Source organism: Brevibacillus sp. NPDC058079 (assembly GCF_042885155.1).
In the GTDB taxonomy this organism is placed as follows: Bacteria; Bacillota; Bacilli; order Brevibacillales; family Brevibacillaceae; genus Brevibacillus.
In genome coordinates, this window is the sequence record NZ_JBHVSO010000022.1 from 1 (window position 1) to 57671 (window position 57671).

A 57671-nucleotide genomic window follows, 5' to 3' on the forward strand; every position below is an offset into this window, starting at 1 on the left:
TTTACAACGAAGAACGTCTTCAACTGAAATTAAAAAAACTGACGCCTAGTGAATTTAGGCGTCAGTTAGCGGCCTAACGGCCGGGGTTTTTCTTACTGTCTACGAAATGGGGTCTTGACCAATATTCCAAAGGAGGGCTTTTCAATTATTTTTGGATTCCTGCTTCATCGGCTGCGTAATGTGCAGCATCTCTTACTTTTGTGTCAGGGCTTGCTGTCCAAAGTGCGCCAAGAACTCCGGGCACTCCGACAGTTTTGCTCCAATATTCGCAAAAAATCCAGGCATACACCCATGCCTTTTTCGTTCATTTCGATCTTACCTACGATCCCCACTTCGGTAGTCATCAAAATGTTCACCCATCTGTTTTTCCAAATGGATCGCCTAAGTTGGTCATAATTTCACTGCGAACATTGAGCGTCACAATATCTAGCAGATCCCGCGCTGTCCCCCTGATCCGATAGACAGGAAACCGTTCCCATCGTAAGCGACTCCCCTTCTATAGCGTTTTCACCATATAATAGCGATCGTTTCCACTACCATATTCCGCAATCCGTCTCTCGATAACCGCAAAGCCTGCTTTTTGATAGAGTCCGACTGCTCCAGTATTATCAGGGCTTACGGTCAGGCAAATCTGACGAAACCCATCCTCACGCAGCTGCTCCAGCAATCGGTTCAAGAAAGAGAACCCATACCCCATCCCTTTACGATCTGCTCGGATGTAATACCCATACATGTAGCACTTGTCCGGCTGACGGAAATCCCTCAAAAGCTGGCATACTCCGACAGGATACTCCTCCTCCGCTTCCATGAAAAGTGCAACGCAGCCATGCCTCGCGAGTGGTACGAGCACCCATTCATCAATCGCTCCATGTACGCCAAAAGCCTCCTGCTCCATTGCCTTGATCATCTGAAGCTGGCTTTCTGTCAATGTCTCTACGATTTCTATGCGCGTATTTTGCATTCAGTCCTCTCCCTATACGGGTTGCCGCTTCGCTCCGATGACCTGCTCTGACTTATCCGTTATGTCGGCAAGCACCGCTTCATCTAGCTCTACACCTAAGCCTGGCTGATCTGACACGACAATTTGGCTTCCGTGAATCATGAGCTCGGCTACATCCCGCGAAATGATCGTCGGTCCTGCCAATTCGTTGGAAATGATATTCTTTTTCGCAAGCGACAAATGTGCACCAGCCGCACTGCCAATCGAAGACTCCAGCATCGAACCAATCTGACACTCCATCCCGGCCATCTCCGCCTGATTCACCAATTTGAGAGCAGGATAAATCCCTCCACTTTTCATCAATTTGATGTTTACTTTATCCGCAGCTTTCTTCGCGATGACTTCTCGCATTTCCTTCGTCCCGTGCAATCCCTCGTCTACCATGATTGGAATCGTTGTTTGCCTGCGGATTTCCGCGAGAGCATCGAGATCATCTGCAAAGACAGGCTGCTCCATCCAATCAATGTGACAATCCTCGAGCTGTTTCAAAACATGCAAGGAGTTCCCACGATTCTCCCAACCTTGGTTGGCGTCCACCCGCAGCCCTACGTCAGGGCCAACTGCCTGCCGAACAGCCCGGATTCGCTGGATATCTGTCCGAAGATCAGCTCCCACCTTTATTTTGATCGAGTCATACCCAGCTGCCACTGCTTGCTTAGCTTCAGCTGCCATGACCTCTGGCTCTAAAATGCTTAACACATATGGGAAGGAAAGAGTCGTGTGATATTTTCCGCCCAAGAAATGATAGACCGGTTGACCAGCCGCCTTTCCCATCAGATCATAGCAGGCGATATCGAGGGCGGCTTTTGCTGCTGGGGCTCCCCAAACAGTCTGGTTCATCTTCTCATGGATTCTCTCGATATCAAACGGATTCTCACCGATCACAACAGGCGCCAGGTTTTGAACGAGCATCGTATAGGTAGATTCCCACGTCTCTCCGGTGACATTTTGATCCGGTACTGCTTCACCTAGTCCGACCAGACCATTGTCTGTCTCCACTTTTACAATAATGGACGGCATATCCTCATACGAGGCGTACGCGATAATAAATGGGCGTTTTAGCGGCAGCCTAATGGCATGAACCTTTACAGACGTTATTTTCATACGCGACTCCCCTCCGTAGCTGCTACTCGTGGAATGATTCGATAATAAAGGGACATGGCTTTTACAGAGCCGTCTTCGCCTTTTACAAAGCCAACTGTCAGCTCACTTCCCTCTCTATCGGTGATAAATTGATTCTCTCCAATTGGTCGCAATAGATAGTTCAGTTGTTTTCCACCAAACGCATCCGACGTCTTATCTATCATCATCAGGACATCCTCTACCACATATACGATGATATCCATTCCTTCCCCACTAGCGTATCGACCGACATACTCTTCTAATTGGGCAAGAGGGACGCTATATGTCTCGAATTGGTACTGTGGCGTATTCAATGGACGCCCTTCTACGGCATGGAGTGCTGTCAGTGAGGCTTTTTCGACGGGGCTTCCCGTCAAATTGGCCAAAGCCATAGAGGTAATCCCCCGCTCCGGAACAATCGCTAAATGGGCGGCGACACCTTTGATCGCTCCACCGTGCTTGATCAAGGTACCCCCATAGTAGTCGGGTTGAATGGATAAGCCATATCCGTAGTACCTGCTGTAGCTGTTCTGGACATGCGGATAGATCATTTGTTTGACGCTCTCCTCGGATAAAATCCGTTCCTTACCCACACATCCGCCCGTACGGAATATTTCAGCGTAGTTCAACATGTCATGCACTGTTGAATTCAAATGCCCCGATGCTGCTACGAGTAGCCCATCCTCCCAATTTGGATCAGGGTAAATCTCAGATACGCCATTGCTCTCTTTAAAATGATAGATGGTGGTCACATCCGGTAGGTGTGGCAGATCGCTCAGAAGAAAGGTACTGCTCTTCATGTCTGCTGGTTCCAAAATATGCTCTTTCACATAAACGTCATACGACTTCCCACTCACTCTGGCTATGACCGCTCCCAGGAGAGAATAGCAATCATTCGAATAGCTGAACAATTCTCCTGGAGAGCCCACCAGCTCATATTCCACCAGGGCAAGAGCCTCCATCAGCTCTTCGAACGTGTAGATCGGTTTCTGGTACTCCTTTTTCAAGTAACGGTGAATCGGGTTATTCTCTTCAGCCATGTCTTCGAGCATGGAGTTGCGGATCGCCAGGTGATCAATCGGCAGGGGCGGAATGCCCGTCGTGTGGGTCATAAAATGATGAATCGTCATCTGCTCCGTTTTTTGACGATCCGGGGTACGAAACTCAGGGAGGTATTTGATCACTGGATCATGAACAGAGAGCTTTTTCGCTTCCTGTAGCTGCATGATCGCCATGCATGTAAAGGTCTTCGTAACGGAGGCCAAACCCATCACGGTATCAGGAGTGATTTCGAGTTCCATTTCACGATCCCGGTAGCCAAAGCTTTTGCGAAACAGGCTCTGCCCATCCAGATTCACACCCATAACGAAGCCCGGAACTCTGCCTTCCCTCATTTCTTTTTCAACCAGTTCTTCCCACTCTACTAACCAGCCGTGCTGTCTCATTTCTTCCACCTCTTTCGAATGTTGTCATGCCATGCCCTACTCGTTCACCCACATGTCCTGAATAATCAAGGATGCTAATGGATTTGGCTTGACGCCTTGAATCCGGTTGCTGACGACCACGAATGTTTTTGCGGAATAGAGTGGAATCCAATAGGCCTGTTCCACGATTCTTTTTTGAATATCTGCAAAAATCTTTTGGCGCTGTGCTTGATCTGTTGTTGTTCGTCCTTTATCTAGCAGGTTATCGAGCTGTTGATCACTGAGGCGAAAGAAATTCAAGCCCCCGATCTGACTCGAATGCAGTAACAAGTTCAAAATATCTGGATCGACGCTGCCATGACCCGTTGAGAATAAATCGAACTCGCCCTTCAGTACCTGTTCATGAGCTGTCGCCGATTCATACTTTTGGATATGCAATTCGACACCAATCTCTTTGAACATGCTTTGCACCAGCTGATGCCCGGGATTTGTATTTTCGATGAGCATTGTCAGGCTAAGCGTTTTCCCATCCTTTTCCCTTATCCCTTGCGCGTTCAGATTCCATCCTGTTTCATCCAGCAGTTGTCTGGCTTGCTCAGTATTGTACTTGTAGCCGTACTGCTCTACTGCCGCATCGTATCCGATCATCGTAGGCGGGATCGGTCCGTATACAGGCACCCCCTCTCCTTGCAGATCCGCTATGATCAATGCATCTTTGTTGATCGCCAGGTTCAGTGCCTTTCTCACGCGGACATCCTGCAGGATTTCATTTTCCAGATTCATCCCAATAAAGTTCTCCGTAGGCTGCATCCCTTCCAACACCGTAAAATCTTTGTGATCCTTGTACTTCTTCGCGTCTTTCGGCGGCACAGCGGCAATATCAATCGTCCCACTGTCGAGAGCAGCCATCATGGTCTGGTCGTCTTGAATAAATTTCAGAACGAACTTGTCGGGTCTCACAGGTCCTTGATTCAGAGCAAAAGGAGCTGCCCACTTGTACTCGTCGTTACGTACCAGTGTGATCGATTCGCCTGTTTTCCAGCTCTCGAATTTCCACGGACCTACCCCGACAGGATTGCGTCCGAGCTCATTTCCGAATTTGTTTCGTGCCTCTATGGAAATCGGTTGCTGGTAGCCGCTATATGATAAGTTAGAAAGTAACGAAGCGGAGGGCTCATCCAAATGAAAGATCAATGTGGAATCATCAGGAGCTGAAATGGATTTGATCGAAGATACATCCGGTCCTGTAACCGGTGAGGCTGTTTTTGGATCGAGTGCGCGTTCATAGCTTTGTTTAAAAACTTCCGCAGTGAGCGGTGTTCCATCATGAAACTTCACACCAGGACGTATCTTGAACGTCATGGTCTTGCCGTCGTCCGAGATCGTGTACGATTCAGCGAGATGCGGTTTCAACTCAAACGTAAAGGGATCGAGGATCAGCAAAGCTCCCCCCAACATGCCCCCAATAAAATTCCCCGCTGGCATTGACGTCTTTTGCGGGTCCAGCGTATCAGGCTCCATTTGGTAGCCCATAGTGATCGTCCCTCCCTTTTTGGGCTGGGAGTTTTTTACTGGTTGACTTGCTTGCTTCTCGTCTGTAGTCGGAGTGGGAGCAGAGCTGCAGCCAACTATGGAAAAGACGAGCACACACATAAGTAAAATGCTGCGTATTTGGCCTTTTGAGCGTTCTGATAGCATGTCGCGACCTCCATTTTTCGAGTCATTTCCATTCGAAGCCTGCTTACGTCGGTATATAGTCGCTAATTAGATCGGATTGCTTCTTAGATGAGGGATATGGGGGTCCCGGGTTTTCTTCGCAAACAGAAAAACCGGGACAGGTAGATGTGACATGAGGAGAATCATGGACGATTAAGGCGATACACAGCCCGAGGGCGTCCTTGCTGATACGGCTGTTCTTCTCCGACGACCTCTACGACCTGGTGCTCGATCAGCTTTTTCAAGGTTCTTTCCGAGCTGCGGCGACTGATCTGGAGGTACTCGGCTAAATCTGAAGCGGTGAAGCGGTTATCGCGGCGAAGCTTGACATACTGCATGATTTTCGTGATGGTAGCGACACTTGCGCCAGTCTTCTCGGCGATCTCCAGCACTTCCTTGTTCTCGCTTTTTAATTGGAACGTCTTCGATTCGGTATTCAACGGACCGATCACTTCTTTTTCATCCGTCACCAGATACGCACTGCTTTCATTTGTTTTCTGAGCATGATAAATCGCAATGCGTGCGTTCGCTTCGGCCTCTTTCGCGGTTAGGCCAAAACCAAACCCGATGGCAACCGTCACTTTGGCAAGCAGATCGACATTTCCCACTACTTGCATGATCTTCCCGTATTCAATCATTTGCTCGATGCTGCCTCTCGTGCCATAGATGATGAATTGATCCAGTCCCAATTGTTGAATGGAAGCGTCCGTCTCTTTGACGAGCTCCAGCAGCTCTTGCAGCAAAATGATCGTCGCATCCTGCCATTGTGTTTCTACTGGCGGACCATCATTTTGCTGGATCGCGGCAATTCCCACAGCTATCTGCGAATTTTTGCTAATTTTCAATTGACCATAAGCAACGGCTTGATTGACGGCATCGCGAATAGTTTTATCGGGACTGACGAGCGATGCAGAAGGAATGTTCATCTCACGCAATCGACTGTATACGTAGTCAACGCCAGTCAATGCAAAATGGCTCTTTTTCTGTTCCCAGTGCTCCTTGTGGAATTGAATAATCTCCTCCACGTCAAATCTCGTCCCGCCTTCTTCAATAATCTCACTGTAGTCTTTTACATACCAAGGCGTAGAAGTAATGCCCAATTCTTCCGCAACCTTCTCAATATACTCCGCTTTTGGCAGATCTATCGAGATGCAGTCCAGTCCTCCTGGTACGTTTAGCAAGGTATGAAACAACGAGAGGGAAATGGTATATTCATCGATCGGGATGTACACCGCAGGCAGCTTCTTTTGCTCTACCTTTTCCTTGGCAAAAAAATAAGGAAGTGGGCCAGCAAATAGCAGCACGTCGCAGTCATGGATTTGATCAAGCAACGCAGCGCTCTCTTTGGGGTTCTGGTATGTATACGAAGTCAGTTGAATGCAATCGATAGAATGGGTATGCTTCAAGATCCTTGGCAAAAATTCTTCCGAAGAGATTACCGCTATCGTAATGGTCAATGTTCCACTCCCTCATCTCTCTATGATTTCCACACGTCCTTAAACACGCGAATGAAGTTTTTACCCAAAATACGTTCAATCGCTTCTTCCTTGTACCCTCTTTTGGCAAGGGCACGCGCAAGCTCTGGAACCTTGGTATGTCCTTTTACGATATCAAACTCTTTGCGTCCTGCTTGGATAGGCATATCTGGAGAATCGTATTTCATAAATGGCTCGATAATGTCCAGACCCAGTCCGACGTGCTCAACCCCAACCAGTTTCACGATGTGATCGACGTGGTTGATCATGTGCTCGATATCAGCCTGATCGTTTGTGTCCGCTACAAACAGATTGACGCCATTGATGCCGATTACGCCGTTGGTGAATGCGATCGCCCTGATTTGCTCATCTGTCAGATTGCGCATGGAGCCTGCTAATGTCCGGCAATTGGAATGAGAAGCGATGATGGGCTTACGCGCTACCTCAATTAGATCCCAGAAGCCTTCGTCATTCAGATGACTGACATCAATGATGATGCCCATTGCTTCTGCCTCTTCGACGACGCGGATGCCGAACTCGGTGAGCCCACCCTTGCGCCCTTCTCGTACCGGACTAAAATGACTGCCGTCTCCAACGAAATTCCGCCTGCTCCACACAAGTCCCATAAGGCGCACGCCCAGCTCGTAAAAAACGCGGAGCATACTCAGATCATTATATAACGGCTCCGCGCCTTCCAGAGAGAGCACAAAACCAATTTTCCCCATTCGCTTCGCGGTCTCGATGTCACTCACGCTTTTGCAAACCATGATTTTCTCAGGCGATTCATCTGCCTCTGCGTGCAACGCGCTGATTTGTTGCAGTGCTTTTCTCAAGCCCATCTCCGGCAGGAATTTGTTGTCGATATAAATCGCTGCGACAACCGTCTGAACCCCACCCGCCACGAAATCAGGTAAGTAATCCGATTCTATTACTTTTCGCCTACCATGCTCGCGTTGAATAGCAACATCCAGCAAAAGGTCAAAATGCCCATCGATTACGTGTGTCATGCCTCATGCTCCCCCTGTTATTTCAGGTTTTCCGGGTTAAGTGGTGCAAGCTCCGGTAAAAGAAAACGTCCGTCTCTGCGAATCAAGTGGTCATCGAACCAAATCTCACCGCCACCGTACTCTGGGCGTTGAATCATGACCATGTCCCAATGGATGTTCGACTTGTTACCGTTGGATGCCTCGTCATAGCATCGTCCCGGGGTAAAGTGGAAGCTGCCGTCGATTTTTTCATCGAATAAAATATCCTGCATGGGCTCCCGAATGAACGGGTGGACCCCCAAAGCAAACTCCCCAATGTACCGGGCACCTTCATCCGTATCCAAAATGTTATTCAAGCGCTCCGTGTCATTGGCTGTGGCGCTAACGATCTTCCCGTCCACAAACTCCAACCGTACCTTTTCAAAGGTAAAGCCTTGATAAGGCGAGGGCGCGTTAAACGATATGACGCCGTTCACCGAATCACGAACAGGGGCCGTAAATACTTCACCGTCTGGTATGTTATAGTGCCCCGGACACGGAATCGCTGGAATGCCTTTGATTGAGAAGGTCAGCTCTGTGCCAGGTCCCGTGATTTTCACGCGGTCAGTTCGCTCCATCAGCTCCTTGAGCGGCTGCATGGCTTTTGCCATTTTGGCATAATCCATTGTGCAGACATCGAAGTAAAACTGTTCGAACGCTTCTGTACTCTTATTTGCTAGCTGTGCCATGGAAGGCGTCGGATAACGGAGATAGACCCATTTCTTTTTGAGACGCACGATACTTACTTCTTTGAAAAAGGACGTGGCCAGTTTCATCTGCTCATCAGGGACATCTGACACTTCATTGATGTTCAGCCCACCCTCGATGATGATGCACGCTTGCATTTTTTCCATTCGCTCTTTGTCCATCTCTGCCTCTAAACGGAATTGCTCCTCTGTTCCCGCTAGAAATAACTGACGGCTAATCGAGGATTCACGCAGGTTCACATAGGAATGTCCGCCTGCTCGCGAAACTGCTTTGACAAGCTCCTTTATCAGAGCGGCGTCCACCTCCATCGCATCGATCAGCACGTTATCTCCCGGCTGCACATTCGTAGAGTAATTTACTAGCACATTCGCCAGCTTCGTAAGACGTGGGTCCAACATCTATCTATCACTCCTATTCCCTTATTTTTCATAGAGATGACACGCAACCAGTCTGCCATCTGATTCTGTTAATGGAGGGGTTTCTGTCTTGCACACGTCCATGCACGCCCAACAGCGCGGGTGAAACTTGCAGCCCTGCGGCGGATTGGATGGAGACGGCAGATCCCCTGTTAAAATGATCCGCTCTTTTTTCTCGTCAGGATCAGTGATGGGAATGGCGGAGAGAAGCGACTGTGTGTAGGGATGCATTGGACGTTGAAACAGCTCTTCTTTATTCGCCAGCTCAATCACTTCTCCCAAGTACATCACCGCTACTCGATCGGCGATATGCTCGACGACACTCAAATCATGCGAGATAAAAAGATACGTGAGCGAAAACTGCTCCTGCAAATCCTGAAGCAAATTGAGAATTTGCGATTGGATCGATACATCCAGAGCGGACACAGGCTCGTCAGCTATGATGAGCTTTGGCCTGAGCATCAAGGCGCGAGCGATCCCGATTCTTTGCCTTTGTCCTCCGGAAAACTCATGGGCATATCGCGACAAATGACTTTTGTTCAAACCGACGATCTCCAGTGTCTCTTCGATCATGGCTGCTCGCTCGCGCTTTGGGATACCATGGGCAATCAATGGCTCTGACAAAATGTGCTGGATCGTCAGCTTTGGATTGAGGGTATCAAATGGATTTTGAAACACCATTTGCATATCACGCCGTAGCTTCTGCATGTCTGCCTTCTGTAAGCTGCGGATATTTTGACCCTCGAACACGATCTCGCCGTCTGTCGGCTCGATCAAGCGCAAAATGCATCTGCCCAGTGTTGACTTGCCACAGCCTGACTCCCCCACGATTCCCAACGTTTCACCTGCGTTGACAGTCACGTTCACTCCATGAACGGCATGCACGTAACCCGGTTGCTGGAACCACCCTTTGCGGACAAGGAACTTCTTATTCAGGTTCTTCACTTGCAAAAGAGGTGTCTTCATCCATTCACCGCCGTGCTTTCCCTGTTCTCTTGATACAGCCAACAACGGCACTCCGACTGTTGATCCACATCCAGCAACGGGGGATTTTGTTCCAAACAGACAGGCATCGCCTTCTCGCATCGCGGAGCAAAGCGGCATCCCTTCGGATAATTATCGGGGGTCGGCACACTTCCCGCGATACTGTGCAATCTCTTCTGGCCTTTGGCATTATGTGGCGTAGATTTGATCAAGCCCATGGTGTACGGATGCTTGGGGCTTCGAAGCAGTGTGCGAACATCAGCCGCTTCAATGACCTGCCCGGCATACATCACCAGTACCCGGTCACATGTCTCGGCGACGACGCCCAAATCATGTGTGATCATGATGAGCGACATGCCCAGCTCTCTTTGGATTTTTTTCATGACATCCAATATTTGCGCCTGGATCGTTACGTCTAGTGCAGTCGTCGGTTCGTCCGCTATCAATAGCTTTGGATGACAGGCAATCGCCATCGCGATCATCACGCGCTGTCGCATCCCCCCGGACAGACGATGCGGGTATTCGTGATAGATTTCATTGGCACGTGAAATGCCTACCTGCGTCAACAGCTCGAGCACTCTTTCTCTCGATTGGACTCGATTCATGCCCTCATGCTTTTCCAGTCCTTCGCTCAATTGCTTGCCGATGGTCAGTACGGGATTCAGCGAAGTCATCGGCTCCTGAAAAATCATTGCGATCTCTTTTCCTCTGATCTTCTGCATCTCTTTTTCGCTATAGTGCAAGAGATCAGCTCCGTTCAGTTGAATACGGCCTGCAATGCTTCCGTTTTTACTGAGCAAGCGCATCATGGATAGAGAGGCAACGCTTTTTCCACATCCTGATTCTCCAACGATCCCGACCGATTCACCTCTTTTGACCTGTAAGCAAAGATTGTCCACCACTTTGAAAGCCCTTTCATTTTTCGAAAACGTGGTAGTCAATCCCGTCACTTCCAACACGTTTGTCACGTTACTCACTCCTTTTTTGGGAACGGAAGCTCGTAAACTATGATTTGGGATCAAAGATATCGCGCAATGCATCCCCAAGCAGATACACCGTAAAAACGACTGCCGTAATCGCAAGACCGGGAAAAGTAGCGAGCCACCAAGCTTCTCGCAAGTAATTTTTCCCTTCATTCAGCATCGTTCCCCACTCCGGTGTAGGAGGCTGGGCACCCAAACCGATAAAGCCCAGTGCCGAGGTTCCCAAAATGGCACTACCTATGAACATAGTCGTATAGACGATCAGCACGTTGGAGATGTTCGGAATGAACTGGCGCGTAATGATCCACCAATTCGAGCTGCCGATGGAGCGGCTTGCTTCCACATAGCCGGATTGCTTGATCGAGAGTGCTGCACCACGAATCAGAATCGAAAAGGCCGGAATCGATGATATTCCTATCGCGATCATCGCATTTTCCTGACTCGGTCCGAGCACAGCTACGATTGCTAGTGCAAGCACAATACCGGGCAACGCCAGCATGATGTCCATGATTCTCATGATCAGATTGTCAACAATTCCTCCGAGGTAAGCACATGTCACACCAATCAGCGTTCCTGCTACAAACGTCATGACAGACGCCAGCACAGCTACGGTCAGTGTCACTCTTGTTCCGTACAGCATCCGGGATAAAATATCGCGGCCAATCGCATCTGTCCCTAGCCAAAAATCTTTCGACGGCCCTTGCATAAATGCTTCGTAGTACGTTTTCGTAGGATCATGCGGAGCAATCCACGGCCCGATGATTCCCAGCAAAACAATGCAAAGCATCATCAAGAAGCTGTATTTCGCTTTCTTTTGCTGCATGATCTTCTCCCATAATTCCAAACGAGGCATGGACCATTGCTTGCTCCAGAACACGCTACACCCCCTCCTTCGCGGCATAGTCAATACGAGGATCGAGAAGCGCGTACAGGACATCAATCAAAATGACAACGAGGACATACACAGCTCCAATAAACAACGTCGTTCCTTGAATCATCGGAAAATCCCGCGAGCTAATCGCTTGAATCGCCAAAGTACCCACTCCCGGCCAGCCAAAAACCTGCTCGACAATCACAGCCCCGCCCAGCAACCCGGCCAGTTCCAGGCCAATGACAGCCACAATCGGAATCATCACATTGCGAAAAGCGTGCCGCAGCAGCACAATTCGTTCATTCATCCCTTTCGCACGTGCTGTTCGGATATAGTCATTGGACAAAACCTCCACCATGCCAGCACGAGTGAGTCGGCTGAGTGCGGTCGCCATCAATGTCCCCAAGGTAAACGCTGGAAGAACCATGTCTTTTAGCCCCGTTCCCCCCGCTATCGGAAACCAGCCCAAATGAACGGAGAACACAAGGATGACGAGCAAGCCTAACCAAAAGCCGGGTATGGACATCCCAAAGGTGGAAAAGGTCATGATCGCTCCGTCGATAGCTGTATCCTTGTATTTCGCCGCTAGGACACCCAGCCCGATACCGATCACAACTGCCACCACGAGGCTGGCTATTGCCATTTTTGCTGTCGCGGGAAAACGATCAGCAATTTCTGTGCTGACAGGCCGTCCCGTTTTCAGGGAAGTGCCGAGATCCCCTTTCAAAACGCCAGAAGCATAGTCGAGATACTGGACGACCAAAGGTTTGTTCAAGCCCAGTTCTCCGCGAAGCGACTCGATTTGTTCGACAGTCGCCCGCTGCCCCAGCATGATCCGCACAGGGTCACCGGGGATGAGGTGAATGAGAAGAAATGTAAAAACGGAGAGTCCAAACAGGACAATGATGCCCGACAATAGGCGCTTCACTATATATTGCTTCATGAGGTCTTCACCCAGATGTGAGTAACGGTATAAACTAGCCTCTTCCTGTTGCGTTCCTGCACTTTACTCTCCTCCCTTTTTCTTCACTAACGACACTTGTCGTTATAGTGTCGTTATTAGTTAAAAATAGTCTATTCCAAATTTACAGAAAGTTCAACTCGTTTTTTTCTTGCCCTATTTAAAAAGAGCATGGTCCCTTTCTACCATGCCCCTTCTGAAGAATCGCTCCGTCTTCATTCCTTACCCTGCCTCATCTGTAGCAATACGTTTGCCGTTAGCTGCGGGTGACTGATCGGAAAATGATGAGGAACGGAGAGCCTTTCGATCTCTACATCTGCTTTCATGAAAGCATCCTCTGTTCCTTTTGTCAGCTGATACGTTTTATCCTGTGTTCCCCATACGATCTGGGTTGGAAAAGGGAACGGCTGTGTTGGTACCGCCATTTGCCGGAATTCATTCATAAAATAGCGCAGCACGTCTGTATGCGTCTTGCTGATGCGCGGGGATTGCAGGAGCTTCCCTACCTTCTCTACATAACCCATTGGCATTTCTTCCGTGGACTGAAATACCCCTTGCTCAAGCAGTGCTTTTTCCATTTTGGTTGGCGTTAACTGCTTTTGCAAAAAACGCTGAAGAAGGGCTGGACTTTTTCCCAATCCCGCCAGCAGCAAAGAATACTTCGGCGCATGCAGGGGCGGCTGCAAAAGGTATAGCTTCTCGATTTTTTCCGGCACTCGCTTTGCTGCCTCCCACGCCAACAACCCGCCAAATGAATGTCCTGCAAGATGAACCGGAGACGGCAGTTGTCGCAATGCCTCTGCCACTGCCTCGATAAAGCCCTCGATCGGTTTTTCGTGATGGTGATAGGGCGATCTGCCAAATCCGGGCAAATCCAGTAACCATACTTCCTGTTCACCCAGCTGTTCAGCGAGCGGGAGTAAATCGCTCATCTCACTGAAAAGCCCGTGCACGAGCAGCCACGGAGTACCCGAGCCTTCTTTCTTGTACGCGGCCATGCCTGCGATTTGTTCTCGGTGAAAGTAAGGAGGGACTTTCTGATCCTTGACCGACAAACGATAGTCCAGATCGGCAATCACACTGGGAAGATACGCGGCTACGTCGTATGCCTTGATGCCTTTTTTCGTTTTCATTTGCTGAAAGGGAGCGAGTGAAAAGTCTTTGTTTACGATAAAATCCATCGAATTGGCAGGTACCCCGAGCAAGCGGCTGCCGCCGTTATGCAGGATTTTTTTCAAAACCGATACCGGGAAAGGAATGGCTGGTGGCTTCATTCGTAATTCTTTGGCCATCAACGAAATCAGCTCCGAAAAAGATGGCGTGGCGCTCCGCTCATTTAAGGCGTAATACGTTTGATGTTCGATGTGATTTGCCTCTACCATCCCCACAATGACCTCGGCCAAATCGTCGACGGCAAGCAAGGGCAGCCACCATTCCTTGCCACCGGGAAGAACAGGGAACTTACCACGCCGCATGGAGCTGATCACGAGCCCCAAGCCATCCGTTTGTTCTGTGTTCCCGGTGCTTCGCGGGCCTATGATCGTACTCGGATTCACCACGACCAGCGGCATTCCTTTTTGATACGCCTCTTGTCTGAGATATAGATCGGCCAGAAATTTGTATTTCTCGTAGCCCCCTGCCTCCCGGAAAAGATCGTTTGGCGCAAAAACATCCGTCAACAGCTTCCCGCTCTCATCGTCAAACGGACTCATGTAGCCGACGATATGAATCAGCTTTTGCAGACGCTGTTGTTTATGCAATGTGTTTGCTACTGCTGCGAGGTGACTTGCTCCTTGTAAAATCACGTCCCTGCCCACCGTTTCATCCATCGAAATATCCATCGGGACACCTGCATGGATGATGACAGTAGCGTGCAATACCTGCTCGTAATCGCTCGCCGATAATCCCAAGCCCTCCTCTCGCAAATCACCCCGCACGGCCTTGCAATAAGCCCTCTCTTTTGGAGTCATCTGCATCAGCAATTCATCCCACTTCTCAAGCGAACGAACCAGCGCCAGTACGGTATGACCAGCCCTCGCCAACTGCTTTGTTACCTCCTTGCCGATAAAACCAGTCGCGCCTGTTAGAAAAACAACAGCCATTGTTGCTTCCTCCTTCATGTTTTTAGTACTACTTAGTGCTAATCCACTCCAAAAAAATCCTACACTTGAATCAAGTGTAGAAGTGTCTGACCAGCGTTTACGAGTATCTGTGCATGGCCTTGAGATTCAGCCATGAGCATCGCTCCTTCCACAATGGTCACGAGCAAGACTGCCGTTTGCGGAATCGAGATATTTTCCTTGAATTCTCCACGAGCGATTCCCTCCACGAGTAGCTTTTCCGCTAGATTCTGCCATTCGATCAGGAACTCGTTGATTCGCGCTTTGACTTCTGGTATTTGTGCCGACAGTAAGGAAAGAATCGGACAGCCTCCTACGCAGGAGCGCCCCTCCAGTTCCTCTGCGATGGTGGTAAAAATCAATTCCACCTGTGCGGAAACAGACAGATCTGTTCGTTGCAGGATGGCTTCCAATGCTCCTCTCAGCACGTTCATTCTGTAGCTGAGCACAGCTACGACGAGCTCTTCCTTGCTTTTGAAATGGTAATAAATGTTGGACTTGGAGACTCTGCTATGTGCTACGACGTCATCCATGCTGGTATTCATGAGTCCTTTTTGCAAAAACAAATCGGATGCAGTGACGATGACATGATCACGGTTCGAGGTTCGTTTCATGATTAGAACTATATAGTACTAGTGAGTGATTGTCAATCGTTCGGGTGTAGTGGAGAAGAAAAAGCGCAGTTCTCTTCGACTCTGACACGCCAGCAGGGGGGAATTACTGTCCGTCTATACTTAAAAAAGGGGACCGTCGAGCCAAAGCCACCCTACGGGCGGAAGTATCTCGAAGAAGAAGTGTTCGACAAGCTGGTCCCCTTTTTTAAGTTCCGACTGGGTAGGCGTTGTCAAGGTCTACGAGCCCTGCGCTTTTTCTTCTCACCAGCTTTATTGGTTGACCGCTACCTTTTAAACTTCATATAAAAAGAAAAGGTTGATGCCGTCTGTCACGGCATCACCCTTCACCCTCACCCATTAACTGATCGCAAACCTGTTACATTTCGTTACGGCAGCAAGCAATGTAGCCGCAAGTTCATTCTTTTGGCTATCTCGTTCTCTTCTAAAATAGAGACAGCGCAAAAAGTTCTTGCTGTTCACTCGAGCGATGACCTGGGTACGACTTTTCGGCAGTTCTGCACAGCTTGCCAAGCCATTGATCCAGTCAGCGAGCTCCTGCTCTGGGAGCAAATCTTTATCTATCATCGTATCGACAATGCTTGCCAGACGTTCATCTTCTTCGTCATTGAAAATATGCTTTCTGTTATCCAACACGCCCTGGATCGCACGAAGGATGTCTCGCTGTACGGCTTCGTCGCTCTCTGGGCACTGCACTAGCTCTACGAATACGTCTGCCCCGTGTGCCGTACTGTGCGCCCAGCCTCCTTCTGACAAATAGCTGCGCAAATCCTTTTCCTCTTGAAAATAGCGGAGCATGGCATTCTTCACATGCTGGAAATCAGCGAGCTCCAAAAAAGGCTTCTGCCTGTGACGTCGCATGATCAAGGCAATCGGCAATGCAGAGAATGTCCTCGTAAATACAGATTGATCACCCTCGCTGCCGATCTGATAGAACAAATGCGTATCGTCCGTCAGTTCTCGGAGAAGGCTGCGCAATTGCGCCTCCGTCAGATGTTTCTCATCAAGAATCCAGTAATAAAATGCCGGGTAAATGAGATTATCACGCAGCTCCGGGTCAGGGTCCCCGATGTATTGCAGCAATAGCCCGACGAAATCCTGTAGTTGCTCCCCTTCACGAATCAGGTATTGTTCCTGCTCCAATCTTTGCAGGTCCAGTATGAGTTTTGTTCTCGTATCCCTCACGTTTTCATCCGCCTCAACATCATCAAAATTTCCTCGACCACGATATCCGGTTCATCATGATGAATATAATGCCCGCTGCGACCGGCAATTCTTTGCTTGCTTGATGTAGATAGCCGCCTGAAATCGGTTTGCAGATTTTGTTCGATTTTCAAAATTTCCTCGTTCGGCCATTTCTCGTCCCATATGTCCGTTAAGCCTCTCGTAATAATTGAGACAGGTATGTCGCTTTGCAGAAAATGGTCAACAATTTCTTGGTAGCTCCGTATCTTATCGATCTTCTCGCTGTTTCGCATCGGATTCTCGTAATATTCTCGATTGGCTGCGATCAGGTTATCAGGCAAAACCTTTTCATATGCGAGCTCCTTATATTCGGGAGCAGCGTCAACCAAAACCATCCCCGAAACAAGCTGCGGATATAGACTAGCAAACAGTCTAGCGACCAGACCGCCAAAAGAATGTCCGACCAAAATGTATGGCGGCTCCACCCCTATCTCCTGCAGCAAATCATATAGCTCCTCTACGAGATCACGACAAGTCCGCGGTACGACTGCTGCCGCTGGGCTCCTGCCAATCCCCGCACGATCATAGGATAAAGTCGACGCTTCCTGCGAGATTCGATCTTGAACGATCTTCCATGTCTCACCGCTATCGCCCATTCCTGCTAAGAAGATGACGCACGGTGTCCCACTTTTTCGCGAATACAGCCTATGTATCCGTCGACACATGATCCCAGTCATCCTCCATGTAACGAACCAGCCAATTCAATGCTCTGTGTCTTTCAATAACCACTTCGTCATTCAAACCGCCTACAACCGTGCGATTGTTGATGCGAGCATCCACGCATGCCCAATCATAGCGGTAGATTAAATCTGCTTGGTCGAGAATCTCTTGTTTGCTTCTCACAACTGCATTGCTATAGAAGGTGTCATAGTCACCTGCGCTTCTGAGAGCATCAATCGCAGTGCTCACATCACAAATCTCATCCGGGAATTCGAGCTCTTCTACATACCCGAGTGCCCACAGCAGTACCCAGTAGCATTCGTACATCCAAGCCATCTGAATCATATCGGTTCGGTCTGGCTGTGGATCATTCAAGAAATCTCTCTCTTTTTCCGTAAAAAATTCAGCAGCGCCAAACTGCTCAATAATTCCTTCGATGAACTCCCGCTCTTCCCTGATTTGCCCGTTTTCGGCGATCCCTCCGGCATATACCGCAATCAAGCACAGGGCAATCGCTCGCTGAACCATCTCGTCCTTGCTCCTGATAACAGCGTCCTCGTCCCCTACGATAACAGGAAGATGCGGGATGTACGGAATGCCTTGCTCCTGCAATAGCTTGATGCTCCGCTCCTTGCGCGCTTCTCCTGACTGAGAAGGCTGAATATGTCCATCGATCAGGTCTACGCTGACCGTCACTAGAAAATCGTCCACTTCCGATTCTCCTGCCGTATTGAGAATCAGCCTTCCTTGTTTATCGAGCATGTCTCCGGTAGGGAGAAAGACAATCCCGTGTACTTCTTCAGCAATCGCCATAATGGACGCAAACGTCTTCTGATCGATTTCCTTGCTCGCCACGATTCCTACCGCCACATTGAGCGCTGTAATTTGGTACAACAGCTTTTGCTGGACTTTCTCGTTGGCCGTTTCAATCTGTGCAAAGTAGCCGTACATCCCTTTTTTCATTTGGAGAAAGGCTTCTTGGTCATCGTCCTCACGCATAAGATTGAAGGTGATCTTGCTCTTGCTAAACCATTTTTTATCTGTCACGGTCACCGCCCGCTCGTCTGCGGATACCTCTACCAATTGATCACGAAAAGCCTCGACAATGGCAGCGACGACTTTCTCGCATTGTTGGATGGAGACATAAATGGTGCATTGATTCATCTGGCAACCTCCTTTGCTGAGCAAACATTTTCAAAGCACTGAATTTTGTAATCAATAGTCAATTATGGTATTCTAACCCTGTTTAATCAAGCCCAAATCTTTATAGTTATCGGCGAATCTATCACGATGATTGAAGGTGAAACCTATGAAAAACATCCTATTAGAGGAGTTCTCTCCGATTTGTCCGATTCAAGCTTTTGTCGAAGAGGATGAGAACGGCGTCTTTTTTTATTTGTGGGATTATCCCGGTGAGGAGCATGCTAGCATTCGCTCTTGTTGGGTAAGAAATTACGGACCCGCACCGGATTCGATCGATTTCGATGCCATGCAGGATGGTCAAGCTCCCATGCTTCCACGCGATTGCTGCGCTCATCAAGATGGAGCGGACAGGCTGGACCCGGAGCAGCTCTCGATCGTCTGGCTGGAGGAAGGCGATTCAGCGGCACTTTTGTATGGGGATGAGGTACTGTGTGTGATTCCCAGCTGGGCTGGCCCTTCCCCGGACGGCTCGCACTATCCTTCGTATGCGCGAGATTGCACCGGAGAATCTCATTTATGCTTTCCGCTGGGAACATCAGAAACGAACGCCATGTTTGCCCGCATCGAGGCTGCCCAGCATTTTTGGGCGGTCTGGGATGGCAACCCTTGGCCTGACATCCAGCAGCAGTTCATGGACGCGATTACCTCGACTCTCGGCCCAGTTAAACAGTATTACGGCATCGACGGCGGTCACTGGCCCCCGAAGGCATTGGTGACCATCGAAAAAGGCGACGTTACCTATGCGATGACCCTCGGGGTGTCCATATTGCGTCAGCCAAAAGTCGAGCAGTATACAGAAGAGCCAGAGCAATTACGCCGATTCGAGCTGGCCTTTGCCTGCGAAACGAAATGGCTCGCCCAAAACGAGCAACAATTGCTGGCCTACATCAGCGGCCAAACCTCTCTGCCGTGGTCGTATATGACCTTCCTCGCGCAAGGTCACACCATTCCGTGCCAGGAAATCAGTCAGATCAACAGCCGCTTCTCCTCCATGCTGCTCGCAAAACCTGAGGATGCACCGAGCATTCCTCTTCCGCTCATGGCGGGAGATCCTGTGAATCTGTTATGGATGATTCCGATTACCGCAGAGGAACAGCAGTATGCAGAAATGAACGGTTCTGAGCAATTGATTCAGCGCTCCGCGGGAGATGGTGCGGATTGGATTTTTAACGGGGTAGCGAAATTTATGAAGTAAGCGTGATTTTGAAGACAGTTTTCGCGGAGTAAACTTTGCGGGGACTGTTTTTTTATTATCTCCACCGTTGAAGAGATTTTTTAATTTTGTCGTTTACAACTTGCGAATCGACTTTTAAGTTGGTGTACAAAAGTTGCGCTTCTTCCCCCACTACAGCTACTTAAAAGAGAAAAGACCACCCTATTCAGGTGGTTCCAATCACTACAAATCAAGCAGCTCCATTCTCTCCATCTCCTTCTTCCTCTTCGCCTTCATCGCCCTTCTGCCTTTCGACCAAGCCAAAGATAGAATCGCGATCCCACCAACTGCTACCAAGATCAACGTCAGTTCACTGCCATCTTTAAATAAACCAGTAACATAACCGTAGACCAGGTACACAAGAAAGATGCCTGGGAAGATTGCCCCCCAATAAGCGTGATTCAGTCTGCCGAGTAAATTTTGCATCCCCACAATACCGAGCCCAACCAAAAATTGAATCATCCCCGTACTCATCTGCTTTCATCTCTTTCTTGTTTGTATTTTTCAATAATGAGCTTGGCTACCTCCAAACTCATCCGTTCGTCAATGACCAGGTTTTTGATCATTTGCACGAACTCTACTTCCGCTTCCTTGCTATGTAATTCGATCTTTTTAATGATTCGGTCGAGCTTGGCCCGAACTGTTGGGTACGATACACCGTACTCATCAGCCATCCCCTTGAGAGAGCCCGAACTGATAATAAACTTCCTGATAAATTCGAGGGTCTCCTTGTCCAGAGCTAACACCCAAGATGGAATTTCGTCGCGTTCCATGAATAGCATCGCCTCCTATTTTTAATTATATTAATTAAAACTTTAATTTTATTCAAGTATTTTTTGATAAAATGAAAATTAACCATAAAAAAGGAGCATCCTCACCTGATGCTCCCTCTCTGGTCCTCATCCTTCTACTCAACCTTCGTTAATCGAATATCCATCCAATGTGCCCAACTCTCATCATTGCCCAGCAATTCCCCCCGAGCGAATAAAAAGGTTATCAAATGCCGAACGAAACTCTCAGCAGATGATAACCTTTTTGGGTAGCGTATCACTGATTGAAATAGCTACCCTCACCATACATTATTGCCCAAATACATTGATTTCAGCTGCACTTGTCCATGGGTTATTGTTTACCTCGCTTAAGGCACGCAGTTTCATATAGCGACCTGTCTTGGCTGCAAAGCTGACTTCTTTCAACGTAGTATCATTTGCAAAGGTACCTGTGGCTACAGCTGTTCCCCAATTCACTCCATCACTACTGACGTAGAACTCATAGTTCTTGATCGTTCCGTTCACTTGACCATCTTGTCTTGGCAGGTAACTGAATTTGGAAAGGCTATACGTTGCACCCAAGTCAATTTGAATCTCGTGCGGCATTGGAGCTACGGGGCTCCATTTCGTGTGCCAAAACGTGCTGTTGTTTCCATCAAAGGCTTTCGGGGCTTCATTGTACAATTCATCGCTGTCTACATATTTTAGCGTCCAATTCGTTTTCGGAATCAGACTGGCTTCTCCTGCTGTAACTGCCACATTCATGGCGGAATTACTTGTGCTTGTCGTCGTAATCGTTACTCCCGATTTTTCTCCAGTATAGGTATTACTGTTCGGATTGGTGTCTGGACTAAAGGAGGCAGCATGATTATTATTCGTGTAATAGAATGGGTCTTGGTATTCGCTCACGGATTGCTCTATGTCAATGAAAGGATGAGGATCATTCGTGTTATTATTCATGGATTCATCAATGTGCCAAACCGCGATGCCTCCAGAAACTGTTTGCAAGCTAGCATCATATCCAACTTTTTCGCGATTCTCAACTAAAAAATACGTATTATCCTTTAAAGGAACCTTTAAAACATTATAATTATTCGGGATGGCTTGTAGCGTAAAATTGTTAGCGGCATTTACTACAGTTGGTGTGACAAATCCTAATTTTCCTTTTGACCAGGCATCCATATGAGTAGGTGTAGTTCCAGGATCTTCCCCTTGGAGATTATTCCAGGTTCCATTTGCCATTATACTTAGACCACCCACATGATTATTAGCACCATAGAGATCTGGAAGGCCCAAGGAATGACCCAATTCATGAGCAGTGATACCCATCGTTGCCATATGACCAAATTGTTTTTCACCCTGCGTCGTATACATACCTGATACTGTAACACCATCATGATTTGTGTTGGGAGCATACCACTGATGTGCCCAAATATTTGGCACTGCACCACCACTAGCCTCTTCATTACCAGCAAGAACAGTTACAATGTAGAAGCCGTCTTTGGAGTCGATGACTTGATCATTATTGATATCAAAACTAGCAAAGTTCACCTCAGAATCCGCTTTATCCAGTGCATCTGTTATAACCGTCCTAATGTCTTTTCCCGATGTATCCGGATGAGCGTAATCTAATTTTACTTTCACAACTCCATCATTTTGCGTACCAAATATTTCGGCTGCTGGAGTGATCTGTGCTTTTCCATTACTCACTTCATTATAGTAATGCTTTACTGACTTTTGATTTGCAGAAAAGAATTTGTTGCTCCAATCGTTGGCGCTATATGCGATATCAACATCTGTAAACCCAATTAACAAAACAAGCAATTTTGGGGTTCCTGAAACTGGCGTGACACTTCCGTCAATATTTTCTGGTGATCCCGAAAATTCTTGTTGTAGCTCATTCATGAACTCCTGTTTTTTATTCGCTTGAGGATCGTACTCATTTATCCATTTCATCAGATTTTTCTCATTTACCGCTTCGGAAGGCTTTTCGTCAATTTTATATTTTATCCCCGTAGATTGCAGATCATCTGATGTAAGTTCAGCGTAATTCCAATATCCCTCCTGATCTTGTAAAAGTACATCGCCATCCTTTGTGCTTGCCCAATGGAACCATTCATCTCCATGCATCACGGCTTGAAACGATTCTCCTGACGGTTGCTCCATTTTGACAACTCCATCGTATGCGGGTGCGGCAAAAACATCCGTTTGAATGTACAAAACACAAATCAAAGAAAAAACAGATGTGAATAGGTATTTAAAACTTCTTTGCATAAGTCTTCCTCCCGTTTTAGAAGTTGTTATCCTATAGGAATGGTTTCCTCTATAGATTCATGAAGATCACCCCCCTTTCTTTGGCATGCGGAAAATTCTGTTGATAACTGCACCAGATTCATACATAGGATGAATCGACAGATCATCTTTACAGAACCACCAGAATACCCTTACCTACAATATTGGGAAATTTTGGTAACATGTTAACTTTTTCTATAAATCGGGGACTTTTTTATAATTAGCCAATAAAACGGAATGGATGGAACATGCTTTCGGCACCCCATAAAGAAAAAATCCCGCCCTCATGATGAGAAACGGGATCACCTATGTTTATTTGAATGCCTTTCCTGTTACCGCATCCAGCCTAAAGCCAGAAATCGTGTCCACCGGGAGGTTACAAAATAAAAAAACCACCCTTTCAGGTGGCGGTTTTCATGACCCGTGAGCAGTAGATAGAGACTCTTCTGGTGCCTCTGTTTGAAAATGTTCTCCCCATTCTCGCAAATACTCAATGACAGGTCCCAAGCCTTGCCCTAGCTCGGTCAACTCGTACTCTACTTTTGGCGGAACGACCGGATACACTTCACGCTTGACGATTCCTGCTTCCTCCAACTCCCGCAATTGTTCTGCCAGCATTTTATGATTCACACCGATTATATTTTTCTTTAATTCTCCGTACCTTTTTTTCCCTTTGAACAGCTGACAAATGATTGATACCTTCCATCGTCCCGCAAAAACCGAGACGGCAAGCTCGATCGGGCAAGGATATTCCTTGCCATTTAATAGGTACCTCATCGCTAGTTTCTTCTTCATCCCACTCACTTCCCTTTTCGTAAGTATTAACCGAAAAAGTGCGTACTTACTTTTGTTTAGTGTATTCGGTATGCTCAGTTTTGTAAAACACTTTTAAAGGAGGGAGCTCATGTAAAAGTAAGTGCGGGTAGGCCCAGTCGACATCGCTTACGCAGTGGAGGGAAACGGTCCCGCTCTGCTATTGATCCACGCCAGCCCATTTTCTATCAACGGTTTCATAAACCTATTCGAAAGAAGGATGACATCATGCGTAAAGACCAAATCATAGAAGCCTATCAATTCAGACATGCCTGCAAGGAGTTTGATGCAGCTAAAAAAATTACGAATGAAGACTTTGATTTTATTATGGAGACTGCTCGCCTGTCACCTAGCTCCTTTGGTTTTGAACCATGGAACTTCCTCGTGCTACAAGATTCGACGCTTAGAGAGAAGCTGTTACCCGTCGCATGGGGTGCGCAAAAACAACTGCCGACCGCAAGCCATTTTGTCATCGTATTGGCTCGGACCAAACAAGAAATGGCCGCTGATTCCGAATATATCCAACATATGATGAAAGACACGCAGGACTTGCCAGAAAACGTCGTACAGCAAAAAGGCGCTGCTTACGATCACTTCCTGAAAAACGATTTCGCCCTGTTTGATGACGAGCGAGTCATGTTCGAATGGGCCTCCAGACAGACCTACATCGCGCTTGGCAATATGATGACGTCTGCTGCGATGATCGGCATTGATTCCTGCCCCATTGAAGGCTTTGCAAAAGAAAAGGTTGAGGATATCCTTGCAGCGGAGGGGCTTCTCGACAGAGAACGCTTCGGCATCGCTTGCATGGTGGCTTTTGGCTATCGGAAAAATGAACCCCGTGCGAAAACCAGACAAGCGAAAGAAGAGATTATTCGTTTTATCGGATAAAACCAGCGATTGGCTGTACGTAAAAAGCATTCGAATTCCGAATGCTTTTTGACGTTTACTTACTCATCCGTATACTGAAAGCCTACGATACGACCTGCTTCATCCACAGAGATCGTGATTCCCTTGCCTGTAGCTGGACGGAACGTCACCTCTACTGTCACAAAGCCATACTCATAGTCTTCAAAAATGGCACCGCCACCGCCCTGCTCGACCTTTGCCTCTACTTTATACTGACTTGCTTGATCGCCCACCAGCTGTTTCAGAAAAGCAGCTGCTTTCTCTATTGCCACCTTCTCTACTGGGAGCTTTTTCGACACCCAATCTAGATTTTGGATCATTACTTTACTCAATTCGTTTGTACGGGTATCCATGATAACGAAAGCTTAGACAGTGTGTACCGCCTCCTGCAGGAAACGGATGCCGAACCCATTATTTTGTATCCCGGCGATACGTGGACGCCACATGAAGCTCATGATCCTGAGAAGGCGCTCTCCCTCTACGCACAAGACTATGAGAAGATGGCTTCCTCTCCCACTCTCCTTCCTTCGGTCAAAATCGAATCGGACAAGCTCTTCGAGGCTGGCTTGGACTTCAAGGAACAGATTCGGAAAAATAATCATTCGCTGTTTCTCTCTATCGTTAGGCCCGTTACCTTTTATTTGTCAGACTCTCAAAAAACATTTCGCTTTTCCCTAGCAGATGGGTTGATCGAATCCCCATGCGATCCACTCGATTGTGATATGAGGATGGAGTACACTGCGCATCAATGGTAGACTGCAAGCGCCAAAAGGTCGGAATGACCGTTTCAAGCGCTTTGTCATGCTCGGGCATGTGGCACAGCTGAACAATTTCGGTATTTATATGGGGTGGAACGGGGCGTTTGTCCGTTTTGCGGTAAATTATTTGGGAGAGAAGATTCGCAACCGCTATATTACGACACACAATATTTGAAAATAGGAAAATACGCCCATTTTGTCGTTGTATGAATGGGTGTATTTTGTCCTAGACCCCTTGAGTATGTAAGAGAGCAGAGTTAATGATAGAATATTCACAATTAACCTCTTGTATTTCCAGTATTATGCACCCCATGATAGAATCGGTAAGGAAATTCCGTACATTTCCAATTATGTATAAAAAGGTGGATCTATTCAGATGAAAAAACTAGTATCCGTAGCTTTGTTGCTCTCCATGTTGGCTGTCTCTGCTTGTTCAAACAAGCCAGCTGATACTAAGCCAGCTGAGCAAAATGCAACACAAACCACAGAAGCCGCTAAACCAACTGAAGCTCCAAAAACAGATTCTGCTACACCAGCGCCAACAACAAACGACAAGCTGGAAGCGAAAAAAGTTCTGAACGACAAAGTGGAAATCTTGATTCCAAAAGGCTTTACTGTCATGTCTGATGAGATGGCAAAAGAAAAATACCCAATGGAAAATCGTCCTTCCTTGATTTATACCGATGAAAAAGGTTCCATTAACATTGCGTTTAGTCATACAGAAACACCTATTCAAGACAGCCTTCTCAAAGACATGAAGGATCCGATGAAACAAGCGTTCTCCAACATGTACCAAGATGCAACCTGGTATCGCGATGAAGTAATCCAAATCAATGGGAAAAACGTTGGTGTGTTCGAACTGCTGACTCCTGCTGCTGATACGAAAATTTACAACCTCATTTTCTTTACAGAGCTCGACGGCAAAATGCTGATGACCACTTTCAATTGCACCGAGGCACAAATGGAAGAGTGGAAGCCGCTCGCACAAGAAATTTTGATGTCTTATAAAGTGCAATAAGAAAACAACGCTTCCCCCTCATAAAGTAAAAGCACCCTCTCATGGGTGCTTTTTTAGCTTTTTCTTTTTGCTGCATCCAACTCTTTCTTCCAACGAAGCAGGGCCTCCCGAGAAGGATACGGATTGGGAAACTGCAATGCTTGCTCGATGGATTGAAAAGCTTGAGCATGCATTCCTGCTTTTCTTTGCGCGTCCCCCAGGTAGTACCAATACCTCGCCGAATCGCTCTCTTCAAGGACAGACTCATAGTAGGCAACCATCTTCTGAAAATAATAGGGATAGACATCGGCTGCGATTACCAGACTTCCTGCGTCCCACCTATACACCTCTACTTGAAACGCTTTTCCACTATCATGTAGCCACAGAGCAAGCTCAGCGTTGCCATCCATTCCATTAACCCCCGGCATGTCTTCCACCTCAACTCTGCTTGCTCGTGTCTCCTGATGGAGCATGTGCATAAATCCATTCGCCGACCACTGCAAAATATCTATGTTCGACCATACCCCGCCTATTTGCCACCCAATCAATAAGCTATTCATTTGGGCATCGACAATGGGAGCAGCCAATAATTCGGAAACCGTATAGCCTTGTCCTTTGAAATTGCCGATTGGATGCCAGCGATTCTCATCCTGCTTGGCGACCATGACGTACATTTCGCCATGGTTGCGATAAACACAGGCTATTTCCTGACGATTATCACCATCGAGATCAGCGACGATAACGGCTGGTTGATCGTGCGGCTTTGGCATGACCACTAGTTCTGCCGTAGGAGGTATCAAGCTCTTTATGACGCTCCAATGCTGCGTTCCGATTCGCTTCATATTGGTCTCACCCATCTTTCTAGTCTCACCAAAATATATGCTACTTTTTTCACCACATGCTCGCAGTATCCCAGATTGCACTCATTCACAAATATAAATAGACATTTAATTAAAATGTCTATTATAATCAAAACATTAACCAAGTGTGTTTGAGTTTCGTTTAAAGGAGGTATGTCATGAAGCAGTTTGAAAACAAAGTAGCGGTCATTACCGGAGCGGCCAGCGGTATCGGTTTCGCATTGGCAACACGCTGTGCTGAGGAGCAGATGAAGGTTGTTCTTGCCGATGTAGAAGTAGCGGCGCTCCAACGAGTAGAGCAGGAATTACAGGCAGCAGGAGCAACTGTCCTCGCCGTCGTAACGGACGTAAGCAAAGAAAAGGATATCCAGATGCTTGCACAGAAAACGCTAGACTCGTTCGGTGCTGTCCATCTATTGTTCAATAATGCAGGGGTTGGCGGAGGCTCGACAATCTGGCAAAGCACCTTTGCTGATTGGCAATGGGTCGTGAATGTGAACTTGTGGGGTGCCATTCACGCTACACAAATTTTCGTACCCATGATGTTAAAACAAGGGACTGAATGCCACATCGTGAACACCGCCTCTCTCGCTGGCCTAGAGTCCGGACCAGGGAATAGCATTTATCGTGTAAGCAAGCATGCGTTAGTCAGTCTGTCGGAAACCCTCTACCACGAATTGAAAATGATCCAATCCAAAATCGGTGTTTCCGTTTTATGCCCCGGATTTGTTCAAACGCAAATATGTGACGCCCATCGCAATCGTCCAGCCGAGTACAGCAAACCAGGAGATATCGTGGAGCCGTCACCGATGACCACCGCCATCGACCAGTTCATTCGTTCAGGTGTCGAGCAAGGAATTTCTCCAAAAGAAGTAGCTGATCACACCTTCCTGGCGATCAAGAGCAATCGCTTTTACATTCTGCCAGACCCCTCGTATAGAGAGACTGTGCGTCAGCGAATGGAAGATATTTTGAACCAGCATAACCCGACGTTCGTGATTCCCTCGCATATTTAACTCCGAACGAAAAATGCGATTCAAACAAAAAAGCCACGCTCTCAAAGGAACGTGGCTCTACTACTACCTATCTGTTAATTCTCGATCTCGTAAAGAAACCAAAATCACGAATCCAATCATCACCTCTGTAATGTTAAACGCTACCTGCTGACCATTCCATACTTGTGATTGCCACATAGCGAACCACTCTGCGCCCACAATCGCAAATCCGAAAAACCAGATGCAAAAAGCAACCATGTAAGCGATGTATGCGAATGTTTTCGAGTTATTGAACGTTTTTGCATCCTTCTTTACATTACGCAGCATATTTCCTGTCGCGATCCAACCAAAAAGGGAGAACACCCCTTCCTCAATGATGATTCCGATATAAGCTATAGTGTGAGCAGTAGGATCAGTAATGGCTCGCCACATAAGTGCGTTCCCCTCAAACGTGGTATCCATGGACAGAACATGTTGAACAAATTGATAATTGGAATGGTAGTCCATAAGATTCCCTAAGAAAATGGACGTCCCAAATGCTGCGGATAGTGCTACAACCAAAACCTTCAAATACCGTAACGTCAAATTACTCAATGATGATCACTCCTCCTTTCCCCTATTCCCATATAATGTCTTTACTCATTCTCGATCGGATTGGCACACCCTTTCTCTTTGTAAGAAAAATCCATCTATTTTTATCACGAGTATTCATCACCATTAGATGGAAACCTAATCATACTCATTCGGAAATGAAACCATCTCATTTATGATTTTTTTACTCATCCATGTTCAACAGTTTGGAACGATTTTGTCACATGTATTTTTCTTAACAATGTTATGATGAAATGGATTCCCCCCCATATAACAAACAATGAATATGTGCAAGGTTGTGATTATCATTTGGAAGCCTGATCGGTCGAGCAGTCAAACTCTATACCACCAAATAGCCGATGAGATTGAACGCAGAATTTCATATGGAGAGTTCCCCCCTGGGAGCCTGCTCCCTTCTGAGAGAAAACTGGCTGAGCAACTAGGAGTAAACCGAAGCACTGTTATTTTAGCGTACGAGGAACTTCGGGCATTAGGCATCATCGAGAGCAGAACAGGAAGCGGTACTCGTGTAAGTAAAAATAAATGGGAGGCAACTCCGAAGCATACACCCAACTGGCATCGATATGTAGAAGGTGGTCAATTCCTCCCGAATTTGTCTTATCTGCGGCGGATTAGAGAAGCCTTGCAAAAAGACAGCAGTCTAATCGACTTTGCGAGTGGGGAGTTGTCTTCTCAACTCTCTCCAGGTAAGGAAATCAGTACACTGATGAAGGAAAACCCCTTCACCGAATATTTGGGATACGACAATCCTCAAGGCTTTACGCCATTGCGTGAAGAGCTGGTCTCGTATTTGTCACGATACCGGAATGTGCAGACAACAGACTCTTCTATTCTGATCACGTCGGGTTCTCAACAATCTCTGTATTTGATCACCCAATGTCTGCTTGCACCCGGCGATGCAGTTGCCATCGAAGATCCCTCTTATTCTTACTCGTTGCCTATGTTTCAATCTGCTGGACTTCGCCTGTTCCGCCTTCCTGTCAGCCATAACGGAATTGATCCAGAAGATATTCGAGCCTTGTATAAAAAACATCGGATCAAGATGATCTTTATCAATCCCACTTTTCAAAACCCTACAGGAATTTGTCTTGATCCCACTCGGCGCACGCAGCTGTTGGATGTAGCAAGCGAACTCGGTCTGCCGATTGTAGAGGACGATCCTTTCAGTCTGACTTCCTATGACGGCAAGCCTCCACTGCCACTCAAATCATTGGATCAGCTTGGCTCCGTAGTCTACATTGGTTCCTTTTCCAAAATTGCTGCATCCGGTTTACGAGTCGGTTGGATGGTGGCGCCTCATTCCGTTGTCGAGCGTTTGGCAGATGCCCGCCAGCAGATGGATTTTGGCCTGAGCGTGGTACCACAAAAAATCGCAGCCCAGTTTTTGCATTCCGATAACTTCCTACCACATTTAGAGCGGTTACGTATGCATTTACAGTACAGAAGAGATTTGCTTGTGGAGGCACTGCAAAAAGAGTTGCCCAATGAGCTTTCGTTCACCATTCCCCAAGGCGGATTACACTTGTGGTGTAAAATTAACCCAGATGTGAACGACAACCAATTATTTGAAGAAGCCGTTCGCAGAGGCGTCGTTTTTGTGCCTGGCAGTGTGTATGGCTCAGACTCCGGCTACATTCGCTTTACCTTTGCGCGACCAAAAGAAGAGGAAATTACGCTTGGCGTCTCTAAATTTGCGGCTGCGTTGAAGGCTGTTTTGTCATAAAGATGGTGGTCCGACAACGATTGTGGTCGGAGGAAGCCCTGCCACATGTTTTCCAGTCGCCTGTATCCTCTCTACGTTCGGGCGGTCTCCTTCCAAGCATGTGACAGGACTTTCGTACAGTATTTGTTTATTTCAAGCTTCTAAACTGTTTTGCTGGTCAAGACAGGAAGCTTTAATTTTCTTTTTTTACTACTTGAATTTACCTGCAAGGAAGTTGCCAAAGCTACGTAGGAGAAGCGCATTTCCAGTCCAAGCGCCTCTGGAGCCCATCCCAGCGTAGGAACAAATGGCGGGGAATTTCAGCTTCACTTATGGAATACTTCATTGAAACTTCTACGTTTGAAGCGCTCCCGCCATTTGTTCCGAAGCGGTCAGTTTTAACCCCTTGCGGGGCGTAGGTTGAAGCGTAGACTGGAAATGCGCTTCTCCTCCGCTACAGCAATTAAAAGACCTCCACAGCTTTTATCAAGCACTGGAGGTCTTCTGCATTTTAAAAACGGACTTATTTCATCCACTTCACATTCTCTTTTTTCTCTTCATTCACCAACAACGTAAAAACATCCGGTCGCGAGTAATGTCCAACAACATCAAAATCGAATTGGCTATAAGCGATATCGCGAATGTCCAGATCAGCGTAGAGAATCTCCTCCCGACCAAAAACAGGCTCGACGATATAGTCACCCAATGGCCCCACAATCGCACTTCCACCTCTGCTCATCTCGTCTGGAGAAGAAGCCAGATCGTCGTAGCAAGCCAAATCAGTTGGATACATATCTTTTGTTACGTACTGATTGCTCGATAAGACGAAGCATCTGCCTTCCAATGCGATATGGCGGATGGTAGCTTGCCATGCATCTCTCGCATCAGCTGTTGGCGCGATGTAGATTTGAACGCCTTTTGCATACATTGCTGCTCGCGCTAACGGCATATAATTCTCCCAACAAATCAGGGCCCCGATCTTACCGTAAGGAGTATCGAATACCGGCAAAGTACTTCCGTCCCCTTCGCCCCAAATCAATCGTTCGGATGCAGTCGGCTTCAGCTTGCGATGCACGCCAAGCAACTCACCATCTGGTCCGAAAAATAAGACGGAACAATATAAGGTGCCACCGCTATTTTCATTGTCTCTCTCGATCACACCAATGACGAGATACACACCAGCCTTGCGCGCTGCCTCCCCGAGCTTGTCTGTCTCTTCACTCGGGACGACAATCGAATTGTCCCAATAACGAAACCAGTCTTTACGCCCCTCAGGGGAACGACTGCCAACTTTTGCTCCAAATGTAAGTCCTCTCGGATACGCAGGGATAAAAGCTTCGGGAAAAACAACGATTTTCGCTCCTTTTTCGCCTGCTTCCAATGTCAGTGAAACCGCCTTTTCCGTACTTCCATCACGATCCATTATGACCGAAGCAGCTTGAACAACTGCTACTCGTACGTTATGTTGCTGAATTGACATGTTACATCCCCTCCCAAATAGAGAATCTGTCTTTCCTATTATTCGGCGTACCCGACTGGCTCCCCTACTCCTGCAACGCTTTCATATCCTCGATAATTTGATTGTAAGGCACGTCCGTCATTCCTTCATAACGGTTAACCACTGTTCCCTTTTGATCAACCAAGTATAAAAACGTGTCGTGGATGATTTGATCGGAATTAGGGTCCTTTTCTATCGGAGTCTTGAATGACTTGAGAATAAACGTTTTGATCTCATCAAATCCATAGCCAGTCAATGCATGCCAATTGGAGAAGTCAGCATTGAATTTACCCAGATATGACTTCAATGCCTCTGGCGTATCTCTTCCTGGATCAACCGAGAAGGAAACAAACTCCACATCAACGCCCGCTTCTTTTGCTTTTTTCTGCAATTCAGCCATGTTTGCTGTCATCGTAGGACAAACGGTTCCACAATACGTAAAGACAAAGTTTGCAACCCATACCTTATTTTCCAGGTCTTTCGATGAAAAAGGCTTCCCTTCCTGGTCCGTATAAGCAAATTCATGAACCGGATAGTTGTAATCAAATCTTGCTGGACCACACGCAGTTACCAAAACCATCAGGATACTGAGCATGATCAACCAAGCTGTTTTTTTCATTGTACCGCCCCTCTCCTATTCTTTTTTCTCAGAGAGCCACTTCGCTAACTGGCCGATTTCTTCTGCGCTGAGTACATTTTCATAACCAGGCATGCCATTTGCGCCGACCGTAATTATTTCAATGAGTTTTTCCTCCGTCATTTTCGAGCCAACTTGCTGCAAGCCTGGACCTACCCTGCCGGATAAATCGTTACCGTGGCAGCTCATGCAATTATTTTTGTATAGCTTCATCGCACTTTTATCTGCATCTGCAACTTCTGTTTGCTCTTCTGTTGCACCACTTCCGCATGCAGTTACGAGCAAGAACAGAGAACCGATCATTAGATACTTGATAGCTTTCATGGAACTCCCTACCCTTCCTACGGGAATGACTATCCCTTACAAAAAGGGACGGCCTGTCGTATCCACTACCATGCACACAAACACAATCATCAAATAATTAATCGAGATGAAAAAATTCGTCTTCGCCCATTTTTCCGTATTCTCCGACACAATCCCAATAATCGTATGCCCCATCCATACCATTCCGAATAGGAAGGAAACAGCGAAAAAGATAATCCCTACGTACCCCAACACATACATAATCGTTACCGTTGGCAATAGCAACACTACGTACGGAATCATTTGCAGCTTGGTCCGCTTGATCCCCTTCATTACTGGGAGAAGAGGAAATCCAGCCGCTGTATACTCGTCTACACGTCTAATGGCAAGCGACCAGAAATGAGCAGGCTGCCACAAGAAGAGCAAAGCGAACAAAAGCCACGCTCCTGCGTCAATCTCATTCGTATAGGCACAATACCCCATCACAGGCGGCATTGCCCCGGACACTCCACCAATGGACGTGCTCCAAGTGGACGTTCTTTTGAGCCAGATGGTGTAAACGACTACGTATACGAACATCCCGAACAATCCGAGCCAACCTACTAACGCATTGACTTTATAAAATAGCACCAGCTCTCCCACAAGACCGAGAACCAGGGCGTACAGCAGTACGCCCCCAGGTTTCAGTCGTCCAGTAGCAAGTGGTCGGTCTTTCGTACGGGTCATTTTTTGGTCAAGCTGCCAGTCCCAAATGTTATTTAACACGCAGGACGAAGCCATTGTGAGTGTGGTCCCGATCATCAGCCATAACAAGAGCATCCAATCCGGCTCCCACTTACTCGCTACCCAATACCCACCGAATGCCGCTACCAGATTTAGTTGAAGAATGCGGGGCTTAGTGAGCTGTATCCAATCTGCTAGCATCTCCTACCCCCGATTGAATTTACGTCATTATAGTGCGACCATGTTGTACATCATGATCCAGATGGAACCAATCACGATGAGGAATACGATAAACAACCCGAGTAAAAGCGACATCAAGTTGTAGCGTGGTTTATCCTCTTCTTTCAGATGCATGAAGAAGAATAACTGGACAATAAACTGGAACAAAGCTGCTACTAAATAGATGATGAGTCTCTTATCACTATCCAACCATCCGTTCTCTAGGGCCAAGATGGGAATGATTGTGAGTACAAGCGACAAGACGAAACCGATCACATACGATTTCAGGGAACCATGACCGCCATGTTGTTCTGTCGTGCCATGCACAGATTGCTTGCTCAATTAATTCACCCCCATCACATACACGATGGTGAAGACGAAAATCCAAACAACATCAAGGAAATGCCAGAACAAGCTGATGATGTTTACTTTTCTTTTCGTTACGGGTGTAATGCCGTGCTTCGCGATTTGCATGATGACGATGATCATCCACCCTAATCCGAGCGCCACGTGCAATCCATGCGTTCCTACCAAGGTGTAAAAAGCAGTCAGGAATGCACTCGTGCTAATCGTAGCCCCTTCGCCTACCAGATGTATGAACTCATTGATTTCCAGGAACAAGAAGGATGCTCCCAAAAATATGGTAACTCCCAGCCAGTTCATCAAAGCAAGACGATTACCCTTATTCATAGCGAGAATCGCAAGACCGCTCGTAAAGCTACTGGTCAGCAAAATAAACGTACTCGCGTAAATACCATTCATCTGAAACAGATCTTTTGGACCTGGACCACCATCCGTGCTCCCTTGCAGTACGATATAAGTCGCAAACAAGGTAGCGAACAAGATAACATCCGTCATGAGGTAGATCCAAAAGGCAAACGTGCGCAATTCCTCTTGGTCTGGATGATGATCATGGTGTCCAGCATTCACATTAGCCATTACGTAATCACCCTCCCTGCTTCCGCCTCTGTACGTTTAATCTCTTCCACCGTGACGTAATAGTCCGTGTCGTAGTTAAACGAGTGAACAACCATACAACCAATCACACCGATAAATCCTGGTACAGCCATCCATAGCCAGTCAAAAATCAAACCGAATCCGACAAAGAACCAGAACATGGACATTACAATCGGAATACCGGAGTTTTTCGGCATATGAATCGGTTCTAGCTCTACTTTCGCCGGCTTTTCCAAGCCTTGCTCGATACGTAGTTTTCTTTCATGCCAATCATCTTGAGACGTTACCTGCGGCATTACGGCAAAGTTATAGAACGGAGCTGGAGAAGGAATCGACCACTCCAACGTACGAGCATTCCATGGGTCTCCTGTTGTATCTCTCTTCATATGTTTGATGCTGTGTGCAATGTCCCAAATTTGGACAAGGAATGCAGCACCCATGATTACGGCACCGATCGTCGATACCAGGTTCATTTCGAACCAGCCTTTGTCCCAGCCGTACGAATAAAGACGACGCGTCATTCCCATCAAGCCCAGCGCATATTGCGGCATGAAGCACAGATAGAACCCGATGTTCCACAGCCAGAAAGCCCAACGACCTATACGCTCATTCAGCTTGAAGCCGAAAATCTTCGGCCACCAGTAATACAAGCCCGCGAAGAATCCAAATACGACACCCGCAATAATTACCTGGTGGAAGTGGGCAACGAGGAAGTAGCTATTGTGATACTGGAAGTCAGCAGGTGCCACGGACAGAAGTACACCCGTCATCCCACCGATGACGAAGTTCGGGATAATCCCGACCATCCACAGCATCGGCGTTTCGAACGTAATTTTTCCTCGGAACATCGTAAACAGCCAGTTAAACACTTTCACACCCGTCGGAATCGCAATCAACATCGTCGTGACCGCGAAGAAGGCATTGACGTCCGCACCTGAGCCCATTGTGAAGAAATGATGCGCCCATACGAGGAACGAGAGAACACTAATGATGATCATGGCAAACACCATGGATTTGTAACCAAACAGCTTTTTCCGAGAGAACGTCGCCACGATCTCGGAGAAAATCCCGAACGCTGGCAGAACGATAATGTAAACTTCCGGGTGACCCCACATCCAAATCAAGTTGATGTACATCATCGGATTTCCGCCGCCATCCAATGTGAAGAAGTGTCCACCCAAATAGCGGTCGATAAACAGCAGTGCCAATGTAACAGTCAAGATTGGGAATGCGAAAACGATCGCGATACAACTCGACAAAACTGACCAGGAAAACATCGGCATTTTCATCAAAGTCATACCAGGAGCACGCACTTTCAAGATCGTCACAATAAAGTTAATCCCGGTCATCAAACTACCTATACCTGAAATCTGAATCCCCCAAATGTAGAAATCCTGACCTGGTCCCGGGTTAAAGGCTAACTCCGAATACGGCGGATAAGCCAGCCATCCTGCATCCGGGGAACCCCCAATGACGAAGGACAAGTTAAACAGCATCGCCCCTGAGAAAAACAACCAGAAGCTGAGCGAATTCAGAAACGGAAACGCTACGTCACGTGCACCGAGTTGCAGCGGCACGATGACATTGAACAAACCAAACATGAGGGGCATCGCCATAAACAGAATCATGATAACGCCATGCGTCGTAAAAATCTGGTTGTAGTGATCCCCACTCAAAAACTGCATCTCAGGCATGGCGAGCTGAGCTCGCATCAGGAGAGCATCTACCCCTCCTCGAAACAGCATGAGAACGGAAGCGAGAATGTACATGATACCGATCTTCTTGTGATCGACAGTTGTCAGCCATTCGCGCCAGAGCCATCCCCATTTTTTAAAGTAAGTCAGCACCGATACGATTGCGATCATACTGAGCACAATGCTGACGTCCGCACCGTAAATAAGTGGATCGCCTGTTACGAAAAATTCAGAGGCGAATTCTTTCACACTCTCCCACATCGTTGTCTCTCTCCTCCCTCTTTCAATTTCAACCGACTATTCTTTCACCCGCGCTGGCGGTTGCACTCTCGTAGATAAGCCGTGATTGTGTGAAGCAGCATACTTGGTCACAGTCATCTCGTACAATCCTTCAGGGAAAGCGGAGAAATAGCGTACATCCGATGTTCCTTGTTTGGTCAGCTCTTTGTAACCATCCAGCGTCAGCTCAGGGGAAGTATTTTTCACCTGATTCACCCATTGATCAAAGTCTTCTTGGGAAGTCGCATTCGCTGTAAAGAACATCTTCGCAAATTCTTTTCCGGTAAAGTTCGCACCAGATCCCATGTACTCACCCTGCTCATCTGCTTGCAGGTAGAGAGTCATAGACATGCCGGACATAGCATAAATCTGACCACCAAGCTGTGGAATCCAGAATGAATTCATCGGAGCGTCAGATGTCACTTCGAATCGGACTGGCACATCCTCTGGGAACTGCACATAGTTCACAGTGGCAATGCCTTGTTCAGGATATTGGAATAGCCACTTCCAATCCAAATTCGTCACTTGGATCGTGATCGGTTTCTTCTCGGATTCCAATGGCTTGGATGGCTCCAACGAATACGTATACCGAACTGTCACGATCCCAATTAACGTAATAATGATGATGGGAATGCCCCACCAAATGATTTCCAGTTTCGTACTGTGTTCCCAATTAGGCGTGTACTTCGCCTTTCTTCCTTTTCTGTCACGGTATCGCCATACAATGACAAAAGTAAGAATTAGTACAGGAACAATCACAATTAACGTTAAAAGCGTGGATAAAATCATTAAGTCCTTTTGCTGTTCACCAATGGGTCCTTTCGGATCGAGCACGATATAGTTATCAGCGCAACCGGTCGTCAAGAACAGCAGGATGAACATGAACAAAAATGACATACAGCGTACTGTCTTGGACGTCTTCATGTCCTTGTCCTCATCTCCTATCACCATGCACAGGGTGCTATTGAAACAAGTCTTACTCTAAAGCCGGACCAATAGAGTGTCACCAGCCAATGACAAAGTGGATCAACCAGCCATGTTCAAGAATCCGCTGCATTTTGGACACTTTTTGGACATAAAAAAGCCCTTCTCACGCAAGAAGGTCCTTATCTAGTCGAATGGAATTGGAAATCGATGGGTACCCTAAGATCACTTCCATCTCATTACTGATTAGGTGAAGCGACGTGATCAAAAAGTTTCGGAGAAAGCTATCCATCCATCAATTCAAACAGAACCAGGAACCACAAGAAACTCCCCTCCAGGAGGATCTTCAAGCAAATGTGACCACTGTTCGGAGTCATTTTGGCTTCACGAGTGATCTAGCCGTCCGAACCATTTGGCTTGGGACAAATCAGTCACACCAAGCATCTTTGCTGTTCTTAAAAGGCATGTCGAATCAAGACGTAATGGATCGGGATGTCATTAGACCGCTGATGAATACCATTGGCGATCTCAACGAGGACATGATTGATCATATGATGAATGCTGTTCTGCATGTCTCGCTGGCGTGGAAGGAAAACACACTTGAAAAAGTACTCGAGCAGCTTGCCCGCGGATATATCGTGCTTTTTATTCATAACCAAGCACAATGTATTATTATCGGAGCCAAATCGCTTGGACAAAGAAGTGTGGAAGAGCCTGCCAAAGAAGCAGTCATTCGCGGTCCACGTGAAGGCTTTATTGAAACGATTGACACAAATCTCTCACTCATTCGCAAAAGATATCACAATCCCAATCTCCAAATTGAAACCTACTGGATCGGTACACAATCGAATACAAGGGTATGTCTCGCCTATGTCCGAGGAATTGTGAAGGAAGAATTGGTCGATGAGGTGAGAAAGCGCCTATCTGTCATAAAAATGGATGCCATCTTGGACTCCGGCTATATCGAGCAATGGATCGAAGACGAACCGTATTCTATTTTCCCAACCATCTTCAACAGTGAGAAACCGGACATCCTGGTAGCCAAGATTTTGGAGGGGCGTGTCGCTATTTTAGTGGACGGCAGTCCAGTTGCCCTCATGGTACCAGCCACGTTTCAAGAGTTTTTTCAAAACCCGGAGGATTACTATTCCCGCCCTTTCTACGCCAGCTTTTTGCGCTTGCTTCGCTATGCAGCATTTTTTGTCTCAGCATTTCTCCCATCTCTCTATATATCTTTCGAAAATTTCCACAAGGACTTAGTCCCCCCCACGTTGTTGTTCAGTTTTATCAATGCCAGAGAAGGGGTTCCGTTCCCTTTACCCATCGAGCTGCTTCTTATGGCGATCGTGTATGAATGGCTGCGTGAGGCTGGGGTCCGCATGCCTCGCCCCATCGGACAAGCTGTCAGCATCGTAGGAGCTTTAGTCATTGGTGAGGCGGCCGTTAGTGCGGGATTAGTTGGGGCGCCGACCGTTATTATCATTGCCGCGTCAGCCATCACTTCGTTTATTTTCCCTGCCGTCTCTGACGTGGTGGTCATTCTACGATTCGTTTCGATTTTTGCCGCCTCTGCGCTTGGACTTTACGGCAATTTTCTCGTTTTTTATCTGGTTGCTATCTATTTGTGCGATCTGCGTTCGTTTGGGATACCTTATCTTGCTCCTTTAGCTCCTTTGAAACTGCAAGATTGGAAGGACTTCTTTATTCGCTTTCCTCTTTGGTTCATCAAACTAAGCTCTGGTGCTACCCCTTTCCCACTGAAGAAGCAAAAGGGAGAATGATTGATCATGAAGACGCTAACCGCTGTGATAGGCTTGCTGACTGTCATTTTAGGGGGTTGCTGGAATAACATCGAGCTCACTGAGACAAGATTTGTCACGGCAATTGGAATCGACTTGAACGAGGAAGGCCGTTATGTCCTTACTGTGAACGTCATGAAGCCAAGCAGTGGAAAAACGGATGGAGGCTCGGCGGAAAAAAGCGCGATTATCCAATCGACAGGCTATACCATGTTTGACGCAGCCCGAAACATGATCGAGTACTCGGGGTACAAGCTTAGCTATCATCAAATGCAATACGTAGCGATTGGCACGGACGCAGCCAAAAAGGATATCATCGGTCCCCTTGATTTATTTTTTCGCGATCAGGAATTATCCGGGCGTCACTGGGTCATTTATGTCGAAGGGAAAGCGGAAGCTCTCCTGCACACAAAAGGAAATACGAACGACATCCAGCCTCTGCAAATCAACGAAAAAATGTTAGCCAGCCGATCCATTGGCAAATATCCACCCGTACGTTCGCTCGACCTTATGCGCATGATGGCGAGTAAAGAGAAAATAGGCTATCTGCCGATCAGTCATCCCATCCAATCGAAGAAAGAAAGCCGTGAAGCAGGAGCTGTCATTATCAAAGGCGGAAAAGCTATTGCTTCGATCAATGAGACACAGGTGCGCGGATTACTGTGGACAACGGGGAAAATAAAAAGCACGATTGTCATCGTTCCACTCAAGAAACAGGGACAATACGCATCGATTGAGATTATAGGTTCCAAAACAAAAATCCGTCCCGTTCTCGAAAATAATCAGTTACATATCCAGGTGACTGTCCATCCACACGGATATATCGGAAGTCTCAATCATCCCATTCAAATGGACACAGAGACGTATAAATGGTTGCAGACAAAAGTCAATCATGTCATTAGAGATGAGATCCATGAGGCTGTAGCAGTAGCGAAGAAAAACAAGGCCGATATTTTTGGCTTTCATGAATATGTGCATCGCTCGTATCCACAAGTGTGGAAAACCCGGGAAGAACAATGGTCCGCTCACTTTTCAGAGCTAGACGTAAAAGTAAATGTTCAGACCAAGCTCCTCTTAAATGGTCTTCTGGCAGAGCAACTTGGCGAAAAATAAGGAGTGGGATGGTTGGACGTCCGCACGATTTCAAGATTTCAGTGGGTCTCAATCCATGCATTAAGTCTCCCCATAATGGGACACGTCTTCCTAATCGAACCACTGATTCATACCGCTGGCAAAGACGGCTGGATATCTGCTTTGATCAGCATTCCTTGTGGCATTCTATTCGTTCTGCTGTTGAGCATACTGCGAAGTAAACTTCAAAACACCTCGTTACTGACGGGAACAGAAGAAAAAGCCGGTAGAGCACCAGCTGTCATTTTGTGTTTGATCTTACTCTCCTATTTTCTGTATGCTTCTGCTACGACGATGCGCGGTATGGAGGAGTTCGTCAAAATAACCTTTTTGCCGGAGACGCCTCTCTGGGCAATCGGAACGAGCTTCATCCTTCTCATTTGGTTCAGTCTGCAAAGAAACATCGAATCCATCGCTAGAATGGCCGTCATCTTTTTTTTGATGACGATGATAACAGGACCGATAGTTGGACTGGCACTCATGCAAGAAAAAGATTATGCCCGCATTTTGCCGATCCTCGACAATGGGTGGGGACCTGCTCTGGAGGGCTCACTTTTCTATGTTGCCTTGTGGGGGGAACTGATCTTAGTTCTTCTGCTTCAGACAAAATGGGTTGGAGTGCGTCATGACTTCAATGGTTTCTCCTTTCTTGTGTTATTTAACGTCTTTTTGGGCGCATCGATGCTAATGGGTGCCATTGCTGTATTTGGGCTTCCTCTCTCGGAAAAACTGGACTGGCCGGTACAAAATACAGTCAGACAAATAAAAATGGGTTTTATAAGCCGGGGAGACATTTATGGTTTATATACGATGACGGCAGGCTGTTTCATCCGGGTATCGGTATTTTTATATGCCATCTGTGAATGTCTCGCCTTTCTCCTTTCCACCACTTACAAAAAGCTGAGCTTGCCCGTCTGTTTGGTTACGCTTTTGCTGTCTTTACTCGTGTTTTCCAATCATCAACAACTCTTGCAGACTAATCACACCTATTTTAAGTATGGATACGTACTCCTGTTGTTGCCGATTTTTTTGCTGATTCTCTTCCGGATCAAAGGAGGAAAGGCGGTAGAGAACCCTTGAGTAAGCAAAAGAAAAAGGCCACCCCAAGGCGGCCTTTCCTCCTATGATTCGCTACGGTTTAACGCAACAGCAATTTGTGCAGCGAGCTTTGCATTATTTTTCACCAGGGCAATGTTCGCCTCTAGGCTTTTTCCGCCTGTTCGTTCTTTTACATTCGCTAACATGAATGGCGTTACTTGCTTGCCAGTGATTCCTTGGCTTTTCGCATCATGCATCGCTTGAAGAATGATCGCTTCGATTTCATCGTAAGGGATTGCATCCGCTTCGAGGATCGGATTGGCAATCACCGCTCCGCCCTTCAAGCCGAGTTTCCATTTGGCATCCAGCATCGCAGCTGCCTCTTCTGGCGTATCCATGCTTACAGACACATCGAATCCACTTTTGCGGGAGTAAAAAGCCGGGAACTCGGTTGTTTGATGGCCAACAACAGGTACTCCGAGCGTTTCTAAGTACTCCAGTGTTCTTCCGATATCCAAAATGGATTTGCAGCCCGCACATACGACTGCCACATTTGTCTCTGCCAGCTCCGTCAAATCAGCAGACACATCCCACGTCACTTCCCCTTCACGGTGAACACCGCCAATTCCACCTGTTGCAAACATGCGAATGCCTGCCAACTCAGCACCGATCATCGTCCCCGATACGGTTGCCGCTCCTATTTTTTTCGAGGCTAAAATATACGGGATGTCCCGGCGGCTAACCTTGGCAACATTTTTGTTTGTCGCGAATTCTTCCAGCTCACTCGCACTCAAACCAATCTTGATTTGCCCATCCATAAAACCAATCGTTGCCGGAACAGCACCATGATTGCGAATAATTTGCTCTACGTCATTCGCCATTTCTACATTTTGCGGATAAGGCATCCCATGGGAGATAATCGTCGTTTCTAGTGCAACAATCGGTAATTGATGATCAAGGGCGTGTCTGACCTCTTCCGAAAAACTGAGATATTGTTTCATAGAATTCTCCTCCAATGCCTGGTTGTTTGGTTATTCCTTGATGACACGTATGGTTTGTAGCGTGGGGTCTTCAAAGCCTTGTACAGGTAATCCTGCCTCTAAGTTTTTCTTCGTATAGATGAGGTTCTCTTCCGAAATGATCTCACCCGGGATAAAAATCGGAATACCTGGTGGATATACCATGACAAACTCCGCGATAATTCTTCCCACGGATTGTTCCACAGGAATCATCTCTGTCGGTGCGTAAAATGCATCGCGCGGAGTGACAGCGAGTACCGGTATTTTGGGAAGCTGCATTTTTGGGCGGCTTTTTCTGTTTCCTTGATCCTCGGCCCCGGCAGCCAGCTCCTCCAAGGCATAGACAAGGATTTGCAAATCTTCTTTCGTATCACTTGGTGTGATAATACAAACGATGTTGTACAGGTCAGATAGCTCTACCTCAATGTTATAGCGATCACGGAGCCATTTTTCAGCTTCATACCCTGTAATGCCGAGGTCTTTTACCGAGATGACCAGCTTGGTCGGATCATGAGCAAACGCTCCATTTGTCCCGATAATTTCTCTCCCAATGCAGTACAAATGATTAATTTTATTGATTTGGGCTCGTGCTTCGTTTGCCAGCTGAATCGTTTGATCCAATAGCGCTTTCCCGGATGTCACCAACCGCTTTCTCGCCACATCGAGCGAAGCGAGCAGTAAATAGGAAGTGGATGTCGTAGTGAGCATGCTATAGATAGCTTGTACACGCTGAATGGAAACGAGATTTCCCTGAATGTTCAACAACGAACTCTGCGTCAGAGAGCCTCCTAATTTATGCATACTGCTTGCTGCCATATCTGCACCAGCTTGCATCGCCGATAGTGGGAGCTTGGGGTGGAAGTGAACATGTGAGCCATGCGCTTCATCTACGAGTACGGGCACTCCTCTGGCATGCGCAATTTGAACGATACTCTTCAAGTCACCGGCAATTCCGAAATAGGTTGGATTGATGACTAGAACTGCCTTTGCATCGGGATGCTGTTCCAATGCTTTTTCCACAGCTTGTGGTGTGATTCCATGTGAGATCCCGAAGACAGGGTCTATTTCTGGATGTAAAAAGACAGGAGTCGCACCGGATAAAACAATTCCGCTCATGATCGATTTGTGTACATTCCGTGGCACGATGATCTTATCGCCAGGATTACATACTGCCATAATCATGGTCATAATGACTCCGCTCGTACCTTGAACAGAAAATATGGTGTGATCAGCGCCAAAGGCTTCAGCAGCCAATTCCTGCGCTTGTTTGATAATTCCTTTTGGTTGATGCAAATCGTCCAATGGTTCAATGTTAATCAAATCGATGGAAAGTGCATTTTTTCCCATGAACCATCGAAATTCAGGATCCATCCCTTTCCCTTTCTTATGACCTGGTATATGGAATTGGATTGGATTCTTCTGGGCATGCTTTCTCAGCCCGTTAAAGAGCGGCGTTTGCCCTTGAATCAACATTTTTCCCACCTCACTATCCTTCCGTGTTGTTTGAATGAGTGGTGTTTCTGGGCTGATTATAAGGTAAGCGGCTCCTTCCTTCATGATCCAATCTTGACTTTTATGAACCATCCAATTTGTGTCCTACTGTTCGAAACTAATAAAGTATTAGACTATTCAATCCTTCCATTCAAAAAGGCCAGTCAAAACACAAAATAAAGTGTTAGACTGGCCTTGTTTATTGAGCTATCGATACCCGTTAGCGCCTTGTTCTAGAGTTAGAGCTGCGCAAGCAGTCTTCGGCGTATTTAAATAAATCAACAAAGCTTATGACTGAGACAAAATTCCTTTAACAAACAATGAGACACTGTACTTATAGAACTCTTCCCCGGTTACGAGTTGAGACTGATATTGCCGGTGAATCAGCTCGCTCATCTGAAATCCGTAGCACATCGAGAGAAAAGACATGGCAGCAAGACGTTCATCCTGTCTGGCTATAACTTTTTTCTTCTGCAGGCGCTCAAAATATTCAACCAGCAAGGAGTGCAGCTTCACTGGCGGATCGGCCAACACTCTATCCAATTCGGGAAGCATTCCTTTTTCGCGGATGCCAATCAAAATGATATCCGCATTTTTATGGAAAAACAAACGGTACTGCCGGCTTACATTCAGCAGATCGACTTCCGGATTATCGGTTGCGTCCTCTTTTAACAGTTTCTCAAATTGCGGGAAATCCGAATGGCTTTCAATGATGGCTTCCAATATGCCTTGCTTGCTTCCAAATTGCCGAAATATCGTAGATTCATTGACTTTAGCTTCCGTTGCAATGGCTTTGGTGCTTACTCCCCGATAGCCCTTCTTTTTGATGAGCCGTGTCGCGGCTTCAATGATTCTGTCTGAAGTATGCATTGTCTTTCTCCTTTTGCATATGTTAAACCTATTCTACTACAAGTTTTGCATATTCAGCAGGGTCGGGGTTCATCATTTTCATAAACGTTTATTTAAAGTAGGATCAATCCAATACATAGTGCTTGAATAATAGAAAAACATCTGAACATTCCGTAAGATGGTTGTGCGACCAATCCAACTGTGGGGAATGACAGATGCACAATCAGTATACCGATTTTTTACTCCGACTGCCCGATGTAAAAACAAAACAAGTCTTGGAAATCCTGAAGCATGCCCTGATGCGCCAAAAGTTACTGTATCAACTAGAAATTCACCAAGGATTTTTGATGATCCGACCAGGGAATTCCACCTGACAAAACATAGGCCACCTATAAGCCATAAAATGGCTGCCTGGTACGGCCCTGTTTGAGTTTAACTAGATTTTTTACTTGAAAGGGATGATACCTGCTATATTTCGTATCCGTGTTCTTTTAAATACAACTCACCCGCTTCGCATAGCTCCTCGAGCTCTCGAATGCCCATATATCTATTGTTCCAGGGCGTTACCTGTTCTTCCGTTAGTGAATAGGAGTAGACCAAAGCAGTCCGTTCAAATGTCTCATCATCCGGATTTTCATACCGCTCACATAGGTCCATAACAGAATTGTACAACCCCAATGCACTCGCATTGTACTCTTCGGATGTATATAGTCTTAAATATTTGAATTGGTTCAGTGATGTAGCTCTTTCGATGGATTCAAGCAGAATTTTTCTTCCAAAGCCTTTGCTCCGCCATTTAGGCAAAACACCGTACCAACTGAGCCATGCGGAATCTCTGTCAGCTTCTACAGTATAAATGCCCGAAATCCCTATGGCAGTTTCATTCTCGTACACAATCCAATAAGCATAGCCCGGATCATTGTTATCAATAGAATTTTTGATGTGCAGAATATCAGGCGAATCCGAAAAGATTTCCTTTTGAATGGTATAGGCCAGTTTTAAATTCTGTTGAGTAACTTCTATAAAATGCATAATTGTAGCACCTCGATTAATTTCATTATAGTCGTTGAAATTAATTGTTCTCTTCTTACTTGGAAATTCTTCTCCAAAAGACTGTCCAAGCCGACTCCAGCTTCTCGTTAATTCGCACTGGACTTGAATCATAGAGTAACTCCAGCATCAAGGCATCAACAATCCCAGTAAATGCACTAGCCGGAATAGTGAATTACCATCGTTGTCGCTGGACGAACGCTGCCGTTGAGGGGCGAAACAACCGAATAAAAGCTTTTCAGCGTAGGCACTATTTTACTCGAAACCGCGAACGTTACGTGCAAGGTCTTCTCGTAGAATGCAACTATGCGCATTATGGTTAAAATTGAATCAAGCACTACCTTTGGGATTGAGCCTTAAAGTAAATCGCTTCTTTTTTCCCAGCGGCTTGGTTCCGTAATCTTTACATGATCAGGCACCAATTGCGTGAGCGTGCCTAATTTACCGAATGTAATCTGGATTCGGTCAGAGGGCAACAGCCATTGTTCAGTCTCGATTGAGCAGCAATCCGGTATCGTCCCCATTCCTATAATCGTGCCCGGGAGCGGCGTGAAAACTTTGAGAACCTCCTCCATCACTTTTACAGGGTGTGCAGAATACTCGGATGTGCTTCCCTTCCAGTGCAGTCTCTCCCCGATGCGTACATCCACATCCAGTCCCAGCGGGTTGTCAATTTCATCCGGCGTAACCAGAAATGGTCCTATTCCTTTGCTGCGATCAAAATCTTTGCATCGCGTCGGTCCGGTCAGCGCCTGGAAATCCGGCCACTGCACATCGCGGACTGTACTGTCGTTAAAAATAACATAACCTGCAATGCAATTCCCCTTCCCTGTAACAAAGGCCAGCTCCGGCTCGATATCCAGGTAGGAAGAGTACGAAGGCCAATGAATCGTATCCCCATCGCCAATTAATGCATTATGGTTACACTTGTAATAACTGAAAATTACTTTATTCGGGTCTTTCTGGAATTTTTCGGTAATTTTTTGTTTAAGCTCTTCTCTTTCCGGTCCTGTATATTCTCTTTGCAGCAGATTTACGCCAGCATTTCTTAGATGTCTTGGCGTCAGCCCGAAATCGATAAGCGCAGCCGGATTCGGAACCGGCGGCAGCAGTTTTACCGCTGCAATCGGGCAGATTTCATTTTCATTGAATTGGTGCGACTGTTCGACAGCATATTGCATCAATTCCTTAGCGGCATCATAACTTGCCGGCAAATAATGAAGATAGCTGTCCATACTTTCAAGACTGTCAAAGAATGTTCCCTGCTTTTTCATGATTGCAGCAAAAGACACAACAAATTCCTCGTTAACTACAAGCCCAAACAAAGGTTCATGGGATGTCTTGGTTTGAAAGGTTACTAGCTTCATGTTGCAGCGCCTCCATCCATGTAGTGTGATGTTGTTCTGTTACTATCATAAAGCATAGAGTAAATGCACGCAAGCACACGCTTGCATTTCTGTTTTCCATTCTCTATAATACAGACATAGTTCGTATGCCTTACCCCAAAAACATAGACGCAAAGGAGAATCTTCATGAAGTATGGACGTATTATCCAAAAACCTCGCGTTAAATTTTTTGAAGTCGCAGATGGCGTCTTCGCCGGTATTTCGCCGTATCGCGGCATCAGTTGGGCCAATGCCGGGTTCATCAACAAGGGTGAAGGGCTGGTGTATGACACGTTCTTCGATTTGTTCCATGCGCGGGAAATGCGGGAGGCTTTTATGGAAGTAAGCAACGGTGGCTCTCCCGCATATGTGGTGAACTCGCACTATAACAGCGACCATGCCTGGGGAAACAAAGTGTTTAAAGATTCTTGTATTATTATGCACAAGGAAGCGGCCAGAGAGCGTTTCACCGAAAATATCGCCTGGATGGACAGCGTCATCAGAAGAGGAAAGGATTCTCTGGAATCGACTTCGGGCGAGCGGTTTTTTGCAGCGGAATTTGAAGGATTCGACCTGGAAGGCGTAGAATGGGTGCTCCCGAATATTGAGATAAAGGACGATATCAACATCCGTCTTGGCGATACGGAAGTTATGATTTACAACGTAGCTCCGGCCCACTCTGACAGTGACTTGCTGTTGTGGATGCCAAAAGAAAAAGTGCTGTTCGCTGGCGATGTCGTGTTTAACGGTTGTACGGCATACAGCGAAGAGGGAACCCTCAATTGGGTTAAAGTGCTTGATCGCATTATTGATGAAATTAAACCCGAAATCGTTGTTCCAGGACATGGTGCCATCTGCGGCCTGGACTTCGTGAAGGAGCAGAGAGACTACCTCCTGAACCTGATCAGTGAGTTCAACAAGCATTACAATGACGAAATTGATTCCTTGTCCCTGACAAAGCAAATTGATATTTCCCGCTTCCTTCATTGGATTCAGCCAGAACGCTTGTATGTTACAGTGGATATCCTATTGAAAAGCAAACGAGGGTTACCACCCCTTCCAATTTGGAACGAGGTGCCTGCTAAGCTGGAAGACATGAAAGTTTTTTTGGCCGGAAAATATGGCGATCAGATCAAACAATGGGACCCTATGAGTGTTTGGCAAGAATAGCAATTTGAAGCTAGCGTACGAAAAACAAAAAACGGTCCTGCCGCAAATGATGCGAACAGCGGCCGTTTTTTGAATTGTTCCACGGAATTAAAATCGGCGCCTTAGAACCGACTATGTAGAAAAATGGAGATGGACTTATGACTTATTAGTAGAACTCTTCTAAAACGATATAACCAAATTTGATGTTTAGTGTATTTCTCTTCTTTATTGTGATTCCAAGACTTTTGGCGGTAGCCACCATCACTAAACTGTCCGTTAGTTGAATAACTGGCGCCAATCTAACACTTTATTTTTCGGTCTAGTACTTTATTTTACAGTCTACAACTTTATTTGTACGGAACACCTACCTCGTAATTGGTCTGTTTCATCTTTCGCGAATTGGCTGGTTACACTGCTGGAGATTTCACTTACAGTGTTGCTACCATGAAGTTTTGGAGGCCATATAGATGAAAAAACTACCCACGACACAATCGCGAAAAACATTAGAAAAGATACAATCCTATCAACCTGGAATGCCGATTTGGGAGATTAAAAAAATGTACGGACTCTCTCATATCATTAAACTAGCCTCAAATGAAAATCCACTCGGCCCATCCCCAAAGATCATCCGCGCCATTCTCGGTGCGCTCCCGGAGCTGCATCGTTACCCGGATGCCAATACAACGACGCTGAAAGAGCACTTGGCTGATCATCTTGAGTTAAGTCCGGAGCATTTAATCGTCACGAATGGCGGTGACGAACTGATCAAGCTCATTTCCGAAACCTATTTGGAGCCTGAGGACGAAATCGTCGTGCCTTCGCCGACCTTTAGTGAATATGAATTCGGCGCACATCTCATGGAAGCTGTCATCAAAACGGTTCCGCTTGAGGCCGATTATGCATTCAATGTTTCCGCCATTTTGGCAGCCATCACGAATCGAACAAAGCTTGTCTACCTTTGTTCCCCAAACAACCCGACAGGCACCTATTTGTCTCGTCAGGACTTGACGGCATTGCTAGACCAACTGCCAGATGGGGTGCTTATAGTACTCGACGCTGCTTACAGTCACTATGCAACGGCTGACGACTACACAACGGGAATTGAATTTGTCCGCCAAGGATACCCTGTTCTCGTCTTGCAAACCTTCTCGAAAATTTACGCGCTTGCCGGTATTCGAGTCGGATTTGGTGTCGCTCACCCTTCGGTGATCCAAAAAATCCTGAAAGTAAAAGAGCCGTTTAACGTCAATTCATTGGCACAAACAGCCGCCATTACCGCCCTTGCTGACGTGGAGCATTTTGAAATATCCCTCACGGAAAACACCAAAGGCCGTAAGCAGCTGTATGATGCATTCGCTGAAATGAATATCCCTTATACCGTGAGTATGTCTAATTTTATCTTGGCAAAATTGGGACCAAATGCGGGTAGGATTTATCAAGGGCTGCTGGAAAGAGGCATCATTTTGCGGTACGGAGACACTTGGGGGTTACCGGAGCATATTCGAATCAGTGTAGGTACGCTGGAAGAAAATCAAATCCTCATACAAAACCTCCGTGAGCTATTGCTTATCGTAGGAAAATGAACGAAAAACACTGGATAGAAAATGTCCGGTCGGGCTGTCGAGATAGTCGACAGCCATTTTTTTATTCCAGCAACAGGTCAAAACATGAAAAAGATAGCACTACACCTAGCAAAAGCAAGTTAGGTGCAGGCTCTTGCTCGGGTTTCGCGGCCATGCCCTCCACAAATATCATTGATTTGGCTTGCCCGAGGATAGGCAAGGAAGAGCGTACGGCTCGGAATACCTGTTTTCTATGCGGATGTAAATAGAGATTTGCCCAGGGCTTGTAAGGATTAAGTCACATCGGGAACGATCATAGCAGGACTATCCATTCTTGTCCTTACTATGTTGACGAATCGCCCCACGGGAACTTGTGACAAAATTAAATGACCGGTATTTGTCACATTGCTAAGAGTTCATCCGTCAGAATTTATATAGGCTTTTTTATTTTTGTGCGAGGGAGTTTAAATGATGAGCGAACAGGTTTGGTTGGCAAATATATTCGAATCACACCGAAAGCACCTTCAGGCAGTCGCTTATCGAATGCTTGGATCATTGAGCGAAGCGGAGGATGCGGTACAGGAGTCTTGGTTACGTCTTAGTCGTGTGGATGCAAGCGACATCGAGAACATGGGAGGATGGTTGACCACCGTTGTTTCACGGGTTTGTCTCGACATGTTACGCTCGCGAAAATCTAGGCGCGAAGAATCGATAGAAACTCAATTGCCCGATGCTTTCACAAGCCAAGAGAATATTATTGACCCCGAACAAGAAGCCATATTGGCTGATTCTGTCGGCATTGCATTGCTAGTCGTGCTTGGGAATTTGAACCCTGCGGAACGCATCACGTTTGTGCTGCACGATGTTTTCGCCATGCCCTTCAATGAGATTGCGCCTATTTTAGGTAAGTCGGAGGTCGCTACTAGGCAACTTGCGAGCAGGGCACGCCACCGTGTTCGCGGGGTGAAAGCAATGCAGGAAGTCGACCATGCTCTCCAACGCGACGTCGTTCAAGCTTTTCTTGCCGCAGCGCATGCTGGCGATTTCGATACTCTAGTAGCTGCGCTCGATCCGCACGTTATACTTCGTGACGATCGTCAAACAGGCTCTTCAAGAGTAACGCGAGGAGCGGTTGCTCTAGCGAAACAAGTTTCGGGACGTGCACAGAAAGCAGCACAACTAGCCCTCGTTAACGGAACAGTAGGAATCATTGTTGCTCCTCAAGGAAAATTGCTCTATGTACTCAAATTTACAATGAGTCACGGAAAGATTACGGAAGTCGACTTGATCTCCGATCCTGAGCGCATAAGTCATCTTGATCTGAAGACATTGAACACCGTTGAGCCACGGCATACAGATGATGTCGTCTAAAACCGCATGAAAAGACCCCTTTTTTGCGAAAGGGGTCTTTCTCTACATGCTGACCGGATAGAAAATATCCGGTGTTTTTGCTTTTGCAAAGTGTTTACTAAGCTGGATTCTCCTTGTGTTTACCCGTCGCCAATACTATACTGAATGCAAATTCCCCAGTCATTTCCACACGAAAGGATGACTGAAATTTCATAACTTCACGAAAGCTTTCTCTCCATAGAAAGGTGGATCAGATGTCACTCAAACCTGAAGATTTACAAAGCTACATCGACTCCCCAGATAAACAGCAAAGACTATACAAGCGAACGCTCTGGATCGTTGTCATCTCACAAATTTTTGGCGGTGCAGGACTTGCGGCAGGTGTCACCGTAGGGGCTCTCCTCGCTCAGGATATGCTCGGTTCGGAAAGTCTCGCGGGCATCCCTTCCGCATTACTCACGTTTGGCTCTGCTGTCGCTGCATTGCTGGTGGGTCGACTCTCTCAACGCTTTGGACGCCGTTTGGGTCTCGCTAGCGGCTTCTTAGCCGGAGGTATTGGCGCAATTGGGGTGGTTATCGCAGCCGTCGCAAACAGTATTGTCCTTCTGTTTGCTTCCTTAATTCTGTATGGGGCTGGCACCGCTACTAACCTACAGGCCCGCTATGCAGGCACAGACTTGGCAAAGCCTAAACAACGAGCGACTGCTGTAAGTATTGCCATGGTCTCCACTACATTCGGGGCCGTTGCAGGACCAAACCTGGTGGAAGTCATGGGACGATTCGCTACATCCATCGGTGTCCCCGCACTGGCTGGTCCTTTCATCTTGGGGGCCGCAGCCTTTATCCTCGCTGGTCTCGTATTTTGGGTTTTGCTTCGACCGGACCCGTTCATCGTTTCGAAAGCAATCGCAGAAGCACAACAGGTGGATCAGAGCTCGCCGTCCTGTCTGAATGAGAATCAGCTTGCAAGCAACAACCGTGGAATCATCGTGGGAGCCACCGTTATGATTTTGACGCAGATCGTCATGGTCGCCATTATGACAATGACGCCTGTGCATATGAAGCACCACGGACATGGTCTCTCTGAAGTAGGTATCGTCATCGGTTTTCATATCGGTGCGATGTACCTTCCCTCTCTCTTGACGGGTGTACTCGTTGACAAGATCGGTCGCTCCACAATGGCATATGCTTCAGGTGTCATACTGCTTGCAGCCAGCATGACTGCTGCTTTCGCCCCAGCCGATTCGATGCCGCTACTCATCACCGCTCTTGTGCTGCTCGGACTGGGCTGGAATTTTGGATTAATTAGTGGCACAGCGCTCATCGTAGATGCAACGCAGCCCGCCACTCGTGCGAAAACGCAGGGAACGGTTGATGTATTGATTGCCTTGGCTGGTGCATCCGGTGGAGCCCTATCTGGTATGGTCGTCGCAAATGCCAGCTATGCAACACTTTCACTAGCCGGAGGCGCTTTATCACTGTTGCTGGTCCCTGTCCTGATATGGTCCCACAGGAAGAGAAACCACAGTGTAGAGATCTCCCAAAACTAAAGCCACCCTTAGCAGGTGGCTTTTCCTCTATCCCAAGTATCCCGAAACAAAAAATAACACTGCCCACAGGCAGTGTCATTTTCCTCCAACCACTTTATTATCATGTCGCTCATTCGGACTATGCTCATCTACAATCTGTTTTAAGCTAGCGAAGCCAGGAGTAAATTTGCTGTTGGGAATCTTCTTCTTGGAAGAGAGATTTTTCGAGTAAACAGCAGTTTCGTTGCCTCTTTTCGCGAAGAACTCAGCTAATTTCATCGTATCCCACTCCTAACTAGCTCTCTTTAAGGTTTTGACCTTATTCACAAACTTGGTAACAAATCCCAATAGTAACATATACGTAGTCAACCGCTCGAACTCCTGCATATTTTCGGGAGTAAATGTGTCATTCTTGTAAACAGCGACCGCGAATCCAAGCCTGAACTTGCCGAAGTTTTTTACAATTGCAAATTGTTCAATATCCGTATTTTGAATACGTCCCTTTACTTGTTTATCGGCAATTCTGCAATCCTCTTGAAGCATGGAAGACAGTAATAAAGTACGTACTGTGTCAAAATCTTTCAACTCGGTTAAGTAAAACACTTCAAACTGCTTGTCATTATTCGTAGGTACGATCCAATAACAGCATAGCTCGTCCGGTTTCAATCCATAAATCGTCTTTACTTCCATTTCAAATGCCTTCATAAACGTGATCGCATTCGCATTAATAATAGCTGTTGATTGACCGCTGCCATCCAAACTGTAAATCGCATTAGCCAATTCTTTCTCACAATATTTCACTTCCATCTGGAACTCGATGTCGTTCCCTCTAATCTTGTCGCAGATGAACAAAACGATGAATACCATACCTGCCAAAATGGCGGAATACAAGATAGATAAGCCTAGAACAGAGCCTAATGACGCTAGTTTGTTTTCCTCATGTGGCGGTGCTAGGATAAGCAGCCATTCGATCGGTTGAAACATCCACTTATGTATGACTGCTATCAAATCTGGCAGCAAACCTTTTAACAATTCAAATACGAGCCATGAGACCAGAACGGACAAGATGCCAAGAACAGAAAAAACAATCTTTACATGGCTCTGCACGAGATTCTTTAGCACCTGTAAACCTCTCCTTCTGGTAAAGTTTTACATTATTTTAACATTATATTCAGATTCTACAAATAGGAAAAAACTACCTACATTTAGGTAGTTTTTTAGGCGTTTCTATCGTAATCGTACTGACTTTTTGATTCCCTATGTACTGTATCGTCTGCTGTACAATCTTGCTGTTTTCTTCGATTCTCTTTAGCGGTTTAAATGAACTCAACAATTGCATATTCCCCCTATCGGTATACTGGGTGTACTTCGTAACGGAATGCTCCCTTATTGGTCTGCCCATTTTTCACCTCTATCAAACACGAAATGATCATCCTGACCTTCATCCGTCTAGGTAATACCCCATACCTTATGCCGCTCTGATTTTGTTTATACCCCTCTTCTGGGTGCTGCTTTTCCACTGTTAGTGACGTTTTTGTTACAAACAATGTTGCTCCCATTGGCACAATAACCTTCCACAATCCTTGCCATAATAAAGGATAATGCAAACGAAAAGGAGTTAGTCAGAATGAATTCAGTGATTTCGAAGAATGAAACCATTCTTTCCTATATCATTGCCATAGCGCTTATCTTGCTCATGGTAGCGGCTTCCGTCATACTCGATGATCCCGAAGTCATTCTACCTGAAATAGCAGCGATGGCGATTGGTATATGGGTATACCGAGAACCGGGATGGATCAGACAACCTTCTAAAATTTTTGTGGCTCCGTCGATTACGGCTGCAATCGGATTTGCTATAAATCAAGTAGACTTGCCGTACCTTGGAAAAGTCAGCATCACACTCGTACTCATGATGCTCTTTTTACGAATCATCCAATCGAATTTTGGACCATCCCTTGCCACTGGCTTATTACCTCTGGTCACGAATGCAGTTGAATGGTCTTTTATGATCTCTGTCGTCATGCTTTCCTTCATCATCATGCTTGGCGTTCTCGCCTTCAAACTGAATGGCGGCCTGGAGAAGAAAGTGAAGATACCGTATCAGTATATGCTCGTGTTCTTGATTTTGACTTTCGTATGGATCGGTTTTTGTTGGATGGCTGGTTACCCACACTTAGCAGCAATTCCGCCCATACTCGTCGTTGTATATGAATCTCTTCACAAGCCGATGTTCAACGGCAAGATGGCCTTCAAGCTCGGACTAATGTTAACCATATCGGCGACAGTCGGTACACTGCTCTACTTTGCGATTGATTCGTGGGTGATTGTCACGCTGCTCGATATGCTTTTGATGTTTGTTTTATTACGCATCGTCGGCATGCGTGTCCCAGCTGCATACGCATTTCCACTTCTTCCTTTTGTCTTTCCGGACGAAATGGTAGTCATGCTGCCCGTGAGTGCGCTCATCGCTTCTATATTCATGTTTGGCTCCGTGCTCATGTACAAGAAGTGGGAGAGAAAAAGAAGTCAGCTTCATGCCACGAGAAATTAGCCCATAACAAAAGAGCCACCCGCCTTGGGGTGGCTCTTATCCTTACTTCGCCTTTGGGGTTACCTTTTCCACTTTGTTTTCGCCCCTCTTCACTTTGAATAGTTCTCTTTTATCACGATCGGAAGCTTGATAGTCGTAAAAAAAGATGAAATCTCCCCCGATGTTTATTGCTTGACTGGAAATGCTACCTAATGGATACAGCGGGGTTGTCTTGCCGTCCGCCATATTCATTCTGCCTACCGTATGTGCGTCCTTTATTTCTGAGATGTAGTATAGATGCTTCCCAGCGACAATGATCGGATTTTCTGCTGGAGGCAACCCTTTCTTGACGAGAGCGGTTTTCCCATCCTTTAGTCCGATTTTATAAACATCGACGACGCCTTTATCGTTTACCCATTTTGTGTAGTAAATGAAATCACCAGACAGACCGATAAGGGTCATCTCTTTTTCTTTGCTTACTACCTTTTTCTGCGTACCATCCCGCTTCATTTTATATAATTGACGACTTTCATTGGTATAGAAAAGCCAATCCTGATAGAAATAAACTTCATCATACTGGTCAAGCAGCTTCTTCTGATTTTTGCCATTCGTGTCCATCCGGTACAAAGGACCGTAGCCGTCTGCGTAGTAGATGATATCCCCCACTACATACATTCTGTATACGTTATTGCGATCCCCTTCCGCAAGACTACCGCTTTTGATGACTGTTTTCGAACTGCCGTCTGTCTTGATTTTCATGAGCTCCGTTACATCTTCATACGTACCATTGATATCGTAATTGGGCATCTCCAGCTGATAGATTTCTTTAAAAGGCTTATTGCGCGTATAGTAAATCCAGTCACCTACAACATTCACATTATCGGCCCAATCACTGCTCAACTTTTGAAGGGAGCTTCCATCCTTTTTGATTTTGTATAAGCCATCGTTGTTATAAAAAATCCACTCTCCTTGAACGGTGACAAAGCTTCGATCTGAATTGATATTGACAGGATCGCTGCCCAAAACATTTATCACTGGCTTTTTGGTTGGCGCAGTCGCCAATGTTTGTTGATTGCCAAAACCAAAGACCACAATCAGACATACTGCCATCGCGATGGTGATTATCCATTTCTTTTTATGTTGCACCATGCATTCCTCCCGTTCATAGCCTAATATAGCTACAGCGGAGATATCCTCCATTCCGATACAATCCGGCAACACTGATTTATATGTACCAAAACGAATTTGTTTTTGTCTACCTTTATATGGATATTTAGGAAAAATTATTTATATAACAACACGAACACATTTGAACAATGGGACGAGTTCTATTTATGATTTTCAGGAGGGATAACCGTGTCACAAGCCAATTTGCCAAATATTACTCCGACCATAACACTCACGCGTGCCGACGCGATTAATTTGTTATTGTCCTCAATCGCTATAGAAGAGCTAGGGTTAGGACATATCATTAACGCGGAGAGGGAAAAGCTTCCGTTTATTCTGGGTATACTTCCAGGGGTTACCATCCCGCCAGCAACGATCAGCGATCTTTTGAATGTCAATCAAAGTGTACAAGACACGATAAAAACCATCATGCAAAAGGAAAGCATCTTGCAAAGTAAACTTGATAGTATATTAAACACGCCTATTTCAATCGGACCAACTGGAGCTACGGGTTCTACTGGGGCTACCGGAGCCACTGGGGCAGCCGGAGCCACTGGGACAGCCGGAGTCACCGGGGCTACCGGAGCTACTGGGACAGCTGGAGCTACTGGGATAGCCGGAGTCACTGGGGCTACTGGGATAGCCGGAGTCACTGGGGCTACTGGGACAGCTGGAGCTACTGGGATGGCCGGAGCCACTGGTGCAACTGGAACTACTGGGATAGCTGGGACCACTGGGGCTACTGGGACAATCGGAGCTACTGGAACAACCGGGGCCACTGGGACAGCTGGAGCCACTGGAACAACCGGGGCCACTGGGATAGCCGGGGCCACTGGCGCTACAGGACCACAACTGACCAATAGTGCGCATGTCTATAATTTGACTACGGTTATAACAACCGTTGCTAATCAGCCTGTCGCCC

General features: G+C 46.6%; 55 protein-coding genes and 1 pseudogene (1 of these 56 running past the window's edge). 16 read left to right on the forward strand and 40 right to left on the reverse strand.

What is annotated here, in order from left to right:
* Nucleotides 1–203 precede the first annotated feature (203 nt).
* The 17 genes from ACFVS2_RS32725 to ACFVS2_RS32805 all read right to left on the reverse strand — a co-directional run bounded on the left by ACFVS2_RS32725 (nucleotide 204) and on the right by ACFVS2_RS32805 (nucleotide 18506).
* Nucleotides 204–344, reverse strand: a complete 141-nt coding sequence (locus ACFVS2_RS32725) for a hypothetical protein (protein ID WP_390240663.1) — start codon at nucleotides 342–344, stop codon at nucleotides 204–206.
* Between the two features lie 152 nt (nucleotides 345–496).
* The gene (locus ACFVS2_RS32730; RefSeq protein WP_173616854.1) at nucleotides 497–961 is read right to left on the reverse strand and encodes a GNAT family N-acetyltransferase; all 465 of its coding nucleotides are present in this window, start codon (nucleotides 959–961) and stop codon (nucleotides 497–499) included.
* Between the two features lie 12 nt (nucleotides 962–973).
* Entirely contained in the window at nucleotides 974–2104 is a 1131-nt protein-coding gene (locus ACFVS2_RS32735; protein ID WP_390240665.1) for a mandelate racemase/muconate lactonizing enzyme family protein, read from the reverse strand.
* Complete coding sequence (locus tag ACFVS2_RS32740; RefSeq protein ID WP_390240667.1) at nucleotides 2101–3567, reverse strand: serine hydrolase domain-containing protein; 1467 nt, start codon at nucleotides 3565–3567, stop codon at nucleotides 2101–2103. Before ACFVS2_RS32740 ends, ACFVS2_RS32735 begins: the two co-directional genes overlap by 4 nt.
* Nucleotides 3568–3603: 36 nt before the next feature.
* Nucleotides 3604–5244, reverse strand: a complete 1641-nt coding sequence (locus tag ACFVS2_RS32745) for an ABC transporter substrate-binding protein (RefSeq protein ID WP_390240669.1) — start codon at nucleotides 5242–5244, stop codon at nucleotides 3604–3606.
* A 161-nt stretch (nucleotides 5245–5405) separates the two neighbouring features.
* Nucleotides 5406–6719 carry a helix-turn-helix domain-containing protein gene (locus tag ACFVS2_RS32750; RefSeq protein ID WP_390240671.1) on the reverse strand — a complete coding sequence of 438 codons (1314 nt, stop codon included), beginning with the start codon at nucleotides 6717–6719 and terminating at the stop codon, nucleotides 5406–5408.
* A 20-nt stretch (nucleotides 6720–6739) separates the two neighbouring features.
* On the reverse strand, nucleotides 6740–7744 hold the full coding sequence (locus ACFVS2_RS32755) for a dipeptidase (RefSeq protein ID WP_390240673.1): 1005 nt from the start codon (nucleotides 7742–7744) through the stop codon (nucleotides 6740–6742).
* A 17-nt stretch (nucleotides 7745–7761) separates the two neighbouring features.
* A complete protein-coding gene (locus ACFVS2_RS32760) occupies nucleotides 7762–8868 on the reverse strand; it encodes an aminopeptidase (RefSeq protein WP_390240675.1) in 1107 nt (368 codons plus the stop codon).
* 21 nt (nucleotides 8869–8889) lie between these two features.
* Entirely contained in the window at nucleotides 8890–9852 is a 963-nt protein-coding gene (locus ACFVS2_RS32765) for an ABC transporter ATP-binding protein (protein ID WP_390240745.1), read from the reverse strand.
* Nucleotides 9849–10838, reverse strand: coding sequence for an ABC transporter ATP-binding protein (locus ACFVS2_RS32770; protein ID WP_173616861.1), 990 nt, complete (start codon nucleotides 10836–10838; stop codon nucleotides 9849–9851). Before ACFVS2_RS32770 ends, ACFVS2_RS32765 begins: the two co-directional genes overlap by 4 nt.
* A gap of 37 nt (nucleotides 10839–10875) precedes the next feature.
* Nucleotides 10876–11730, reverse strand: a complete 855-nt coding sequence (locus ACFVS2_RS32775; RefSeq protein WP_017251761.1) for an ABC transporter permease — start codon at nucleotides 11728–11730, stop codon at nucleotides 10876–10878.
* Nucleotide 11731: 1 nt separating this feature from the next.
* Nucleotides 11732–12667: a nickel ABC transporter permease gene (gene nikB, locus ACFVS2_RS32780; protein WP_390240678.1), complete on the reverse strand. Its 936-nt coding sequence runs from the start codon at nucleotides 12665–12667 to the stop codon at nucleotides 11732–11734.
* A gap of 233 nt (nucleotides 12668–12900) precedes the next feature.
* Nucleotides 12901–14787 carry an alpha/beta fold hydrolase gene (locus ACFVS2_RS32785; protein WP_390240680.1) on the reverse strand — a complete coding sequence of 629 codons (1887 nt, stop codon included), beginning with the start codon at nucleotides 14785–14787 and terminating at the stop codon, nucleotides 12901–12903.
* A gap of 59 nt (nucleotides 14788–14846) precedes the next feature.
* Nucleotides 14847–15419, reverse strand: coding sequence for a TetR/AcrR family transcriptional regulator (locus tag ACFVS2_RS32790; protein ID WP_144619086.1), 573 nt, complete (start codon nucleotides 15417–15419; stop codon nucleotides 14847–14849).
* 357 nt (nucleotides 15420–15776) lie between these two features.
* Nucleotides 15777–16622: a DUF2785 domain-containing protein gene (locus tag ACFVS2_RS32795; protein WP_390240682.1), complete on the reverse strand. Its 846-nt coding sequence runs from the start codon at nucleotides 16620–16622 to the stop codon at nucleotides 15777–15779.
* Nucleotides 16619–17347, reverse strand: coding sequence for an alpha/beta fold hydrolase (locus tag ACFVS2_RS32800; RefSeq protein ID WP_390240684.1), 729 nt, complete (start codon nucleotides 17345–17347; stop codon nucleotides 16619–16621). Before ACFVS2_RS32800 ends, ACFVS2_RS32795 begins: the two co-directional genes overlap by 4 nt.
* Entirely contained in the window at nucleotides 17328–18506 is a 1179-nt protein-coding gene (locus tag ACFVS2_RS32805; RefSeq protein WP_390240686.1) for a DUF4272 domain-containing protein, read from the reverse strand. The genes ACFVS2_RS32800 and ACFVS2_RS32805 overlap by 20 nt, the downstream gene beginning before the upstream one ends.
* 145 nt (nucleotides 18507–18651) lie before the next feature.
* Here ACFVS2_RS32805 and ACFVS2_RS32810 point away from each other — a divergent pair, with 145 nt between their 5' ends.
* Nucleotides 18652–19740 (forward strand): suppressor of fused domain protein, encoded by a 1089-nt coding sequence (locus tag ACFVS2_RS32810; RefSeq protein WP_390240688.1) that lies wholly within the window; start codon nucleotides 18652–18654, stop codon nucleotides 19738–19740.
* Between the two features lie 201 nt (nucleotides 19741–19941).
* Here ACFVS2_RS32810 and ACFVS2_RS32815 read toward each other — a convergent pair whose 3' ends face one another.
* The 4 genes from ACFVS2_RS32815 to ACFVS2_RS32830 all read right to left on the reverse strand — a co-directional run bounded on the left by ACFVS2_RS32815 (nucleotide 19942) and on the right by ACFVS2_RS32830 (nucleotide 23615).
* Complete coding sequence (locus ACFVS2_RS32815) at nucleotides 19942–20232, reverse strand: hypothetical protein (protein ID WP_173616869.1); 291 nt, start codon at nucleotides 20230–20232, stop codon at nucleotides 19942–19944.
* The gene (locus tag ACFVS2_RS32820; RefSeq protein ID WP_007723913.1) at nucleotides 20229–20531 is read right to left on the reverse strand and encodes a DUF2089 family protein; all 303 of its coding nucleotides are present in this window, start codon (nucleotides 20529–20531) and stop codon (nucleotides 20229–20231) included. Before ACFVS2_RS32820 ends, ACFVS2_RS32815 begins: the two co-directional genes overlap by 4 nt.
* A gap of 306 nt (nucleotides 20532–20837) precedes the next feature.
* Nucleotides 20838–22802 carry a M6 family metalloprotease domain-containing protein gene (locus ACFVS2_RS32825; protein WP_390240691.1) on the reverse strand — a complete coding sequence of 655 codons (1965 nt, stop codon included), beginning with the start codon at nucleotides 22800–22802 and terminating at the stop codon, nucleotides 20838–20840.
* A 432-nt stretch (nucleotides 22803–23234) separates the two neighbouring features.
* Nucleotides 23235–23615: a winged helix-turn-helix transcriptional regulator gene (locus tag ACFVS2_RS32830; RefSeq protein WP_390240693.1), complete on the reverse strand. Its 381-nt coding sequence runs from the start codon at nucleotides 23613–23615 to the stop codon at nucleotides 23235–23237.
* Nucleotides 23616–23861: 246 nt separating this feature from the next.
* Here ACFVS2_RS32830 and ACFVS2_RS32835 point away from each other — a divergent pair, with 246 nt between their 5' ends.
* Nucleotides 23862–24524 carry an NAD(P)H-dependent oxidoreductase gene (locus tag ACFVS2_RS32835; protein ID WP_390240695.1) on the forward strand — a complete coding sequence of 221 codons (663 nt, stop codon included), beginning with the start codon at nucleotides 23862–23864 and terminating at the stop codon, nucleotides 24522–24524.
* 59 nt (nucleotides 24525–24583) lie between these two features.
* On the opposite strand, the gene ACFVS2_RS32840 is transcribed toward ACFVS2_RS32835, so the two are convergent.
* On the reverse strand, nucleotides 24584–24862 hold the full coding sequence (locus ACFVS2_RS32840) for a hypothetical protein (protein WP_390240697.1): 279 nt from the start codon (nucleotides 24860–24862) through the stop codon (nucleotides 24584–24586).
* A gap of 54 nt (nucleotides 24863–24916) precedes the next feature.
* On the opposite strand from ACFVS2_RS32840, the gene ACFVS2_RS32845 reads away from it, so the two are divergent.
* Together ACFVS2_RS32845 and ACFVS2_RS32850 are read left to right on the forward strand one after the other, a co-directional pair.
* Nucleotides 24917–25297, forward strand: a complete 381-nt coding sequence (locus ACFVS2_RS32845; protein WP_390240699.1) for a hypothetical protein — start codon at nucleotides 24917–24919, stop codon at nucleotides 25295–25297.
* A 379-nt stretch (nucleotides 25298–25676) separates the two neighbouring features.
* The gene (locus ACFVS2_RS32850; protein WP_390240700.1) at nucleotides 25677–26318 is read left to right on the forward strand and encodes a hypothetical protein; all 642 of its coding nucleotides are present in this window, start codon (nucleotides 25677–25679) and stop codon (nucleotides 26316–26318) included.
* Between the two features lie 53 nt (nucleotides 26319–26371).
* On the opposite strand, the gene ACFVS2_RS32855 is transcribed toward ACFVS2_RS32850, so the two are convergent.
* Entirely contained in the window at nucleotides 26372–27139 is a 768-nt protein-coding gene (locus ACFVS2_RS32855) for a tetratricopeptide repeat protein (RefSeq protein ID WP_390240701.1), read from the reverse strand.
* Between the two features lie 176 nt (nucleotides 27140–27315).
* Here ACFVS2_RS32855 and ACFVS2_RS32860 point away from each other — a divergent pair, with 176 nt between their 5' ends.
* Nucleotides 27316–28173 carry an SDR family NAD(P)-dependent oxidoreductase gene (locus tag ACFVS2_RS32860; RefSeq protein WP_390240703.1) on the forward strand — a complete coding sequence of 286 codons (858 nt, stop codon included), beginning with the start codon at nucleotides 27316–27318 and terminating at the stop codon, nucleotides 28171–28173.
* 63 nt (nucleotides 28174–28236) lie between these two features.
* Here ACFVS2_RS32860 and ACFVS2_RS32865 read toward each other — a convergent pair whose 3' ends face one another.
* On the reverse strand, nucleotides 28237–28746 hold the full coding sequence (locus tag ACFVS2_RS32865; protein WP_390240705.1) for a DUF2165 family protein: 510 nt from the start codon (nucleotides 28744–28746) through the stop codon (nucleotides 28237–28239).
* A gap of 277 nt (nucleotides 28747–29023) precedes the next feature.
* On the opposite strand from ACFVS2_RS32865, the gene pdxR reads away from it, so the two are divergent.
* The gene (gene pdxR / locus ACFVS2_RS32870; RefSeq protein ID WP_173616879.1) at nucleotides 29024–30487 is read left to right on the forward strand and encodes a MocR-like pyridoxine biosynthesis transcription factor PdxR; all 1464 of its coding nucleotides are present in this window, start codon (nucleotides 29024–29026) and stop codon (nucleotides 30485–30487) included.
* Nucleotides 30488–30989: 502 nt separating this feature from the next.
* On the opposite strand, the gene ACFVS2_RS32875 is transcribed toward pdxR, so the two are convergent.
* From ACFVS2_RS32875 to cyoA, 8 genes are all read right to left on the reverse strand, one after another.
* Nucleotides 30990–31946 (reverse strand): carbon-nitrogen hydrolase family protein, encoded by a 957-nt coding sequence (locus tag ACFVS2_RS32875; RefSeq protein WP_173616880.1) that lies wholly within the window; start codon nucleotides 31944–31946, stop codon nucleotides 30990–30992.
* 64 nt (nucleotides 31947–32010) lie between these two features.
* Nucleotides 32011–32583: an SCO family protein gene (locus ACFVS2_RS32880; RefSeq protein ID WP_173616881.1), complete on the reverse strand. Its 573-nt coding sequence runs from the start codon at nucleotides 32581–32583 to the stop codon at nucleotides 32011–32013.
* Between the two features lie 15 nt (nucleotides 32584–32598).
* The gene (locus ACFVS2_RS32885; RefSeq protein ID WP_390240707.1) at nucleotides 32599–32925 is read right to left on the reverse strand and encodes a c-type cytochrome; all 327 of its coding nucleotides are present in this window, start codon (nucleotides 32923–32925) and stop codon (nucleotides 32599–32601) included.
* A 36-nt stretch (nucleotides 32926–32961) separates the two neighbouring features.
* On the reverse strand, nucleotides 32962–33828 hold the full coding sequence (cyoE, locus tag ACFVS2_RS32890) for a heme o synthase (RefSeq protein ID WP_390240709.1): 867 nt from the start codon (nucleotides 33826–33828) through the stop codon (nucleotides 32962–32964).
* Nucleotides 33829–33855: 27 nt separating this feature from the next.
* Entirely contained in the window at nucleotides 33856–34188 is a 333-nt protein-coding gene (gene cyoD / locus ACFVS2_RS32895) for a cytochrome o ubiquinol oxidase subunit IV (RefSeq protein WP_007723955.1), read from the reverse strand.
* Nucleotides 34189–34785 carry a cytochrome o ubiquinol oxidase subunit III gene (cyoC, locus tag ACFVS2_RS32900; RefSeq protein ID WP_007723957.1) on the reverse strand — a complete coding sequence of 199 codons (597 nt, stop codon included), beginning with the start codon at nucleotides 34783–34785 and terminating at the stop codon, nucleotides 34189–34191.
* Complete coding sequence (locus tag ACFVS2_RS32905; protein ID WP_390240712.1) at nucleotides 34785–36758, reverse strand: cbb3-type cytochrome c oxidase subunit I; 1974 nt, start codon at nucleotides 36756–36758, stop codon at nucleotides 34785–34787. Before ACFVS2_RS32905 ends, cyoC begins: the two co-directional genes overlap by 1 nt.
* A gap of 36 nt (nucleotides 36759–36794) precedes the next feature.
* Complete coding sequence (gene cyoA / locus ACFVS2_RS32910; protein ID WP_390240714.1) at nucleotides 36795–37700, reverse strand: ubiquinol oxidase subunit II; 906 nt, start codon at nucleotides 37698–37700, stop codon at nucleotides 36795–36797.
* 260 nt (nucleotides 37701–37960) lie between these two features.
* Between cyoA and ACFVS2_RS32915 the strand changes: the two genes are divergently transcribed.
* Genes ACFVS2_RS32915 through ACFVS2_RS32925 form a run of 3 tightly spaced genes read left to right on the forward strand, consistent with a single transcriptional unit; the run spans nucleotide 37961 to nucleotide 41710 of the window.
* Nucleotides 37961–39481, forward strand: a complete 1521-nt coding sequence (locus ACFVS2_RS32915; protein ID WP_390240716.1) for a spore germination protein — start codon at nucleotides 37961–37963, stop codon at nucleotides 39479–39481.
* A gap of 6 nt (nucleotides 39482–39487) precedes the next feature.
* Nucleotides 39488–40612, forward strand: a complete 1125-nt coding sequence (locus tag ACFVS2_RS32920) for a Ger(x)C family spore germination protein (RefSeq protein ID WP_390240718.1) — start codon at nucleotides 39488–39490, stop codon at nucleotides 40610–40612.
* A 3-nt stretch (nucleotides 40613–40615) separates the two neighbouring features.
* Nucleotides 40616–41710: a GerAB/ArcD/ProY family transporter gene (locus ACFVS2_RS32925; RefSeq protein WP_390240720.1), complete on the forward strand. Its 1095-nt coding sequence runs from the start codon at nucleotides 40616–40618 to the stop codon at nucleotides 41708–41710.
* A gap of 41 nt (nucleotides 41711–41751) precedes the next feature.
* Here ACFVS2_RS32925 and ACFVS2_RS32930 read toward each other — a convergent pair whose 3' ends face one another.
* From ACFVS2_RS32930 to ACFVS2_RS32945, 4 genes are all read right to left on the reverse strand, one after another.
* The gene (locus tag ACFVS2_RS32930; protein ID WP_390240722.1) at nucleotides 41752–42669 is read right to left on the reverse strand and encodes a pseudouridine-5'-phosphate glycosidase; all 918 of its coding nucleotides are present in this window, start codon (nucleotides 42667–42669) and stop codon (nucleotides 41752–41754) included.
* A gap of 30 nt (nucleotides 42670–42699) precedes the next feature.
* Entirely contained in the window at nucleotides 42700–44157 is a 1458-nt protein-coding gene (locus tag ACFVS2_RS32935) for an aminotransferase class I/II-fold pyridoxal phosphate-dependent enzyme (RefSeq protein WP_390240747.1), read from the reverse strand.
* A 309-nt stretch (nucleotides 44158–44466) separates the two neighbouring features.
* The gene (locus ACFVS2_RS32940) at nucleotides 44467–45048 is read right to left on the reverse strand and encodes a TetR/AcrR family transcriptional regulator (protein WP_173616891.1); all 582 of its coding nucleotides are present in this window, start codon (nucleotides 45046–45048) and stop codon (nucleotides 44467–44469) included.
* Between the two features lie 447 nt (nucleotides 45049–45495).
* Nucleotides 45496–46191, reverse strand: a complete 696-nt coding sequence (locus ACFVS2_RS32945; protein ID WP_390240724.1) for a GNAT family N-acetyltransferase — start codon at nucleotides 46189–46191, stop codon at nucleotides 45496–45498.
* A gap of 53 nt (nucleotides 46192–46244) precedes the next feature.
* Between ACFVS2_RS32945 and ACFVS2_RS32950 the strand changes: the two are divergent.
* Nucleotides 46245–46400 (forward strand): annotated as a pseudogene (locus tag ACFVS2_RS32950) (transposase); the annotation flags it as partial.
* Nucleotides 46401–46433: 33 nt separating this feature from the next.
* Here the strand turns inward: ACFVS2_RS32950 and ACFVS2_RS32955 are convergent.
* The gene (locus ACFVS2_RS32955) at nucleotides 46434–47444 is read right to left on the reverse strand and encodes a fumarylacetoacetate hydrolase family protein (RefSeq protein WP_390240727.1); all 1011 of its coding nucleotides are present in this window, start codon (nucleotides 47442–47444) and stop codon (nucleotides 46434–46436) included.
* 165 nt (nucleotides 47445–47609) lie between these two features.
* Between ACFVS2_RS32955 and ACFVS2_RS32960 the strand changes: the two genes are divergently transcribed.
* The 4 genes from ACFVS2_RS32960 to ACFVS2_RS32975 all read left to right on the forward strand — a co-directional run bounded on the left by ACFVS2_RS32960 (nucleotide 47610) and on the right by ACFVS2_RS32975 (nucleotide 53073).
* Entirely contained in the window at nucleotides 47610–48632 is a 1023-nt protein-coding gene (locus ACFVS2_RS32960) for an MBL fold metallo-hydrolase (RefSeq protein WP_390240729.1), read from the forward strand.
* Between the two features lie 446 nt (nucleotides 48633–49078).
* Complete coding sequence (gene hisC / locus ACFVS2_RS32965) at nucleotides 49079–50194, forward strand: histidinol-phosphate transaminase (protein WP_390240731.1); 1116 nt, start codon at nucleotides 49079–49081, stop codon at nucleotides 50192–50194.
* A gap of 450 nt (nucleotides 50195–50644) precedes the next feature.
* Complete coding sequence (locus tag ACFVS2_RS32970) at nucleotides 50645–51544, forward strand: sigma-70 family RNA polymerase sigma factor (protein WP_390240733.1); 900 nt, start codon at nucleotides 50645–50647, stop codon at nucleotides 51542–51544.
* 233 nt (nucleotides 51545–51777) lie between these two features.
* Nucleotides 51778–53073, forward strand: coding sequence for an MFS transporter (locus tag ACFVS2_RS32975; RefSeq protein ID WP_390240735.1), 1296 nt, complete (start codon nucleotides 51778–51780; stop codon nucleotides 53071–53073).
* 75 nt (nucleotides 53074–53148) lie between these two features.
* Here the strand turns inward: ACFVS2_RS32975 and ACFVS2_RS32980 are convergent, their stop codons facing one another.
* Together ACFVS2_RS32980 and ACFVS2_RS32985 are read right to left on the reverse strand one after the other, a co-directional pair.
* Nucleotides 53149–53331: a hypothetical protein gene (locus ACFVS2_RS32980; RefSeq protein WP_007723975.1), complete on the reverse strand. Its 183-nt coding sequence runs from the start codon at nucleotides 53329–53331 to the stop codon at nucleotides 53149–53151.
* Between the two features lie 12 nt (nucleotides 53332–53343).
* On the reverse strand, nucleotides 53344–54174 hold the full coding sequence (locus ACFVS2_RS32985) for a hypothetical protein (protein WP_173616896.1): 831 nt from the start codon (nucleotides 54172–54174) through the stop codon (nucleotides 53344–53346).
* 505 nt (nucleotides 54175–54679) lie between these two features.
* Here ACFVS2_RS32985 and ACFVS2_RS32990 point away from each other — a divergent pair.
* On the forward strand, nucleotides 54680–55603 hold the full coding sequence (locus ACFVS2_RS32990) for a hypothetical protein (RefSeq protein ID WP_390240737.1): 924 nt from the start codon (nucleotides 54680–54682) through the stop codon (nucleotides 55601–55603).
* A gap of 42 nt (nucleotides 55604–55645) precedes the next feature.
* Here the strand turns inward: ACFVS2_RS32990 and ACFVS2_RS32995 are convergent, their stop codons facing one another.
* Entirely contained in the window at nucleotides 55646–56731 is a 1086-nt protein-coding gene (locus ACFVS2_RS32995) for a DUF5050 domain-containing protein (RefSeq protein ID WP_390240739.1), read from the reverse strand.
* A 207-nt stretch (nucleotides 56732–56938) separates the two neighbouring features.
* On the opposite strand from ACFVS2_RS32995, the gene ACFVS2_RS33000 reads away from it, so the two are divergent.
* Nucleotides 56939–57671 carry the 5' portion of an alpha-helical endospore appendage domain-containing protein gene (locus ACFVS2_RS33000; RefSeq protein WP_390240741.1) on the forward strand. 350 nt of this gene lie beyond the right edge of the window, so only the first 733 of its 1083 coding nucleotides appear in the window; its start codon is at nucleotides 56939–56941; its stop codon lies beyond the right edge, outside the window.

Coding starts and splice junctions, on each gene's coding strand:
- ACFVS2_RS32820 (WP_007723913.1), bottom strand. CDS start 20,531: ATGGAACGCGACGAAATTCCATCTTGGGTGTTAGCTCTGGACAAGGAG.
- ACFVS2_RS32930 (WP_390240722.1), bottom strand. CDS start 42,669: ATGAAACAATATCTCAGTTTTTCGGAAGAGGTCAGACACGCCCTTGAT.
- ACFVS2_RS32760 (WP_390240675.1), bottom strand. CDS start 8,868: ATGTTGGACCCACGTCTTACGAAGCTGGCGAATGTGCTAGTAAATTAC.
- ACFVS2_RS32765 (WP_390240745.1), bottom strand. CDS start 9,852: ATGAAGACACCTCTTTTGCAAGTGAAGAACCTGAATAAGAAGTTCCTT.
- ACFVS2_RS32850 (WP_390240700.1), top strand. CDS start 25,677: ATGAAAAAACTAGTATCCGTAGCTTTGTTGCTCTCCATGTTGGCTGTC.
- cyoA (WP_390240714.1), bottom strand. CDS start 37,700: ATGAAGACGTCCAAGACAGTACGCTGTATGTCATTTTTGTTCATGTTC.
- cyoC (WP_007723957.1), bottom strand. CDS start 34,785: ATGGCTAATGTGAATGCTGGACACCATGATCATCATCCAGACCAAGAG.
- ACFVS2_RS32885 (WP_390240707.1), bottom strand. CDS start 32,925: ATGAAAGCTATCAAGTATCTAATGATCGGTTCTCTGTTCTTGCTCGTA.
- pdxR (WP_173616879.1), top strand. CDS start 29,024: ATGAATATGTGCAAGGTTGTGATTATCATTTGGAAGCCTGATCGGTCG.
- ACFVS2_RS32945 (WP_390240724.1), bottom strand. CDS start 46,191: ATGATTCAAGTCCAGTGCGAATTAACGAGAAGCTGGAGTCGGCTTGGA.
- ACFVS2_RS32735 (WP_390240665.1), bottom strand. CDS start 2,104: ATGAAAATAACGTCTGTAAAGGTTCATGCCATTAGGCTGCCGCTAAAA.
- nikB (WP_390240678.1), bottom strand. CDS start 12,667: ATGAAGCAATATATAGTGAAGCGCCTATTGTCGGGCATCATTGTCCTG.
- ACFVS2_RS32815 (WP_173616869.1), bottom strand. CDS start 20,232: ATGAGTACGGGGATGATTCAATTTTTGGTTGGGCTCGGTATTGTGGGG.
- ACFVS2_RS32875 (WP_173616880.1), bottom strand. CDS start 31,946: ATGTCAATTCAGCAACATAACGTACGAGTAGCAGTTGTTCAAGCTGCT.
- ACFVS2_RS32880 (WP_173616881.1), bottom strand. CDS start 32,583: ATGAAAAAAACAGCTTGGTTGATCATGCTCAGTATCCTGATGGTTTTG.
- ACFVS2_RS32785 (WP_390240680.1), bottom strand. CDS start 14,787: ATGGCTGTTGTTTTTCTAACAGGCGCGACTGGTTTTATCGGCAAGGAG.
- ACFVS2_RS32860 (WP_390240703.1), top strand. CDS start 27,316: ATGAAGCAGTTTGAAAACAAAGTAGCGGTCATTACCGGAGCGGCCAGC.
- ACFVS2_RS32995 (WP_390240739.1), bottom strand. CDS start 56,731: ATGGTGCAACATAAAAAGAAATGGATAATCACCATCGCGATGGCAGTA.
- ACFVS2_RS32800 (WP_390240684.1), bottom strand. CDS start 17,347: ATGTGTCGACGGATACATAGGCTGTATTCGCGAAAAAGTGGGACACCG.
- ACFVS2_RS32970 (WP_390240733.1), top strand. CDS start 50,645: ATGAGCGAACAGGTTTGGTTGGCAAATATATTCGAATCACACCGAAAG.
- ACFVS2_RS32905 (WP_390240712.1), bottom strand. CDS start 36,758: ATGTGGGAGAGTGTGAAAGAATTCGCCTCTGAATTTTTCGTAACAGGC.
- ACFVS2_RS32725 (WP_390240663.1), bottom strand. CDS start 344: ATGACTACCGAAGTGGGGATCGTAGGTAAGATCGAAATGAACGAAAAA.
- cyoE (WP_390240709.1), bottom strand. CDS start 33,828: ATGCTAGCAGATTGGATACAGCTCACTAAGCCCCGCATTCTTCAACTA.
- ACFVS2_RS32790 (WP_144619086.1), bottom strand. CDS start 15,419: ATGAAACGAACCTCGAACCGTGATCATGTCATCGTCACTGCATCCGAT.
- ACFVS2_RS32810 (WP_390240688.1), top strand. CDS start 18,652: ATGAAAAACATCCTATTAGAGGAGTTCTCTCCGATTTGTCCGATTCAA.
- hisC (WP_390240731.1), top strand. CDS start 49,079: ATGAAAAAACTACCCACGACACAATCGCGAAAAACATTAGAAAAGATA.
- ACFVS2_RS32740 (WP_390240667.1), bottom strand. CDS start 3,567: ATGAGACAGCACGGCTGGTTAGTAGAGTGGGAAGAACTGGTTGAAAAA.
- ACFVS2_RS32920 (WP_390240718.1), top strand. CDS start 39,488: ATGAAGACGCTAACCGCTGTGATAGGCTTGCTGACTGTCATTTTAGGG.
- ACFVS2_RS32835 (WP_390240695.1), top strand. CDS start 23,862: ATGCGTAAAGACCAAATCATAGAAGCCTATCAATTCAGACATGCCTGC.
- ACFVS2_RS32830 (WP_390240693.1), bottom strand. CDS start 23,615: ATGAAGAAGAAACTAGCGATGAGGTACCTATTAAATGGCAAGGAATAT.
- ACFVS2_RS32975 (WP_390240735.1), top strand. CDS start 51,778: ATGTCACTCAAACCTGAAGATTTACAAAGCTACATCGACTCCCCAGAT.
- ACFVS2_RS32825 (WP_390240691.1), bottom strand. CDS start 22,802: ATGCAAAGAAGTTTTAAATACCTATTCACATCTGTTTTTTCTTTGATT.
- ACFVS2_RS32855 (WP_390240701.1), bottom strand. CDS start 27,139: ATGAAGCGAATCGGAACGCAGCATTGGAGCGTCATAAAGAGCTTGATA.
- ACFVS2_RS32755 (WP_390240673.1), bottom strand. CDS start 7,744: ATGACACACGTAATCGATGGGCATTTTGACCTTTTGCTGGATGTTGCT.
- ACFVS2_RS32960 (WP_390240729.1), top strand. CDS start 47,610: ATGAAGTATGGACGTATTATCCAAAAACCTCGCGTTAAATTTTTTGAA.
- ACFVS2_RS32745 (WP_390240669.1), bottom strand. CDS start 5,244: ATGCTATCAGAACGCTCAAAAGGCCAAATACGCAGCATTTTACTTATG.
- ACFVS2_RS32840 (WP_390240697.1), bottom strand. CDS start 24,862: ATGATCCAAAATCTAGATTGGGTGTCGAAAAAGCTCCCAGTAGAGAAG.
- ACFVS2_RS32730 (WP_173616854.1), bottom strand. CDS start 961: ATGCAAAATACGCGCATAGAAATCGTAGAGACATTGACAGAAAGCCAG.
- ACFVS2_RS32940 (WP_173616891.1), bottom strand. CDS start 45,048: ATGCATACTTCAGACAGAATCATTGAAGCCGCGACACGGCTCATCAAA.
- ACFVS2_RS32980 (WP_007723975.1), bottom strand. CDS start 53,331: ATGAAATTAGCTGAGTTCTTCGCGAAAAGAGGCAACGAAACTGCTGTT.
- ACFVS2_RS32955 (WP_390240727.1), bottom strand. CDS start 47,444: ATGAAGCTAGTAACCTTTCAAACCAAGACATCCCATGAACCTTTGTTT.
- ACFVS2_RS32990 (WP_390240737.1), top strand. CDS start 54,680: ATGAATTCAGTGATTTCGAAGAATGAAACCATTCTTTCCTATATCATT.
- ACFVS2_RS32805 (WP_390240686.1), bottom strand. CDS start 18,506: ATGAATCAATGCACCATTTATGTCTCCATCCAACAATGCGAGAAAGTC.